The 57,671-nt window shown below is 67.0% G+C and carries 47 protein-coding genes and 4 pseudogenes (2 of these 51 running past the window's edge); 26 read left to right on the forward strand and 25 right to left on the reverse strand.

What is annotated here, in order from left to right:
- Positions 1–420 carry the 3' portion of a MarR family winged helix-turn-helix transcriptional regulator gene (locus tag H7K34_RS08180; RefSeq protein WP_264061368.1) on the forward strand. 60 nt of this gene lie to the left of the window's left edge, so 420 of the gene's 480 nt are visible here — the last part of the coding sequence; its start codon lies beyond the left edge, outside the window; the stop codon is at positions 418–420.
- A gap of 21 nt (positions 421–441) precedes the next feature.
- On the opposite strand, the gene H7K34_RS08185 is transcribed toward H7K34_RS08180, so the two are convergent.
- Positions 442–750 (reverse strand): WhiB family transcriptional regulator, encoded by a 309-nt coding sequence (locus tag H7K34_RS08185; RefSeq protein WP_108921044.1) that lies wholly within the window; start codon positions 748–750, stop codon positions 442–444.
- A gap of 356 nt (positions 751–1,106) precedes the next feature.
- Between H7K34_RS08185 and H7K34_RS08190 the strand changes: the two genes are divergently transcribed.
- From H7K34_RS08190 to H7K34_RS08200, 3 genes are all read left to right on the forward strand, one after another.
- Positions 1,107–1,925 carry a hypothetical protein gene (locus tag H7K34_RS08190; protein ID WP_264061370.1) on the forward strand — a complete coding sequence of 273 codons (819 nt, stop codon included), beginning with the start codon at positions 1,107–1,109 and terminating at the stop codon, positions 1,923–1,925.
- A gap of 80 nt (positions 1,926–2,005) precedes the next feature.
- Positions 2,006–2,581 carry a sigma-70 family RNA polymerase sigma factor gene (locus H7K34_RS08195; protein WP_201263433.1) on the forward strand — a complete coding sequence of 192 codons (576 nt, stop codon included), beginning with the start codon at positions 2,006–2,008 and terminating at the stop codon, positions 2,579–2,581.
- Positions 2,574–3,347 carry an anti-sigma-D factor RsdA gene (locus H7K34_RS08200; protein ID WP_264061371.1) on the forward strand — a complete coding sequence of 258 codons (774 nt, stop codon included), beginning with the start codon at positions 2,574–2,576 and terminating at the stop codon, positions 3,345–3,347. The genes H7K34_RS08195 and H7K34_RS08200 overlap by 8 nt, the downstream gene beginning before the upstream one ends.
- 20 nt (positions 3,348–3,367) lie before the next feature.
- On the opposite strand, the gene H7K34_RS08205 is transcribed toward H7K34_RS08200, so the two are convergent.
- Positions 3,368–3,781 carry a DUF5319 domain-containing protein gene (locus H7K34_RS08205; protein WP_108921040.1) on the reverse strand — a complete coding sequence of 138 codons (414 nt, stop codon included), beginning with the start codon at positions 3,779–3,781 and terminating at the stop codon, positions 3,368–3,370.
- 161 nt (positions 3,782–3,942) lie between these two features.
- Here H7K34_RS08205 and guaB point away from each other — a divergent pair, with 161 nt between their 5' ends.
- Complete coding sequence (gene guaB / locus H7K34_RS08210; RefSeq protein WP_264061372.1) at positions 3,943–5,532, forward strand: IMP dehydrogenase; 1,590 nt, start codon at positions 3,943–3,945, stop codon at positions 5,530–5,532.
- Between the two features lie 14 nt (positions 5,533–5,546).
- The gene (locus tag H7K34_RS08215) at positions 5,547–6,674 is read left to right on the forward strand and encodes a GuaB3 family IMP dehydrogenase-related protein (RefSeq protein ID WP_264061578.1); all 1,128 of its coding nucleotides are present in this window, start codon (positions 5,547–5,549) and stop codon (positions 6,672–6,674) included.
- Between the two features lie 33 nt (positions 6,675–6,707).
- On the opposite strand, the gene H7K34_RS08220 is transcribed toward H7K34_RS08215, so the two are convergent.
- Together H7K34_RS08220 and H7K34_RS26885 are read right to left on the reverse strand one after the other, a co-directional pair.
- Positions 6,708–9,281 carry an ATP-binding protein gene (locus H7K34_RS08220; RefSeq protein WP_372510720.1) on the reverse strand — a complete coding sequence of 858 codons (2,574 nt, stop codon included), beginning with the start codon at positions 9,279–9,281 and terminating at the stop codon, positions 6,708–6,710.
- Positions 9,276–9,770, reverse strand: a pseudogene (locus H7K34_RS26885) (adenylate/guanylate cyclase domain-containing protein); the annotation flags it as partial. The pseudogene H7K34_RS26885 and the gene H7K34_RS08220, both read right to left, overlap by 6 nt.
- A 285-nt stretch (positions 9,771–10,055) precedes the next feature.
- Here H7K34_RS26885 and H7K34_RS08225 point away from each other — a divergent pair.
- Positions 10,056–11,792, forward strand: coding sequence for a GMC oxidoreductase (locus tag H7K34_RS08225; protein WP_264061373.1), 1,737 nt, complete (start codon positions 10,056–10,058; stop codon positions 11,790–11,792).
- 7 nt (positions 11,793–11,799) lie between these two features.
- Here the strand turns inward: H7K34_RS08225 and H7K34_RS08230 are convergent, their stop codons facing one another.
- From H7K34_RS08230 to H7K34_RS08250, 5 genes and pseudogenes are all read right to left on the reverse strand, one after another.
- Positions 11,800–12,702 (reverse strand): TauD/TfdA dioxygenase family protein, encoded by a 903-nt coding sequence (locus H7K34_RS08230; protein WP_264061374.1) that lies wholly within the window; start codon positions 12,700–12,702, stop codon positions 11,800–11,802.
- Positions 12,703–12,800: 98 nt separating this feature from the next.
- Positions 12,801–15,176 (reverse strand): glycoside hydrolase family 65 protein, encoded by a 2,376-nt coding sequence (locus tag H7K34_RS08235; protein ID WP_264061375.1) that lies wholly within the window; start codon positions 15,174–15,176, stop codon positions 12,801–12,803.
- A pseudogene (locus tag H7K34_RS08240) lies at positions 15,173–15,944 on the reverse strand (beta-phosphoglucomutase family hydrolase). Before H7K34_RS08240 ends, H7K34_RS08235 begins: the two are co-directional and overlap by 4 nt.
- Positions 15,945–16,014: 70 nt before the next feature.
- Positions 16,015–16,818: a class I SAM-dependent methyltransferase gene (locus tag H7K34_RS08245; RefSeq protein ID WP_264061378.1), complete on the reverse strand. Its 804-nt coding sequence runs from the start codon at positions 16,816–16,818 to the stop codon at positions 16,015–16,017.
- Positions 16,815–18,338 carry a DHA2 family efflux MFS transporter permease subunit gene (locus H7K34_RS08250; RefSeq protein ID WP_264061379.1) on the reverse strand — a complete coding sequence of 508 codons (1,524 nt, stop codon included), beginning with the start codon at positions 18,336–18,338 and terminating at the stop codon, positions 16,815–16,817. Before H7K34_RS08250 ends, H7K34_RS08245 begins: the two co-directional genes overlap by 4 nt.
- 78 nt (positions 18,339–18,416) lie before the next feature.
- Between H7K34_RS08250 and H7K34_RS08255 the strand changes: the two genes are divergently transcribed.
- On the forward strand, positions 18,417–19,055 hold the full coding sequence (locus H7K34_RS08255) for a winged helix-turn-helix transcriptional regulator (protein ID WP_264061380.1): 639 nt from the start codon (positions 18,417–18,419) through the stop codon (positions 19,053–19,055).
- A gap of 11 nt (positions 19,056–19,066) precedes the next feature.
- On the opposite strand, the gene H7K34_RS08260 is transcribed toward H7K34_RS08255, so the two are convergent.
- The gene (locus H7K34_RS08260; protein WP_264061381.1) at positions 19,067–19,720 is read right to left on the reverse strand and encodes a TetR/AcrR family transcriptional regulator; all 654 of its coding nucleotides are present in this window, start codon (positions 19,718–19,720) and stop codon (positions 19,067–19,069) included.
- 59 nt (positions 19,721–19,779) lie between these two features.
- Between H7K34_RS08260 and H7K34_RS08265 the strand changes: the two genes are divergently transcribed.
- Both H7K34_RS08265 and guaA read left to right on the forward strand, forming a co-directional pair.
- Positions 19,780–20,973 carry an acyl-CoA dehydrogenase family protein gene (locus H7K34_RS08265; protein ID WP_264061382.1) on the forward strand — a complete coding sequence of 398 codons (1,194 nt, stop codon included), beginning with the start codon at positions 19,780–19,782 and terminating at the stop codon, positions 20,971–20,973.
- Between the two features lie 49 nt (positions 20,974–21,022).
- Entirely contained in the window at positions 21,023–22,591 is a 1,569-nt protein-coding gene (gene guaA, locus H7K34_RS08270) for a glutamine-hydrolyzing GMP synthase (protein WP_264061579.1), read from the forward strand.
- Between the two features lie 17 nt (positions 22,592–22,608).
- On the opposite strand, the gene H7K34_RS08275 is transcribed toward guaA, so the two are convergent.
- Positions 22,609–23,205 carry a hypothetical protein gene (locus H7K34_RS08275; RefSeq protein WP_264061383.1) on the reverse strand — a complete coding sequence of 199 codons (597 nt, stop codon included), beginning with the start codon at positions 23,203–23,205 and terminating at the stop codon, positions 22,609–22,611.
- A 99-nt stretch (positions 23,206–23,304) separates the two neighbouring features.
- Here H7K34_RS08275 and H7K34_RS08280 point away from each other — a divergent pair, with 99 nt between their 5' ends.
- Positions 23,305–23,991, forward strand: a complete 687-nt coding sequence (locus H7K34_RS08280; protein WP_264061384.1) for a hypothetical protein — start codon at positions 23,305–23,307, stop codon at positions 23,989–23,991.
- Positions 23,992–25,569, forward strand: coding sequence for a DNA polymerase Y family protein (locus H7K34_RS08285; protein ID WP_264061580.1), 1,578 nt, complete (start codon positions 23,992–23,994; stop codon positions 25,567–25,569). It abuts the gene before it with no gap.
- Between the two features lie 7 nt (positions 25,570–25,576).
- Here H7K34_RS08285 and kasB read toward each other — a convergent pair whose 3' ends face one another.
- The 4 genes from kasB to H7K34_RS08305 form a co-directional block, all read right to left on the reverse strand.
- On the reverse strand, positions 25,577–26,830 hold the full coding sequence (kasB, locus tag H7K34_RS08290) for a 3-oxoacyl-ACP synthase KasB (RefSeq protein ID WP_264061385.1): 1,254 nt from the start codon (positions 26,828–26,830) through the stop codon (positions 25,577–25,579).
- 106 nt (positions 26,831–26,936) lie between these two features.
- The gene (locus tag H7K34_RS08295; protein WP_264061386.1) at positions 26,937–27,968 is read right to left on the reverse strand and encodes a nucleoside hydrolase; all 1,032 of its coding nucleotides are present in this window, start codon (positions 27,966–27,968) and stop codon (positions 26,937–26,939) included.
- Positions 27,962–29,974, reverse strand: coding sequence for an SDR family oxidoreductase (locus H7K34_RS08300; protein WP_264061387.1), 2,013 nt, complete (start codon positions 29,972–29,974; stop codon positions 27,962–27,964). The genes H7K34_RS08295 and H7K34_RS08300 overlap by 7 nt, the downstream gene beginning before the upstream one ends.
- A gap of 19 nt (positions 29,975–29,993) precedes the next feature.
- Positions 29,994–30,704 (reverse strand): histidine phosphatase family protein, encoded by a 711-nt coding sequence (locus tag H7K34_RS08305; RefSeq protein ID WP_264061388.1) that lies wholly within the window; start codon positions 30,702–30,704, stop codon positions 29,994–29,996.
- A 95-nt stretch (positions 30,705–30,799) separates the two neighbouring features.
- On the opposite strand from H7K34_RS08305, the gene H7K34_RS08310 reads away from it, so the two are divergent.
- A complete protein-coding gene (locus H7K34_RS08310; RefSeq protein WP_108921024.1) occupies positions 30,800–31,675 on the forward strand; it encodes a MaoC family dehydratase in 876 nt (291 codons plus the stop codon).
- On the opposite strand, the gene otsB is transcribed toward H7K34_RS08310, so the two are convergent.
- A complete protein-coding gene (otsB, locus tag H7K34_RS08315) occupies positions 31,672–32,748 on the reverse strand; it encodes a trehalose-phosphatase (RefSeq protein WP_264061391.1) in 1,077 nt (358 codons plus the stop codon). The two genes, H7K34_RS08310 and otsB, sit on opposite strands and share 4 nt — an antisense overlap.
- A 41-nt stretch (positions 32,749–32,789) precedes the next feature.
- Positions 32,790–34,133, reverse strand: a complete 1,344-nt coding sequence (locus H7K34_RS08320; protein ID WP_264061394.1) for a wax ester/triacylglycerol synthase domain-containing protein — start codon at positions 34,131–34,133, stop codon at positions 32,790–32,792.
- A 161-nt stretch (positions 34,134–34,294) separates the two neighbouring features.
- Between H7K34_RS08320 and H7K34_RS08325 the strand changes: the two genes are divergently transcribed.
- The 3 genes from H7K34_RS08325 to H7K34_RS08335 all read left to right on the forward strand — a co-directional run bounded on the left by H7K34_RS08325 (position 34,295) and on the right by H7K34_RS08335 (position 38,713).
- Positions 34,295–37,591: an error-prone DNA polymerase gene (locus H7K34_RS08325; RefSeq protein WP_264061395.1), complete on the forward strand. Its 3,297-nt coding sequence runs from the start codon at positions 34,295–34,297 to the stop codon at positions 37,589–37,591.
- A gap of 39 nt (positions 37,592–37,630) precedes the next feature.
- Entirely contained in the window at positions 37,631–37,987 is a 357-nt protein-coding gene (locus H7K34_RS08330) for a hypothetical protein (RefSeq protein WP_264061396.1), read from the forward strand.
- Positions 37,988–38,068: 81 nt separating this feature from the next.
- Complete coding sequence (locus H7K34_RS08335) at positions 38,069–38,713, forward strand: nitroreductase family protein (RefSeq protein WP_264061397.1); 645 nt, start codon at positions 38,069–38,071, stop codon at positions 38,711–38,713.
- A gap of 1 nt (position 38,714) precedes the next feature.
- On the opposite strand, the gene H7K34_RS08340 is transcribed toward H7K34_RS08335, so the two are convergent.
- Complete coding sequence (locus tag H7K34_RS08340) at positions 38,715–39,041, reverse strand: YciI family protein (RefSeq protein ID WP_264061398.1); 327 nt, start codon at positions 39,039–39,041, stop codon at positions 38,715–38,717.
- 36 nt (positions 39,042–39,077) lie between these two features.
- The gene (locus H7K34_RS08345; RefSeq protein WP_108921150.1) at positions 39,078–39,542 is read right to left on the reverse strand and encodes a tRNA (cytidine(34)-2'-O)-methyltransferase; all 465 of its coding nucleotides are present in this window, start codon (positions 39,540–39,542) and stop codon (positions 39,078–39,080) included.
- 32 nt (positions 39,543–39,574) lie between these two features.
- Here H7K34_RS08345 and H7K34_RS08350 point away from each other — a divergent pair, with 32 nt between their 5' ends.
- From H7K34_RS08350 to H7K34_RS08375, 7 genes and pseudogenes are all read left to right on the forward strand, one after another.
- Positions 39,575–40,180: a class I SAM-dependent methyltransferase gene (locus tag H7K34_RS08350; protein ID WP_264061399.1), complete on the forward strand. Its 606-nt coding sequence runs from the start codon at positions 39,575–39,577 to the stop codon at positions 40,178–40,180.
- Between the two features lie 193 nt (positions 40,181–40,373).
- Positions 40,374–41,594 (forward strand): hypothetical protein, encoded by a 1,221-nt coding sequence (locus tag H7K34_RS26890; RefSeq protein ID WP_372510713.1) that lies wholly within the window; start codon positions 40,374–40,376, stop codon positions 41,592–41,594.
- Positions 41,595–41,913: 319 nt separating this feature from the next.
- Entirely contained in the window at positions 41,914–43,179 is a 1,266-nt protein-coding gene (locus tag H7K34_RS26895) for an ATP-binding protein (protein WP_372510721.1), read from the forward strand.
- Positions 43,176–43,579: pseudogene (locus tag H7K34_RS08360) on the forward strand (serine protease inhibitor). Before H7K34_RS26895 ends, H7K34_RS08360 begins: the two are co-directional and overlap by 4 nt.
- A gap of 6 nt (positions 43,580–43,585) precedes the next feature.
- Complete coding sequence (locus H7K34_RS08365) at positions 43,586–43,960, forward strand: DUF742 domain-containing protein (RefSeq protein ID WP_264061400.1); 375 nt, start codon at positions 43,586–43,588, stop codon at positions 43,958–43,960.
- Positions 43,941–44,513: a GTP-binding protein gene (locus tag H7K34_RS08370; RefSeq protein ID WP_264061401.1), complete on the forward strand. Its 573-nt coding sequence runs from the start codon at positions 43,941–43,943 to the stop codon at positions 44,511–44,513. The genes H7K34_RS08365 and H7K34_RS08370 overlap by 20 nt, the downstream gene beginning before the upstream one ends.
- A gap of 5 nt (positions 44,514–44,518) precedes the next feature.
- A complete protein-coding gene (locus tag H7K34_RS08375; protein ID WP_264061403.1) occupies positions 44,519–45,076 on the forward strand; it encodes a pentapeptide repeat-containing protein in 558 nt (185 codons plus the stop codon).
- On the opposite strand, the gene H7K34_RS08380 is transcribed toward H7K34_RS08375, so the two are convergent.
- The 3 genes and pseudogenes from H7K34_RS08380 to H7K34_RS08390 all read right to left on the reverse strand — a co-directional run bounded on the left by H7K34_RS08380 (position 45,073) and on the right by H7K34_RS08390 (position 51,498).
- On the reverse strand, positions 45,073–47,532 hold the full coding sequence (locus H7K34_RS08380) for an ATP-binding cassette domain-containing protein (RefSeq protein ID WP_264061404.1): 2,460 nt from the start codon (positions 47,530–47,532) through the stop codon (positions 45,073–45,075). The two genes, H7K34_RS08375 and H7K34_RS08380, sit on opposite strands and share 4 nt — an antisense overlap.
- Positions 47,533–47,536: 4 nt before the next feature.
- On the reverse strand, positions 47,537–50,197 hold the full coding sequence (locus H7K34_RS08385; protein ID WP_264061405.1) for an ATP-binding cassette domain-containing protein: 2,661 nt from the start codon (positions 50,195–50,197) through the stop codon (positions 47,537–47,539).
- A 76-nt stretch (positions 50,198–50,273) separates the two neighbouring features.
- Positions 50,274–51,498 (reverse strand): annotated as a pseudogene (locus H7K34_RS08390) (NADH:flavin oxidoreductase).
- 39 nt (positions 51,499–51,537) lie between these two features.
- Here H7K34_RS08390 and H7K34_RS08395 point away from each other — a divergent pair.
- Both H7K34_RS08395 and H7K34_RS08400 read left to right on the forward strand, forming a co-directional pair.
- Positions 51,538–52,383: a bifunctional methylenetetrahydrofolate dehydrogenase/methenyltetrahydrofolate cyclohydrolase gene (locus tag H7K34_RS08395; protein WP_264061406.1), complete on the forward strand. Its 846-nt coding sequence runs from the start codon at positions 51,538–51,540 to the stop codon at positions 52,381–52,383.
- Positions 52,380–52,664 (forward strand): DUF3017 domain-containing protein, encoded by a 285-nt coding sequence (locus H7K34_RS08400; protein WP_108921315.1) that lies wholly within the window; start codon positions 52,380–52,382, stop codon positions 52,662–52,664. The genes H7K34_RS08395 and H7K34_RS08400 overlap by 4 nt, the downstream gene beginning before the upstream one ends.
- On the opposite strand, the gene H7K34_RS08405 is transcribed toward H7K34_RS08400, so the two are convergent.
- Positions 52,661–53,185 carry a DUF732 domain-containing protein gene (locus H7K34_RS08405; protein ID WP_264061407.1) on the reverse strand — a complete coding sequence of 175 codons (525 nt, stop codon included), beginning with the start codon at positions 53,183–53,185 and terminating at the stop codon, positions 52,661–52,663. The two genes, H7K34_RS08400 and H7K34_RS08405, sit on opposite strands and share 4 nt — an antisense overlap.
- 269 nt (positions 53,186–53,454) lie before the next feature.
- Here H7K34_RS08405 and H7K34_RS08410 point away from each other — a divergent pair, with 269 nt between their 5' ends.
- Positions 53,455–54,915, forward strand: a complete 1,461-nt coding sequence (locus tag H7K34_RS08410; protein ID WP_264061408.1) for an FAD-dependent oxidoreductase — start codon at positions 53,455–53,457, stop codon at positions 54,913–54,915.
- Here H7K34_RS08410 and H7K34_RS08415 read toward each other — a convergent pair.
- Both H7K34_RS08415 and H7K34_RS08420 read right to left on the reverse strand, forming a co-directional pair.
- The gene (locus H7K34_RS08415; RefSeq protein WP_264061409.1) at positions 54,912–56,222 is read right to left on the reverse strand and encodes an MFS transporter; all 1,311 of its coding nucleotides are present in this window, start codon (positions 56,220–56,222) and stop codon (positions 54,912–54,914) included. The two genes, H7K34_RS08410 and H7K34_RS08415, sit on opposite strands and share 4 nt — an antisense overlap.
- Before the next feature lie 127 nt (positions 56,223–56,349).
- A protein-coding gene (locus H7K34_RS08420) for a PPE family protein, SVP subgroup (protein WP_264061410.1) crosses the window boundary here: on the reverse strand, positions 56,350–57,671 show its 3' portion. It continues 10 nt past the right edge of the window; only the last 1,322 of its 1,332 coding nucleotides appear in the window; its start codon lies off the right edge, out of view; its stop codon occupies positions 56,350–56,352.

Here is a 57,671-nt window from a genome sequence, read left to right on the forward strand (position 1 = left end):
CCGTCGCCGTTCGCGCTCGGTTTGTTGCTGCGCCGGGCGCACTGGCATGCGGCCGCGGTGATGTCAGAGGCGCTGCGGCCGCTGGGCATCGAGTTGCGACATTTCGCCGTGCTGCTCGTACTCGTTAACCGCGGGCCCACCGAGCAGCGGGATTTGGTCGATGCGACGGGCTCCGACAAGGCGGGAATCATGCGGGTCGTGGACGACCTGGAGCGCAAGAAGCTCGCGGTGCGCAAATCGGTGCCCGGGGATCGGCGGGTGCGTGCTGTGGAGATCACCGCCAAGGGAATTGAGCTTTTCGACGCCGCTCACCTCGCCGCGGAGCCACTGGCTGAGCGCCTAGTGTCGGCAATGCGGCCGGGCGAGGCGGCGCAATTGTCCGATCTGCTCACGCGATTCGCCGCTGCCGCCGAGCGGTAGGCGAGAATTCTTCGATGCTGACTAGGCCGAGCGGCGGATACCGCGGTTGCGGCCGATGTCGCCCTTCAGCAGCATGTCGCGCTCCGATTCGGACAGGCCGCCCCACACTCCGTAGGGCTCAGCGACATCCAGTGCGTGCGACCGGCACTGCTGGATCACCGGGCATTGCCGGCACATCTCCTTGGCGCGCTGCTCACGCTGCATGCGGGCACGGCCACGCTCGCCGTCGGGATGAAAGAACATCGACGAGTCAACACCGCGGCACAGTCCCTGCAGTTGCCAGTTCCAGATGTCCGCGTTGGGCCCGGGTAGCTGCTCCGGCTGTGGCATGGCTAGTTCCCTCTCTGCACGGCACGCCCAAGTGAGGTTAGGTTCGCAAAGTGAGTGTGCAACTGATTTAAGGGTGGTGTCACCGATGACTACCCGTCATTGCTAGAACTTAGGTGGGTTGATGAATTTCCGTCAATAGGCGTTTAGTGTGACAAAATATGTAGCGGTTTGAAGAGAATTAACTCCACGTTCATCTGCAACGCATTTCGGGTAGGAGAACGGTGCTACCAGGCACTTGACCGAAGTAAGATTTCCCAGCTCAGGGTACAAGGACCAGTAGAAGCCATTTATTACACAGATGATTGTGATTAACATTTCGGTAACACCATCACCATGAACTGTTTACTACTATCACCGTGATTGAAATTCCTCATACTTCGAAGATTGAGTCGGCCCTGGCTGCGGCCGCGTTCGGCGATCAGCCCGCACGCTGGCCTCTGCCGACGGCGACCACAGCAAACGAGTTGTGGCTGCGAGCCGTTGCGGCCGGCGGGCAGGGCCGTTACGGCAGCGCCTATCGAGACCTGGCGGCGCTGCGCCGCGGCAATGCCTCGGGTCGGCTCGTCTCGCTGGCCCACAGCACGCACGGATCGTTTCTGCGCCAACTCGGTTGGCACGCGCGCGCCCGCGGCTGGGACGGGCGTGCCCTCGCGCTCGCCGGCACCGACCCCGAAGCTCGCGCCGACGCCCTGATTGGATTGGCGGCCGACGCTTTGGGCATCGGCCGCTTCGCCGCTGCGGCGGCGTTGTTGGCGCGCGCGGACTCGGCGTTGGCGGCCGCCTGCGTGCCGGATCGGTTGCCGGTGCGCCGGCGATGGGTCGGTGCCGAGTTGGCGATGGCTCGCGGTGATGGCGCGGTCGCGGTCCGTGAAGCCGAGGAGGCCGTCGAGCTAGCGCAGGCCATCGGGCCAGCATCGGAGCGGCACCGGGTGAAGAGCGAAGTGGTGCTCGCCGCCGCGCTATGCAGCGCCGGCGACACCCAGCGGGCCCGCGCCGTGGCCGACGCCGCGCTGGACGGCACCGAACGATCGCGGCTGATACCCCTGCGCTGGGCGGTGGCTTGCTTGCTGATCGATATCCGAAGCGTCACATTTTCGGCACAAAAGCTGGCCGAAATTCGGGATGTCTGCGCAGGCCAGGTGCGGCGCGCCGGTGGAACCTGGCCTGCCGCCTGAAACGGCTTGCGGCCGTTATGGTCATTGCGAGAGTTAGCCCGCGATGTGTCCGGTTTGTAACGTTGGAGATACCGCCGTCGATGACAATTCAAGGTGAACGTCTCGACGCTGTGGTTGCAGAAGCCGTAGCGGGAGATGGGAACGCCCTACGGGAGGTGCTGGAGACCATCCGTCCGATTGTGGTGCGATATTGCCGGGCGCGAGTCGGCACAGTCGAGCGGGGGGGCCTGACAGCCGACGATGTGGCTCAGGAGGTGTGCTTGGCGACTTTGACGGCACTGCCGCGTTATCGGGATCGAGGACGCCCGTTTCTGGCCTTCCTGTACGGCATTGCGGCACACAAGGTGGCCGATGCCCATCGCGCCGCTGGCCGCGATCTCGCCTACCCCTCCGATTCCGTTCCCGAGCGCTGGTCGTCCGAGGCAGGCCCTGAACAGCGAGCCCTCGAAGCCGATTCGGTCAGTCGCATGAACGAATTACTCGACATCCTTCCCGCCAAGCAGCGCGAGATTCTGATCCTTCGCGTCGTCGTCGGCCTGTCTGCCGAAGAGACTGCCGCCGCCGTTGGCGCAACGCCAGGAGCCGTCCGGGTAGCTCAGCACCGAGCTTTGTCGCGGCTCAAATCCGAGATGGTTGCAGCAGGTGACTATGCCTGAATTTGGTTTCTCAGACCGACCAGGGCTCGACGAGTTGAGCCGGACCGATCTGCTCCTGGATGCGCTCGCCGAACGCCAACGGATCGACGTCGACGATCCCAACGACGATGCGTTGGCCGCCCTGCTGGGGGATTGGCGCGACGACTTGCGGTGGCCGCCGGCCAGCGCACTGGTTTCGCCGGAGGAGGCCGTGGGGGCGCTGCGCGCCGGGATGGCCGAGCAGCGGCGTGGTAGGCGCGGACTGGCGGCGATCGGCTCGGTGGCGGCGACATTGTTGGCCCTCAGCGGGTTCGGCGCCATGGTGGTCGAGGCCCGACCCGGGGGGACCTTGTACGGCCTGCACTCGATGTTCTTCGACGAGTCGCGGGTCAACCAGAACCAGACCATGTTGTCCGCCAAGGCCGACCTGGCGAAAGTCAAGCAACTGATCGACAAGGGGCAGTGGACCCAGGCCGAGAATCAGCTGGCGGAAGTCAGCAGCACCGTGCAGTCGTTGAACGACAGCGCCGGTCGAAAAGAATTGCTGGACGAGATCGATCTGCTGAACGCGAAAGTCGACTCACGCGACCCGAATGCGACGCTCCCGCCGGCCGCGCCGCCGCCAAGCTCGGTGGTGCTTCCGGCTCCGCAGTCGCAAATTTCCGCGACACCAAAGGCAATCAGCCCGAGCGCAACCCTATTAGTGCCCAGTCAAAACCCGAGTCCTGCTGCGAGCCACAGCCACCATCGACACCAGTCATCGGTCGCGCCAAGCAATACGCCCTAGAAAGCGGGCCGCTCAAACACTCAGTGTCGCCGGTGAAATCCGTCGGCGTCTGACGTCGCTTCGTTGAGCGAGGCGTCGGCGTATCCCCGGCAGTAATCCCACGTGACGTAGGCATCGGGCTCCGGGTCGTAAGCAGGCTCATGGGGGCGGACGGTGCCGTCGATCAGCAATTGCAGCAGGTTGGACCGCAGCATGTCCCAGTCGTGATAGTGGTCTTGCTGACACTCGTCGCAGCACACCACAAGTCCGCGAATTCCCTTGTGCGCCAACAGTGCTTCGTAAACGGCCAGATCGGCCAGGTCCGCTTCGACCGCCATCCGTTCTTGCTGATCCAGAGGCTGTCCAGGCTCGACGGCGTCTAGCGCCGCCGACGGGTCACACGGGTCGTCCGCGAACGGGTCGGGTGGCAAACCCGGGGGAAGGTGGTCACGCACGCCCCTAGCCTACGCAGGCGGGCCGTGCTAACGCCAGCAGGTGGACGCGCGTCGCCCGCGTTCCGATTGGGGCGAGCGGCACGCCTACGGGTGCAACTCCTCGACGGTCGGGACCGATAGAATGGGGTGGTCGCTCCGCGCGCGTATGGAGGGTTTCACCGATGTCCCGTGGCACGTCCCATCTCGAAGACAGCTCCGACCTGGTCGCAAGTCCCTACCTGCGCGTCGGCGGTTTGACCGACGAGGGGGTGCCGACCGGGGGCGACAACCCGAACAAGGTGGCGATGCTAGGCCTGACCTACGACGATGTGCTGCTGCTGCCGGCGGCGTCCGATGTGGTTCCCGCGACTGCCGATACCTCCAGTCAGCTAACCAAGAAGATCCGGCTGCGAGTGCCGCTGGTGAGCTCGGCGATGGACACCGTCACCGAGTCGCGGATGGCCATCGCGATGGCCCGCGCCGGCGGCATGGGTGTGCTGCACCGCAACCTGCCGGTCGCCGAACAGGCCGGCCAGGTCGAGATGGTCAAGCGCTCCGAAGCCGGCATGGTCACCGACCCGGTCACCTGCCGCCCGGACAACACGCTGGCCCAGGTCGACGCGCTGTGCGCCCGGTTCCGGATCTCGGGCCTGCCCGTCGTCGACGACTCCGGCGCGCTCGTCGGGATCATCACCAACCGCGACATGCGGTTTGAGGTCGACCAGACCAGGCCGGTCTCCGAGGTGATGACCAAGGCCCCGCTGATCACCGCCCGCGAGGGCGTCAGTGCCGACGCGGCGCTGGGCCTGTTGCGCCGCAACAAGATCGAGAAGCTGCCTATCGTCGACGGCCATGGCCGGCTGACCGGGCTGATCACCGTCAAAGACTTCGTCAAGACCGAACAACACCCGCTGGCCACCAAGGACAGCGATGGCCGGCTGCTGGTGGGCGCCGCCGTCGGTGTCGGCGGTGACGCCTGGGTGCGCGCGATGATGTTGGTCGACGCCGGGTCCGACGTGCTGATCGTGGATACCGCGCACGCGCACAACCGCACCGTGCTCGACATGGTCGGCAAGCTCAAGGCCGAAGTCGGCGAGAAGGTCGAGGTGATCGGCGGCAACGTCGCCACCCGCTCGGCCGCCTTGGCACTCGTCGAGGCCGGGGCCGACGCCGTGAAGGTCGGGGTGGGGCCGGGTTCGATCTGCACCACCCGCGTGGTGGCCGGGGTAGGTGCACCTCAAATCACCGCGTTCCTGGAAGCCGTCGCGGCCTGCGGACCGCGCGGTGTGCCGGTCATCGCAGACGGCGGACTGCAGTATTCCGGCGACATCGCCAAGGCGCTGGCGGCCGGCGCATCGACGGCCATGCTGGGCTCGCTGCTGGCCGGCACCGCCGAGGCGCCCGGCGAGCTGATCTTCGTCAACGGCAAGCAGTTCAAGAGCTACCGCGGCATGGGGTCGCTCGGCGCGATGGCGGGCCGCAGCGGCGGCAAGTCGTACTCCAAGGACCGCTACTTCGCCGACGATGCGCTCTCCGAGGACAAGCTGGTGCCCGAGGGCATCGAGGGCCGGGTGCCGTTCCGCGGCCCGCTCTCGTCGGTGATACATCAGCTGACCGGCGGTCTGCGCGCCGCAATGGGCTACACCGGCTCGCCGACCATCGAGGTGCTGCAGCAGGCGCAGTTCGTCCGGATCACCTCGGCCGGACTCAAAGAGAGCCACCCCCACGACGTCACCATGACCGTCGAAGCACCGAACTATTACGCGCGGTGAGCAGCGAACTGAACATGGTCGAGATCGGGATGGGCCGCGTCGCCCGTCGCACCTACGAACTCAGTGAAGTCAGCATCGTGCCGTCCCGGCGCACCCGCTCGTCGCAGGACGTCTCGACGACCTGGCAGTTGGACGCCTACCGGTTCGAGATCCCCGTGGTGGCGCACCCGACCGACGCGTTGGTGTCGCCGGAGTTCGCGATCGAGCTGGGCCGGCTCGGTGGACTGGGCGTGCTCAACGGTGAGGGGCTGATCGGCCGGCATGCGGACGTGGAGGCCAAGATCGCGCAGCTGGTCGAGGCCGCCTCCAAGGAGCCCGAACCCTCGGCGTCGATCCGGCTGCTGCAGGAGCTGCACGCCGCGCCGCTGAACCCGGACCTGCTCGCCGCCGCGGTGGCTCGCATCCGCGAGGCCGGTGTGACCACCGCGGTACGAATCAGCCCGCAGAACGCCCAGTCGTTGACGCCGGTATTGCTGCAGGCCGGCATCGACCTGCTGGTCATCGGGGGCACCATCGTCTCGGCCGAGCGGGTCGCCTCCAACGGCGAGCCGCTGAACCTGAAGAGTTTCATCTCCGAGCTCGACGTGCCGGTGGTGGTGGGCGGCGTGCTCGATCACCGCACCGCGCTGCACCTGATGCGTACCGGCGCCGCGGGTGTCATCGTCGGCTACGGCTCTACCCGGGGCGTGACCACCAGCGACGAGGTGCTGGGCATCAGCGTGCCGATGGCCACCGCGATCGCTGACGCCGCGGCGGCGCGCCGCGAATACCTCGACGAGACCGGCGGCCGCTACGTGCACGTGCTGGCCGACGGTGACATTCACACCTCCGGTGAGCTGGCCAAGGCCATCGCCTGCGGTGCCGACGCGGTGGTGCTGGGCACGCCGCTGGCCGAAAGCGACGAGGCGCTCGGCGGCGGGTGGTTCTGGCCGTCCGCGGCGGCACACCCGTCGCTGCCGCGCGGGGCGCTGCTGCAGATCGCCGTCGGTGAGCGACCGCCGCTCGAGCAGGTGCTCAACGGGCCGTCCGACGATCCGTTCGGCAGCCTCAACCTGGTCGGCGGTCTGCGCCGATCGATGGCCAAGGCCGGCTACTGCGATCTCAAGGAATTCCAGAAGGTCGGCTTGACCGTCGGCATCTAGGGTCTTTGCTTGGCCTCGGGAAAAGGTCCTGCGTCAGGGCATTTCTTCGGCCCACGCGACATGCCCGTCAAACTGCAGTTCTACCGCCATTGCCCGATAGCGATTCCGGAAGCGCGCGTACAGCCCGCTATCGCCCCGAGCACGGGCCGATAGGGTCCGCAGCCGCATCAGCATGATGTCGCGTACAACCACACCGTCGGCCGTGGGCATCGTCGCTAACCGATCGATTGCGAACTCGGCTTCGGCCACGTCAGCGGCCGCGGCCCGTTCGAGCAACGCCTCCACCAGCAGACCCGTGGCAGGGATGCCCCAGCCCAGCAACCGGTCCTCGCTGAACAGATGATCGACAGTGGTACGCATCAGCGATATTGCCTCATCGCGATCTCCGCGCCGTGTCTTCTCACGCGCCAGATACATGTTGACGAGCGGCAATCGCGACACATACCGGCCCTCGCGCAGGAACCCCTCGTGGATGTCGGCCAGCAGCCGGTGCCCGCGGTCGCGTTCGGCATCGGTGTTTCGGTGCAGCAGTGCGACACCTAGCGTCAGTCCGACGACGACCAATGCGAGATCTTCTCCGGACCGTTCGGCAATGCGCAACGCATCCTCGATTTCACCCAGCGCGTGATCGTCGGGCTTCAGCACGCCGTACGGTATCCCCGGGAAATAGACGTACGCGACAACCGTGGCGTAGGACATGGGGTCGGCGCTGCGCGCCATCGCAAGGCCGCGGGTCAGGTCGTCTCGCCACCCGCCGCAGTCTAGAAAATAACGGGCAATCGCCCGCGTCGTTAACGCGAGCGCCAACGGGGAACCCACGATGAAGTTGCCTTTCGCAGGGTCGCCGTCGGCTAGGTCAATGACCGTCTGCGACCACTGCATGACAGCGGGCCACTCACCCCGTTCGGCCTTAGCCAGGATCGGAGTGAGAGACAGTCCGACCGTCACGGTCGCACTGCTGACGGACTGAATCAGGTCCATGGCCTCGGAAGCCAGCTCAGCTCCCTTGCACACTCGGCCCTGATAGAGGTGATCCATTACCAGGCCCGCCATCGCGATGGCGAGCGAAGGCTTGTCCTCTGCGGCCGTGCACAATTCACGTAGTTCGTCGAATCCCGCTTCGGAAATGTCGGAATGAATTCGCCACGCGAACCCGTACAACTTGGTGCGCGGAGTAATGCGCATCGCGGCGCGGTCTGGGTCCTCGGCCGGTAAGGCGTCAGCGATCTTGCTGGCACGTTCCCAACTCAGTCGCGCGGCGGCGACGTCGCGGTTGAGTGCCCAGGTCCCAGCGCGCATATGCCAGGCGAATGCGGCGTGCAGATCGCCCGCGGACTCCAAATGCTCGGCGATCAGCGCCGAGTTTTCTTCCACCGATTTCGGGTCGCGGGCTTCGAGCACGGCGGCTAGTCTCCGGTGCATTTGGGTGCGGTCGGATTTCAGCAGCGACTCGTAGGCGACGGTGCGGATCAGCGGATGCCGAAACGCATACTCCGGGCACGCGGTGAAACGTACTTGATCGACGAGGTCCGCCTCGACCAGCTCATCGACGCGGATTTCGACCTCCAGGCTCGCCAGCAAGTCGGCGCCAAAGCGAAACCCGATGACTGCTGCAGCGCAGAGCATGTGTTTAGCCCCCGGGCTCAGCCGGTCGATGCGCGCGGCAATGGTCGCCTGCAGGGTCGCCGGCACACCGACCTCAGCTACATCCGAGTCGCAGACGTAGTAGCCGCGCTCGCCATCAAGCACGCCTCGTTCGACCAGCTCACGGGTGATTTCCTTGGCGAATAGCGGGTTACCTGCGGCGCGCTCGGCGATGATGTTGGCAATCTCATCGACGGAAGGATCCGGACCCAGCAGCCCGGTGACCAACTTTGACGCGTCCGAGCCACTCAATGGAGCCAGGGCGAAGGTCTGGGCGCCTGGCACAATCCGTAACGCGCCGCGGTATTCGGGCCGATAGGTGAGGAGCATCAACGCGGGCGTCTGCGGAATCACCGTCAGACAGTCGGCAAACATGGATTCGCTGGCTTTGTCGATCCAGTGCACGTCCTCTACGACAAAGACTGCCGGGCGGGTGAGGCCAAGCTGGGAACCATTGACCAGTGCTGTCAGCCGTCGCCGCCGCGCGTCCGGATCGATCTTGGGTAGCTTCGCAGCAGGATCGCCGATGCCCAGCAGATCATTGAGCAGCAACACATCCTGAGGATCGGCATCGGGGGGGACGCGGGCTCGGACGCGCGCCCGCGCCGCCTCGTCATCCAGACCCACTATCTGGGCCACGGCGCGTAAGAGACGCGTCATGGCCCGGAAGTGGACGTCGGTGGCGTGCGAATCGCAAAAAGTGCGAAACACACTGACACCACAGCCCTTTGCTATTTGCTCGACCTCGCGCACCAACCGTGTCTTACCTATCCCGGCCGGACCGGTTAGTGACACCACCGACCCGGTGCCGTTGATGGCCCGATCGAGGATCGCCGATAATGCGGTGAGTTCCCATCGGCGGCCGACCAACGTCGATTGCGGCCCATCAAGTCGTCGAGGTTGCCTTGCGACGCTGACTAGCTGACGTGCCTGCACCGCATCTCCGACGCCCTTCACGTGCACCAGTTGCGGCTTCTGCAGAATGACGGCACCCTCGACCAGTCGCGCGGTGGACTCGCTCAGCATCACAGTGCCTGGCGGCGCGATCGACTCCATTCGCTTCGCCATTCCCACCTGCTCACCAATTGCGGTGTAGCCCAACGTGCTTGGACCGATCTCGCCGGTAATGACTGTGCCGGAATTGAGGCCAACTCGTAGCCATAGATCGACTCCGTCGGAGCGTTCGAGTTCGCTTGCCAGTTGCCTGGCCGACGCCTGAATACTGAGCGCGGCCAGACAGGCCCGCAGCGCGTGGTTCTCCAAAGCGGCCGGCGCACCGAACAAAGCCATGATGCCGTCACCAGTGAACTTGTCCACCGTGCCGGCGTAGCGTCGGACGGCCGCCGATGCGCGAGTAACGAGCTCGGTCATTATCCCGCGTAATCGCTCAGCGCCCACGTCCGCCGCGATCCTCATCGAATCCACCACGTCGGCGAACAACACCGTCACTTGCTTGTACTCCGCGGGGACTTCAGGCGAAGCGACTAGCGCGCCGCATCCGTGGCAGAATCGTGCATCCTCGAGCGACTAAGCGCCGCACACTCCGCACGCTGTCGCCGTCGTCATTCAACCCCCGCCAGTCCTGGCTTTCGGTTCCCTGTGAAAAGACGCTCGCATGTCGAGTGTAGAGATCCGGGTCACTGCGAGTTCACCGGCACTACGGCAGGCCGGTGAACTCGCGTGATGTTTAGCGCGGCCGGTCGTGGAACAAAATGTGACAGCGATCATACTGGGGTAATGAAGCCAGATTTCGACGTCCTGATCATTGGTTCGGGTTTCGGCGGCAGTGTCAGCGCGCTGCGGTTGACCGAAAAGGGTTACCGTGTAGGCGTATTGGAGGCTGGTCGTCGCTACTCCGACGCGGAATTCGCCAAAACGTCGTGGGATCTGCGCAAGTTCCTCTGGGCTCCCAGGCTGGGCTGCTACGGCATCCAGCGGATTCACCCGCTGAAAAACGTGATGATCCTGGCCGGCGCCGGAGTGGGCGGCGGGTCGCTGAACTACGCCAACACGCTGTATGTGCCGCCGGACCCGTTCTTCAACGATCAGCAGTGGTCGCACATCACCGATTGGCGCGGCGAGCTGATGCCGCACTACCTGCAGGCGCAGCGGATGCTGGGTGTGGTCGAGAACCCGACGTTCACCGATGCCGACCGGATCGTCAAGGAAGTGGCCGACGACATGGGGTGCGGGGACACGTTTGTGCCGACCCCGGTCGGAGTGTTCTTCGGCCCCGACGGAACCAAGACGCCCGGAAAGACGGTGCCCGACCCGTTCTTCGGCGGCGCGGGCCCCGACCGCACCGGTTGCTTGGAATGCGGCTGCTGCATGACGGGCTGCCGCTACGGTGCCAAGAACACGCTGCTCAAGAACTACCTGGGGCTCGCGGAATCGGCTGGGGCGCAAGTCATTCCGATGACAACGGTGAAGAGCTTCGAGCAGGGGTCCGGCGGGTTGTGGAAGGTCCGCACCGTCCGCACCGGAAGCTGGCTGCGCCGGGATCGGCGCACCTACACCGCAAGCCATGTGATCCTGGCCGCGGGCACTTGGGGGACTCAGCATCTGCTGTTCAAGATGCGCGACAAGGGCCGGTTGCCCCGTCTTTCAATGCGTTTGGGTGTTTTAACCCGGACCAATTCGGAATCGATCGTCGGCGCCGGACGGTTGAAGGTCTCCCCGGATCTGGACTTGACGCATGGGGTGGCGATCACGTCGTCGATTCACCCGACGTCGGACACTCATGTCGAACCCGTCCGTTACGGCAAGGGCTCCAACGCGATGGGGCTGCTGCAGACCTTGATGACCGACGGCCCCGGCCCGCAAGGTACCGACGTGCCGCGCTGGAGGCAGTTGCTCGACACCGCGGGTGCGGACCCCCGCACGATGTTGCGGTTGCTCAATCCCCGTCAGTGGAGCGAACGCACGGTGATCGCACTGGTCATGCAGCACCTGGACAACTCGATCACCACGTTCACCAAGCGCGGAAAGCTGGGCATCCGCTGGTACTCCAGCAAGCAGGGGCACGGCGAGCCGAACCCGTCGTGGATCCCGGCCGGCAACGAGGTCACCCGCCGCATCGCCGCCAAGATCGACGGCGTTGCCGGCGGTACCTGGGGCGAGCTGTTCAACATTCCGCTGACGGCGCACTTCCTTGGCGGTGCGGTGATCGGCGACGGCCCCGAGCACGGCGTCATCGACCCGTATCACCGCGTCTACGGCTATCCGTCGCTGCTCGTGGTGGATGGCGCGGCGATTTCGGCGAATCTGGGCGTCAACCCGTCGCTGTCGATCACCGCGCAAGCCGAGCGGGCCGCCTCGCTGTGGCCGAATAAGGGCGAGATCGATCAGCGGCCGCTGCAGGGCGATGCCTATCGCCGGCTGGACCCGATTGCACCGCAGCACCCGGTGGTGCCGGCGGACGCGCCCGGCGCGCTGCGCTGGTTGCCGATCGACCCCGTCACCTCGGCGAGCTGACCCCTCGTTAGCTCGCGATCACTTCGAGCGGTGCGCCCTTGACCACCCGGCTGCGCTCGCCGTGCACGTTGACCGGCACGTCGCCCATCAGCGTGACTCGGTGCATCAGCCGCGGCTGGTCATCGTAGTCGTCGACCGCCCGGTGCTGGGTCGCCCGGTTATCCCAGATGGCCACATCGCCGGCTTCCCAGTTCCAGCGAATAGTGTTCTCGGGTTTAGTGATTGGCTGCTGTAGTAGTTCGAGCAGAACGCTCGACTCGTGGCTTTCCAGGCCGACGAAGTTGCGCACGAAATTGCCGGCGATCAGTGTGCGCTCACCGGTCTCGGGGTGCACGCGGATCACCGGGTGCTCGGTCTGGAAGTCCTGTCTCTCGAACGTCTGGCGGAACGCTTGCTGCGCGTCGCTCATCGCCAAGGTCGCCTCGGCGCTCACGTAGTCGTGACGGTTGGTGTGCAGCGCCCACAGGTTCTCGACGAGGCGTTGAAGTGGCGCGGGGAGGTCCAGGTAGGCCGCGGCCGTCGAAGCCCACAGCGTCGATCCGCCGTAGCTGGGCAGGGTGACGGCGCGCAGGATCGACGCCGCCGGGTAGTTCGCGGCGAAGGTGACGTCGGTGTGCCAGCGGTTGGCTTTGCCGTACTCGGAGTTGATCGGCGTGATGACCGGGGCGCCTTTAGCCGCGAGCGCACCTGCCGCCGGGTGCCCGACGGGCGTGCCCAGCAGTCCGCCGAATGCGAGCTGCTGTTGGTCATCGAGGTGGTGCTGGCCGCGGAAGAAGATGACCTTGTGGGTCAGCAGCGCCCCGCGGATCTCCTCGACGGCGGCGCGGTCGAGGTCGCCGCCGAGGTGCACCCCGTCGACCCGAGCGCCGATCCGGCTGCCCAACTTGGTGACGGTCATCTGGTCTGTCATGGCTGTAGTCCCCTTGCTTGAACATCGGGTGTAGTCAATTGACTAAGCCCGAGTGTAGTCGCTTGGCTACAGTTTCGGCAACCCCGTTTGACCTGGCCTTACTGGCCCCCGAGCTGGTGGGTCTGGGCGCGTCGGTGGGTGGGCTCGCATCCCGGCGGCTGCGGCGGCGGCGGCAACAGTGCCTTGCGCTGACGGACCGCGATGGTCGTCGGTGAATCCGTCTTGAGCAGGACTTCCTCGCCGGCGTGCCGGATGGCCAGTTCACCGGTGTCCCCGTCGCTGAGGGTGTAGGTGACGTCGGCGTGGTTGGCGTCGACCATCAGCCGGAAATTGCGCCACCGCACCCGGAACCGCAGCCGGGTGATGCCGTCGGGCAGCGCGGGATCGATTTCCAGGATGCCGTCGTCGTCGCGTAGGCCACCGAAGCCCGCGACGATCGCCATCCAGGCGCCGGCCAGCGACGCCATGTGCAACCCGTCGCGGGTGTTGGAATGCAGATCGCGCAGATCGATCAGCGCGGCCTCATACGCGTAGTCGTGCGCGAGCTCGAGATGTCCGACCTCCGCACACATCACGGCCTGACAGCAGGCCGACAGCGACGAGTCGCGCACCGTGCGCCGCTCGTAGTAGTCGACATTGCGGGCCTTCTGCTCAGGCGTGAACGCGTGGCTCTGCCACTGCATGGCCAGCACCAGGTCGGCCTGCTTGATCACCTGCGCCGGGTAGAGCCGCACATACGGCTCGTGCAGCAGCAGCGGGTATTTGTGCCGGTTGTCGAAATCCCACTCGGCGAACTTGGTGAAGCCTTCGCACTGCTGGTGGACACCCAGCTCCTCGTCATAAGGAATGTTGACGGAATCGGCCGCGTCGCGCCAGGAGGCCGTCTCCTCGTGGGTGACACCCATCGCCTCGGCCGCCTCGGGGTGGCGGTTGCAGGCGTCGGCGGCGACGACCAGGTTGTGCGCGGCCATCAGATTCGTGAAGACGTTGTCGCGCACGATCGCCGTGTACTCGTCGGGGCCCGTGACGCCCTCCAGGTGCCAGACGCCGTGGCGGTCATGGTGTCCGAGCGACATCCACAGCCGGGCCGTCTCGATCAGCACCGTCAGGCCGCAGTCGGCCTCCAGCGACTGGTCGCCGGTGACGACGCGATAGCGCTCGAAGGCCATCGCGATGTCGGCGTTGATGTGGAAGGCCGCGGTGCCGGCCGGCCAGTAGCCGGAACACTCTTGGCCACGGATGGTCCGCCACGGGAAGCTCACGCCCTCGAGGCCGAGTTCTTTCGCGCGGTCCCTGGCCATGTCCATCGTCGACGCCCGCCATCGCAGCGAATCGGCGACCGCGTGCGGCAGCGTGTAGGTGAGCACCGGAAGCACGAAACCCTCGGTGTCCCAGAAGGCGTGGCCGTCGTAGCCTGTTCCGGTCAGCCCCTTGCTGGGGATGGCGCGGCGCTCGGCGCGGGCGCTGGCCTGCACCAGGTGAAACAGCCCGAATCGCACCGCTTGCTGGGATTCCGAGTCGCCTTCGACCTCCACGTCCGCGTTGTCCCAGAAGTCGTCGAGGAACTCCCGCTGGGCTTTCACCAGCCCGTCCCACCCGCTGTACCGGGCGCCGTGCAGCGCGGCGGCGACCTGGTCGCGCAGCGCGGGCCGGGAGCGCTGGCTGGACCAGCCGTACGCCAGATATTTGACGATGCGCAGCTTCTGCCCGGGGCGCAGCCCGCAGATCACGGTGGTTCGCGCCAGGTCGGGCCCTGCGTCGTTGGTGACCTCGACCCGCCCGGGAACTTCGACGATGTGATCCATCCCCGCGGCCATCATCAGCTGGCTGGCCCGGGTCCGGTGCATCAGCAGCGCCCCGCAGTCGGTCTCGTCGTGTTCGACGGCCTCCAGCGGGTTTTCCAGAATGGCCGCCACCCGGGGATCCGCCGACGTCGTCGGCTGGTCCTCGTTGGTGACGAGTTCGGATTGCACGGTGACGCGGACGAACTCGTTGACCGCCTCAACGCAGTACTCGATGGCGGCCACACTGCGGTGGGCCAGCGACACCAGCCGGGTGGAGGTGACCTTGATTTCCTTGCCCACCGGCGAACGCCAGTGCGCGTTGCGGGTCAGCGTCCCGGCCTTCAGGTCGAGGACACGTTCGTGCGAGATGAGCTCGCCGTACCGGACGTCGAAGGGCTCGTCCTCGACGAACAGGCGAATGATCTTGCCGTTGGTCACGTCGACGACGGTCTGGCCGGCCTCCGGGTAGCCGTAGCCGGCCTCGGCGTAGGGCAGCGGCCGGATCTCGTAGAAGGAGTTCAGGTAGGTGCCCGGCAGGCCGTACGGTTCGCCCTCATCGAGGTTGCCGCGCAGCCCAATGTGCCCATTAGACAAGGCGAATAGCGATTCGGACTGGGCGATCAGGTTCAGGTCGAGCCGCGTCTCGCGGATCACCCACGGTTCGACGGGGAAGGCCTCCTGGGTGATCATGCCTGGACCCCGGTTGAATTCCCTAGCAACTCGGCGAGGTCGGTCACCACGACGTCGGCGCCGTTTTTGCGAAGATCTTCGGCCTGGCCCACTCTGTCGACACCCACCACGTAGCCGAAATTACCGGCACGGCCGGCCGCCACTCCCGACAGCGCGTCCTCGAACACCGCGGCCGCGTCGGGGGCGACGTCGAGCAGTTGCGCCCCCCGCAGATAGGAGTCGGGCGCCGGTTTGCCTTTGATGTGTTCCTCGCGCAGCGTCACCCCGTCCACCCGCTTCTGGACGAACCGGTCCAGCCCGGTGATCTCGAGCACCTCCCGGGTGTTCGCGCTCGACGACACGACGGCGATGCCCAGCCCCGCGTCCGTGGCGGCCTCCAGGTACCGGCGCGACCCGTCGAACACCTCGACGCCGTCGCGGTCGAGGACCTTTTGGAACATGTCGTTCTTGCGGTTGCCCAGGCCGTAAACGGTTTCGGCGTCGCCGGAGTCGTCGGGACTGCCGTCGGGCAGCTCGATTCCCCGGCTCTGCAGAAACGACCGGACCCCGTCTTCCCGCTTCTTGCCGTCGACGTATTTGCGATAGTCCGCGGCGGCGTCGAAGGGGACGAACTTCTCCCCGGTGCGCTCGGCTCGCTGGGACAGATAAGCGTCGAACATGGCCTTCCAGGCCTTGGTATGCACGCTCGCGGTATCGGTGAGGACACCGTCGAGGTCGAACAAGCAGGCGCGCACCTTCTCTGGCAGACCCAGCACAGAGCATCCTCACTGTTGGAGTGGTCGGGCGATAACCACTTCATCATGCTTGCCTGTATGCCGCCAGCGAACGCCCATGTTGTTCAACTCGCCCGCGCGACTCCTTGGATGACCCGCAGCCGTCCGTCCGACAACGCGGCGGTCAGGTTTTCGGCCTTGCGAGCGAAATCGGCCACGAATGTCTGCAGACCCAGCGGGTTGGCCGGCTGTGCCAGGAGTGTTTGCATCAGCGCGCTCGCCGGTTCGGTGAGGTCGTTCCAGTGTTCGACGGTGAAGCCGGCGGACTCGAGGACGGCGCGCAAGTCGTCGGGGCTGACCAGATGGCTGTGTGCCGACCGATCGGCCCACGGCAGGGGATAGGAGAGTTCGCGATTGTCGCCAATGGTGATGTCCCACAACGCAAGGCGGCCCTCGTTTACCAGCACCCGGCGAGCCTCGGAGTACAGGCGGACCTTGTCGGCCACGTTCATCTGAACATGCTGGCTGATGGCGATGTCGAAGCCGGCATCGGCGAAGGGGAGTGCGGTGACGTCGCCCTGATGGACCGATATCCGGTGGTTTAGGCCGACGAGTCGATTGAGCCAACGGTGTGTTTCGCAGTATTCGTCGGTGAGGTCGACGGCGGTGACGGTGCAGCCGAAGCGGTCGGCGATGTAGCGCGCGGTGCCGCCGACTCCGCTGCCCGCGTCCAGCACCGAACTGTCGCTGGTGATTCCGGCCAGGTCGACCAGTTGAGCGGTCGCCATGCGGCCCATGGTGTGGAAGTCCTCCACCAGGTCCAGGTCGGCGGGTACCAGGTGCTCGAGTTCCTTTCCGGCGGTGAGCAACGCCTGCTCGATGTTGTGCCGCGAGAGGCCGGTCGAATACTGGGTTCCGATCGCAGTCATGCCCTTTCCCTTTCTAAGTGACGTGCTTTTTCCAATTCACGAGCCGGCAACAGCCCCGCGACGACGATCGCGGCAGTCAGTGCGATGCCCGCGCACACCAGTGAGCCCACTTGCAGGCCGTCCAGGAACGCGTGGTTGACGGCGTCGCGCACCGGACCGGCGTGCTGCGCGGGTAGCTGTTCGATCACCCTGTACGCCACTGCCATTGAGTTGCGCATCGCTGAGCGCACCTCGGCCGGCAATGCGGCCAGCGACGGTGCCGAGCCGATCTGAGCGGAGTAGACCGAGGCGAAGACGCTGCCCACGATCGCCACGCCCAGGGTGCCGCCGAGCTCGCGCGTGGTGTCGTTGACGGCGGAGCCGATGCCGGCCTTGTCGGCCGGCAGCGACCCCATGATCGCCTCGGTGGCCGGCGCGAACGTCAGGCCCAGGCCGCCGCCGAGAAACAGCATCTGCGTGGCGATTTCGACGTAGCTCGTCGCGGCATCGGCGGTGGACGCCCAGGCCAGGCCGGCCGCGAACACGGTCAGGCCCCCGGCCACGACGGCGGTGGTGCCTATTCGCTCCACCAACCGCGGCCCCAGGATGCTGGCCAGCGCGATCGATATGGCGACCGGCAGCAATCGCACACCACTCTGAAATGCGCTGTATTCCTTGATGAATTGGAAGTACTGGGTGATCACGAAGATGAAGCCGAACAGCGTCAGGAAGCCGGCGGTCACCGCCAGGCTGCCCCCGGAGAACCGGCGGTTGGAGAACACCGTGATGTCCAGCATGGGATGCGTGCTGCGCTGCTCGGCCAACGCGAACCCGATCAGCAGGGCGGTGGCCACAGCGAAGCCGATCGCGGCCCGGGTGCTGGTCCAACCCCACGACGGCGCCTCGATGACGGTATAGACCAGCGCGGTGACGCCGGCGGCCGACAGCAGCAGCCCGGGGACGTCGACGCGTAGTGCGGCGGGATCGCGGGAGGTCGGGACGAACAACACACCGCCGATGATGGCGACTGCCGCGATCGGGATGTTGACCATGAAGATGGCGCCCCACCAGAAGTGTTCGAGCAACCAGCCGCCGCTGATCGGGCCCACCGCCACCCCGACACCGACCATGGCCGCCCATAGTCCGATCGCCTTGGCGCGGGGGACCGGGTCGGTGAAGATGTTGGTGATCAGGCCCAGCGTGGTCGGGAAGATCACCGCCGCGCCGACACCCATCGCGGCACGTGCCGCGATCAGCTGATCCGCGGAATTCGCCTGTGCCGCAAGCCCTGACGTGATCCCAAACAGCGCGAGCCCGGCATTGAGCCAGCCGCGTCTGCCGAATCGGTCGCTGAAGCTGCCGGCCGACAACAGCAGTCCGGACATGACCAGTGTGTACGCGTCGACGATCCATTGCAGCTGGGCGGTATCGGCATTGAGTTCGCGCGACAGCGTAGGCAGAGCGACGTTGACGATGGTGGCGTCGACGCTGATGACGAAGACGCCCAGGCAGATGACGGCGAGCGCCAGAATCCTTCGCATGGACAAGACGGTAAATCTGATAGACAAAGAAATCAAGTAATAGATGGAAAAACATGTCTTCCGCGGTAAGGTGGGGTGGTGCGGACTCGCAACTACAACCAGAACTGCCCGATCGCGCGTGGACTTGACGTCCTCGGTGAGCGGTGGACGCTGCTGATCCTGCGCGAGTTGGTCGGTGGAGCCCGCCGCTATTCGGACCTGCGCGCGCAACTACCCGGCATTGCAACCAATTTGCTCGCCGAGCGACTCACCGAGCTGCAAGACGCCGGGCTGGTTGACCGGGCGGACTTGCCGGCGCCGATCGGGCGCACCGTCTACACCCTCAGCGACCTGGGCTGGCAGCGGGTGCTGCCCATCCTGCAGACCCTCGCATGGTTCGGCCTGGACCGGCTGGATCCGATCGACGACGGGTCGGCATCGCCGCTGAACGGGTTTCTTGCCGGCGTCCTGCTCGGCTTCGACTCGGGTAGGGCGGCGGGGTTAGAGGCCACCTGCCGGGCCGAGATCGACGGCCGGCGTTTCGACTTCGCGGTCACTCAGGGGCGCCTGGCCGGCGCTCAGGGCGAACCATTGGTGACGATCACCGCCGCCGCGGCGGATCTGGTGACCGCCCGTCTGGGCCGAAGCGATGCCAAACGGAAGGCGGCGCTGCGGCGCATCACCGTGACGGGCGACCCGGCCGCCGTCGACGCGGTGCGCGCGAGCTTTTCGCTATAGCGGGTCCCCGGTCAGCCCCGGGATTCGACCAGGGCATCGATGAGGGCCTGGGCGATGAACTTGCCGTAGCGGCTGGCCGACCAACCGCGTTCGAGGACGAGAAGCTCGTAGAGCTCGGGTGCGTGATAGGTCCACAGGACATCGCGGGCTTCGTTGGCGCTGACTCGTAGCTGTCCCGTCCCGGCAAGACCGGATGCGAACATCGTCATGCCAGCCAGCGTTTCCTGCCGGATCTGCTTCCAGACCTCACCGGCGTCTGGCGACGACGCGGCACCATCGCGCGCGAGTAGCTGGACCGGCGCGCTGCGCGGCATGGTGGCGGCCAGGTGCTCGGCATACATCTCCAGCTTGCGAGTCGCCTCGGCCTCATCGGCTACGTTTTTTATCACGTCTCTTTGGACCATTGGAATCGGCTCGTCGTCGCCGGCGACCGCCACATCGAAGACTGCTTTCAGCACGCCCGCCTTCGTCGCGAATGCCTTGTACACCGTTTCGACCGACACGGTGGCGTCCCGCGCGATTTCGGCGATCGTCGTCGCCGCATAGCCCTGGGCCAGGAATCGTTGCCGGGCCGCCGCGAGCACCGCGTGCCGGTTCTGCTGGGCCTGTTGGCGTCGACGGGTCGAGTCGTATCGGCGCGGAGTCGGGCTATTGACAGATCCCATAATTAAGTACAATCTCCTGTATTGAATATAAGCTACTGTATTAGAGTAGGAAACGTGACATGACAAGTGCAACATGCTCCGCCGCCAGCCTGTCGGACGGCGACCCCATCGCGGTAGCGCGTGCCCTGGTGCCCGAGATCGCGCGGCGCGCCGACGAGGCCGAGGCGCTCGGAACATTGCCGCTGGATCTGGTCGAGCGCCTGCGCGCGGCCGGCATCTTCCGCGCGGTACAACCGCGCTCGCTGGGCGGATTTGAAGTGCCCCCGGTCGAGTACATCCAGATGATCGAGGTATTGGCGCGTGCCGACGGTTCGACGGGCTGGATCGCCGCCATCGGCGGCGGTGCGCCGACGTTCAGCGCCTGGCTCGAACCGACTGTCGCCACGGAACTGTTTGGTTGCGACGCCGACTTTTTGTCGGCCACGGTGTTCTCGCCCACCGGGCGTGCCGTCCCGGACGGTGGCGGCCGGTTCGACATCGACGGACGGTGGCCGTTTGCCAGCGGTTCCCGGCACGCCGAGTGGATGCTGGGCGGGATGTTCGTCTTCGACGATGGCACGCCGCGAATGCTCCCCGAGCAGGGCCCCGACTGGCGCCTTGCGTTCTTCCCGCGCGCTGACGCCGAGATCGACGACAACTGGGATGTCCTGGGGCTGCGCGCCACTGGCAGCAACGACGTGGTCGCCCGAGGCCTCAAAGTCCCCGAAGAACACACCATCAGCCCGTTCTTCCAGCCGGCCCGCCAGGACGGCCCGTTGTGGAGGATTCCGTTCTTCACGCTCGTCGGGATCGGCATGGTCGGTGCCCCGCTCGGGATCGCGCGACGCGCACTCGACGAATTCGCCGGTCTCGCGCCGACGAAGACACGTGCCGGCACGGTCCAGCTGCTGGCCGAGGACTCCGCCGTCCAGGTCGAGTTCGCCAGGGCTGAAGCCGGTTTGGCCTCGGCGCGAGCCTTCGTTCTCGATGAGGCCAATGCACTGACCGAAACCGCCTGCGCCGGCGATCCACCATCGCTGCAGCAGCGCGCCCGCTTCCAGCTTGCCGCCCAACAGGCGATGCGTGCGGCACGTCAAGCGGTCGATACGACGTTCGACTTGACCGGTGGGAGTGCGGTGCGCGCGGGTCACCCGCTGCAACGCTGCTTTAGGGATCTGCACACCGCCAGCCAGCACGTGTACTTCAGCCCGTCGGCCCTGAAGCGCTACGCCAACACCCGATTCGGCATTGCGCAACCGACCCACCTGATGTGACACCGGCGAAGGCACGGCCCCACCCGGGCAGTCGTGCCAGCCCACTAAGCTGGCTGCCGTGCAAGCACCCTCGCCGCGGCCCGTATTGGTGGTCGACTTCGGCGCGCAGTATGCGCAGCTGATCGCCCGTCGTGTTCGCGAAGCGCGAGTCTTTTCCGAGGTCATCCCGCACACCGCCTCGATCGACGAGATCAAAGCCAAGGACCCGGTGGCGCTGGTGCTGTCCGGCGGGCCGGCCAGTGTGTACGCCGAAGGCGCCCCGCAACTGGATCCCGCGGTGTTCGACCTTGGCGTGCCGGTGTTCGGCATCTGCTACGGGTTCCAGGCGATGGCGCAGGCGCTGGGCGGGACCGTCGCGCACACCGGCACTAGCGAATACGGTCGCACCGAACTGAAAGTGATTGGTGGCGAACTACATTCGGGACTGCCCGCGGTGCAGCCGGTCTGGATGAGTCACGGTGACGCGGTCACGGCGGCGCCCGCGGGTTTCGACGTGGTGGCCAGCAGCTCCGGCGCGGCGGTCGCCGGCTTCGAGAACCGGGCCCGGCGGTTGGCCGGCGTGCAGTACCACCCGGAGGTGATGCACAGCCCGCACGGACAGCAGGTGCTCAGCCGGTTTCTGCACGACTTCGCCGGTCTCGGAGCCCAGTGGACTGCCGCCAACATCGCCGAGGCGCTGACCGAACAGGTGCGCGCCCAGATCGGCGAAGGCCATGCGATCTGCGGGCTGTCCGGCGGGGTGGACTCCGCGGTGGCCGCGGCGCTGGTGCAGCGCGCCATCGGAGACCGGCTGACGTGTGTCTTCGTCGACCACGGGCTGTTGCGCGCCGGTGAGCGCGCCCAGGTGCAGCGCGACTTCGTCGCCGCCACCGGCGCCAACCTGGTCACCGTCGACGCCGCCGATACCTTCCTCGAGGCACTGGCGGGTGTGACCAACCCCGAGGGCAAGCGCAAGATCATCGGCCGCCAGTTCATCCGGGCGTTCGAGGGTGCGGTTCGAGACATCGTGGCCGCCGACGGCTCGGGTGTCGACTTCCTGGTACAGGGCACGCTGTATCCGGACGTGGTGGAGTCCGGCGGGGGCAGCGGGACCGCGAACATCAAGAGCCACCACAACGTCGGTGGTCTGCCCGACGACCTGAAGTTCAAGCTCGTCGAGCCGTTGCGGCTGCTGTTCAAAGACGAGGTGCGCGCCGTTGGACGGGAGCTGGGGCTGCCCGAGGAAATCGTTGGACGCCAGCCCTTTCCGGGCCCGGGACTGGGTATCCGGATCGTCGGCGAGGTCACCGCTAAGCGGCTGGACACGCTGCGGCGCGCCGACTCGATCGCCCGCGAGGAGCTGACCGCCGCCGGCTTGGACAACCTGATCTGGCAGTGCCCGGTGGTGCTGCTGGGCGAGGTGCGCTCGGTCGGCGTGCAGGGCGACGGCCGCACCTACGGGCACCCGATCGTGCTGCGGCCGGTGTCCAGCGAGGACGCCATGACGGCCGACTGGACCCGGGTGCCCTATGAGGTGCTCGAACGCATCTCGACCCGGATCACCAACGAGGTGGCCGAGGTCAACCGAGTGGTGCTGGACATCACCAGCAAGCCGCCCGGCACCATCGAATGGGAATAGCGGCGGCGTTCGGATAGCTACTCCACGAATTCGCTTCTGCCATAAGCAATGCCGGCCTCGCTCCAGTCGCCGCCGGCTTCGACGACCAGTCGTCGGGCCACATCGCGATCGCCGTTTACAGCGACCAGGATCAGGGTGTGGTCGGTCGCGGTGACGGATGCGCCCCGCAGCCAATTGCGGTCCGCCGGGTCGGCCGCCAGCGCGGTGCCAATGCGCTCGATGTCGACGTCCGGCACGGTGATGAGGATCGCGTTCAGCTCCGCCGCATGCTGCGGCAGGTAGTCGAAGGACAGCACCGATTCCTGGTCGAACTGACGGCGCACGGCCTCGGCGGCGGTGTGCAGGGCGGGCTCGTCGGCGCCGCACAGATGAAATTCGCGGGACCGTTCAAAGGTGACCCGCTGCTGCGCGTCCGACCAGTACACCCCGTCGAGCGGGGTCGACCCCGTTACCGCGACGCCGCCCTGGGTGATCGTCATGTCGGCCTGCGGCTCGAACAGCGGATCGGCGTTGTCGGTGACGAAGAACTCTGCCGGTTGGCAGGGCGCGGCCTGGCTCGGCGCCGGAAAAGCGACACCAATAAGCACCAGGAGCCACAGCAGCACCGAGCGCATAAAGCAGCCTCTCACGTTTCTTGACGCTGTCGGAGGGTGGGTGTTTACTCTCGAACATAAATTCGAAAAAGATGGAAGAGATGCTGGTAGGAGGCTTGTATGACGGCGGCTGTCGCCTCCAACCAGGATCGCATCGAACAGCTCGAATCGCTACGCCGGCAGATCGCGGTGTTGTCCGGAAAGTCGCCCGAGAAGGCGCCTGTTGCCCGCCTCGACGACCTGCTGCCGGAATCGGAATCCCAACTGCCGGTCCCGCAGTGGCTGGCCGACGCGCTGCCCACGCAGTTGCCCCGGGGGACGGTGGCGGTGCTATCGGGGGCGCGGTCACTGCTACTGGGCATGGTCGCCGCGGTGACGGCGGCCGGAGGAAACGCGGCCATCGTCGGCCAGCCGGATATCGGACTGCTGGCCGCGGTGGAGATGGGGGCGGACCTGAGCCGGCTCGCGGTGATACCGGATCCCGGAACCGATCCGGTGGAGGTGGCCGCGGTGCTCGTCGACGGCATGGATTTGGTGGTGCTCGGTCTGGGCGGGCGCCGGGTGCCACTGACCCGGGCGCGGGCAGTGGTGGCTCGCGCCCGGGTCAAGGGCTGCACCCTGCTGGTCACCGACGGCGACTGGCAAGGAGCGCCGACGCGGCTTGTCGCCCGGGTCTGCGGCTATGAGATCACTGCGGGTGACCGGGGTACCCCCGTCTGCGGATTCGGACGAATCAGCGGAGTGCGGCTGCAGGTCAGTGGGGTGTGCGCGGGCAGACGGGTGATCGGCCGAACGCGGACCGGGTGAATTCGGATGTCTTCCCGAGTGTTGGCCATCTGGTGCATGGATTGGCCTGCCGTCGCGGCGGCGGCAGCGGCGGGCCAATCCGTGACGACCCCGATCGCGGTCACTTTGGCCAACCGGGTGATCGCCTGCTCGTCGGCCGCGCGTGCAGCCGGTGTGCGGCGGGGGTTGCGACGCCGGGAGGCGGCGGCCCGCTGTCCCCACCTGCACGTCGCCACCGCCGACGCGGACCGCGACGCCCGCTTTTTCGAAGGGGTGGTTGCGGCGGTCGACGATTTGGTGCCCCGGGCCGAGGTGCTGCGGCCCGGGCTCCTGGTGTTGCCGGTGCGCGGAGCGGCCCGTTATTTCGGGTCCGAGGCCACCGCCGCCGAGCGGCTGATCGACGCGGTGGCCGCGGCCGGCGCCGAGTGCCAGGTCGGGGTCGCCGACCAGTTGTCCACCGCGGTCTTCGCCGCAAGGGCCGGTCGCATCGTCGCGGTGGGCGGCGATGCGAAATTTCTGTCGGTGCTGTCGATCCGGCAGCTGGCCACCGAGCCGAGTTTGTCCGGTCCGGGGCGAGAAGAGCTCACGGATCTGTTGTGGCGGTTGGGGATTCGAACCATCGGGCAGTTCGCTGCGTTGTCGGCTACCGACGTGACTTCCAGGTTCGGCACCGACGGGCGCAGCGCACACCGGTTCGCCCGCGGCGAGCCAGAGCGGGGACCGTCCGGGCGGGAGCCACCGGCCGAGCTCGAGGCCGTGCTGGACTGCGATCCGCCGATCGACCGGGTCGACGCCGCGGCATTCGCCGGGCGTTCGCTGGCCGGCGCGCTGCACCAGATGCTGATGTCCGCCGGAGTGGGCTGTACCCGGTTGTCCATTCATGCCGTCACCGCCAACGGCGAGGAATTGACCCGGGTGTGGCGGTGCGCCGAGCCGTTGACCGAGGACGCCACCGCCGATCGGGTGCGCTGGCAACTGGACGGGTGGTTGAGCAGCCGGGCCGCCCGCAACCCCCGCCCGACGGCGCCGGTGACATTGCTGCGGCTGCAGGCGGTGGAGGTGGTGTCGGCCGGGGCGCTGCAGCTGCCGTTATGGGGCGGCCTCGGCGACGAGGACAGGCTGCGGGCGCGCCGGGCGCTGGTACGAGTGCAGGGCCTGCTCGGCCCGGAGGCGGTACGGGTGCCGGTGCTGTCCGGAGGCCGCGGGCCGGCCGAACGCATCACCTTGACCCCGCTGGGCCTAATAGATCCTGAGCCGGTGCCGCACGCCGACCCGGGACTGCCGTGGCCCGGCCAGCTGCCGGATCCGTCGCCGGCGGTACTGCTCGATGACCCGGTGGAATTACTTGACGCCCAAGGTAACTCGATACGGGTAACCGGTCGGGGGATGTTCTCCGCCGCCCCTGCGCGCCTGGTCGCCCGCGGCCAGGACGACCCACTGCGCTGGTGGGCCGGGCCTTGGCCGGTCGACGAGCGGTGGTGGGATACCGACCGATCGGCAGGCCGCACCGCCCGCGCCCAGGTATTGCTGGAAAGCGAACGCGCGTTGCTGCTGTGCTATCGCCAGCGGCGGTGGTACCTCGAAGGGATCTACGAGTAAGGCGGTGTCAGTACCGGCCGAAAGCCACGGCCACGTTGTGGCCGCCGAATCCGAACGAGTTGTTGATCGCATACCGGTAGTTGCCCGGCCGCGGCTTGCCCGACACCACGTCCAAGTCGATCTCAGGATCGAGATTCTCCAGGTTCAGTGTCGGCGGAACCACCTGATCCCGCAGCGCAAGCACGGTCAGGATCGACTCCACCGCGCCAACCGCGCCCACCGAGTGACCCAGCGCGGCCTTGGGTGCATACACCGCCGGCCTGTTGGCGCCCAGCGCGTTGTTGATCGCCTTGCCCTCGGCCAGGTCGCCCACCGAGGTGCCGGTGGCGTGCGCGTTGACGTGGTCGATATCGCTGGGTGTCAGCCCCGCCAGCTGAATCGCCCGGGTCATCGCGTGTCCGGCGCGTGCGCCGTTGGGGTCCGGCGCCACCATGTGGAAGCCGTCCGAGGTGACGCTGGCGCCCATGATGCGGGCCAGGATGTTGGCGCCCCGGGCCTTCGCGTGCTCTTCGGTTTCGATGACCATCAGCGCGCCGGCCTCGCCGAACACGAAACCGGTCCGATCCCGGTCGAACGGGCGGCATGCTCCGGCCGGGTCATCGTTGCGGGTGGACATCACGATGCGCATCTGGGCAAACGCCGCGATCGCCACCGCTTCGATCTTGACCTCGACGCCGCCGCAAATCGCGATGTCGGCCTCGCCCAGGACGATGCTGCGCCAGGCCTGGGCGATGCCTTCCGAGCCGGACGCGCATGCCGAAATCGGGCTGATCACCCCGGCCCTGGCGTGGCGTTCCAGCCCTATTGCCGCGGCGGGGCCATTGGGCATGTACTTCTGCACCGCCAGCGGTGAGACAGCCTTGCGGCCCCGCGCGCGCATATCGTCGTAGCTGAACACGATTTGCTCGGCCGAGCCCAGGCCAGTGCCGACGGACACCAGCAACCGGTTGGGGTCGACCTCGGGCGAACCGGCGTTCTCCCACACCCGGCGGCTCACGATGGCGGCCATCTTCTGCAGCCAACCCATCCGGTGTCGCTCGGCGCGCGTCAACCCCTGATCGAAATCCTCCAGCAGGTGCCCGCCGATGCGTACTGGCAAGTCGTAGTGTTCGATAAACGAGTCTTCGAGAGTACGGATTCCGCTTTGGCTGTCCAGCAACAGCTTCCAAGTGCTCTCGGCATCGGTGGCAAGCGCGGTTGTCATGGCAATGCCAGTGACCACGACATTCGGAAGCGCTTTTCCGGTAACCAGCTCTGTCATTGCGAAGGTCCTCCCATGCTGACTAACGCAACCCCACGCAGATACGCAACTATTCCATCGTTGCTGGCCGGGTTCTGTCAACGGAAGGTGACCGGCAAAGCCCCCTTTAGCGGGCGAGCCGACGCGCGAATGGCGCCACGCGTTGGATGAACCGGTCGAAGAAAAATGCCGGATCGACGCCAACACCGATGTGCGCGTTGGGTTCCCGGCGCCAGTCGGTCACCGTCATGCCGCGGGTCAGGGTCCCGGCGAGCTCGACATCCACTCGGCCCGAACGGGTCGTGATGAGTTCGGGATCCAGCGCGACCGCGGCGGCCAACGGGTCGTGCAGATGCGCCAGATATCCGTGCCCGTTGTCGAAGTAGCCCTCGAGGTAGAACCGCAGCGCGTCCTCGATCACCCGGATCACCGGGTTGGACGCCGTCGACCGGGTGCCCCGTTCGTCCTCCACGCTCATCGGCGTCGAGGTCGAATCCGCGGCAGCCGCCAACTTCGCCAGGGTTTGCGGAGTGATCGTGACGTTGCGGGTCAAATCCAAGCCGCACAAAATCGGAAGCCGCTGCGGGCCAAGGCCTTCGGCGGACCACGCCACGAACACCTCGTGCGCTGCTTCGGGGTCCACGCTGATGTTCCATTCCGCGACGGCGGTGGTATTGCCGATGTGGTCATAGGAGCCGCCCATGATGACCAGCCGGCGCAACAGGTTTGGCAGTGCGGGCTCGGCGCGCAGCGCCAGCGCCAGATTGGTCAACGGCCCGGTCGCCACGCCGATCAGCTCGCCGGGAAAGGCCTGCGCTGCGCGCACCCAGGCCGTCGCGGAGTCGTACTCGGTCAGCGCGGCGCCGCCGGGGGGCAGGTCGGCATAGCCCAGGCCCCGTGGGCCATGGACCTTCGAGGGGGTCCGCAGCGGGCCGGTCAGCGTTTCGTCGGCGCCCTTCGACACCGGAATGCCGGTGACACCGCACAGCTCGAGCAGGCCCAGATTGTTGGCACAAACCTGTTGTACGCCAACATTTCCACCGGTCGAGGCGATGCCGACCAGGTCGGCGTCCGGACTGGCCAGCAGGTAGATCAGGGCCAGCGCGTCATCGACGCCGGTGTCGACATCGATGAAGACCGGCGATGGGTCAGTTACCAATGAACTCCGGGTACCAGCCGGATCGCCTTGCGGACCGGCCTGGGGACCCCGATGCGGCCGACGGCACGAACCGGGCGTTTAGGCCGCCTTCTTACCGGGGCGCGGTCGCGGTTGGTTTCACCGCTGGGCGGCGGAACTCCCAGCGCGGCAGCAGAATCGGGATACCCCAGGTAGACCTGGTGCAGGATTCGACGCGAGGTTTTGGGCAGCAGGTAGTTGCCGGCCTCGGCGAGCGTGCCCAGCGGGGTGTCGATGCGGGCCGGCTTGTCGACCAGGCCGCGCACCACCATCGCCGCCGCCCGTTCGGGACTGATCGGCGCCACCGGGTTGAGCCGCTGCGACGGCGCGATCATCGGCGTCTTGACCAGCGGCATATGGATGTTGGTGAACGTGATGTGGTCGGACAGTGTTTCCGAGGCGACCACGTCGGAAAACGCGTCCAGCGCCGCCTTGGTCGGCAGATACGAGCTGTACTTGGGGTTGCGGGCCAGCACGCCGGCGCTGGAGACATTGACGACGTGACCGAATCGGCGCTCGCGCCAGTGCGGCAGCAGCGCCAGCACCATTCGCACCGCGCCGAAGTAGTTGACCGCCATAACCCGCTCGTAGTCGTGCAGCCGGTCGGTGGAGTTGACCACCGAACGGCGAATCGAACGCCCGGCGTTGTTCACCAGATAGTCGACATGGCCGAAGCGGCCCAGGATGTCTTTGATGGTGTGCTCCACCGACACAGAATCGGTGACATCACAGGTAAAGGCGTGTGCCTGGCCGCCGTTCGCGCGGATCTCGGCCACCAGCTCGTCGAGCGCGGAGCCGTTGCGGGCCAGCGCGAACACGCATCCGCCCCGTTCGGCGACCGCGATCGCCGACGCCCGTCCGATACCGCTGGATGCGCCGGTGATGATCACGTGCCGGCCCTGCAGCGCGCCATCCGGCGCGTCGCGGCGGGCGCGATCGGGATCGAGATGCTCGGCCCAGTACCGCCACAGCTTGGGTGCATAGCTGGCGAACTCGGGGACTTCAATACCGCTGCCGTGCAACGCGTTTTGGGTCGTGTCGCTGACGAAGGTGGGGGCCAGGTCGACAAGGTCCAACACCTCGGCGGGAATTCCCAGCTGGGTGGCCGCCATATTCCGCAGCAGCCTGGCGCGCCCGCTGACTTTCAGCACCGGTGCGGCCACCGCGCGAGGCAGCGGCCCGCGCAGTGGGGGCAATCCGGCGGCCCTGGCGACTCCACGGTAAATGCCGCGCAGCCCAATGGTTTTCGGTGAGGTCAGGTGGAAGGTCCGTCCGTCGGTGCCGTCGCTGTGCATCAGCGCGACCAGCGCGTCGACGACATAGTCGACCGGGACGATGTTGGTGCGCCCGGTGTCGGGCAGCAGGATCGGCGTCAGCGACGGCAAAATGGCCAGCTTGGCCAGCACGCCGAAGAAGTAGTACGGGCCGTCGATCTTGTCCATCTCGCCGGTGCGTGAGTCGCCGACCACCACGGCCGGGCGGTAGATGCGGTAGCGCAACCCGGGTTGCGACCGCACCAACAGTTCGGCTTCGAACTTCGTCTGGTGGTAGGCAGTGGGCAGCTGCTGGCCCACGTCGAAGTCGTCCTCGGTGTACTCGCCGGCGAAGTCTCCCGCGACCGCGATCGACGACACGTGATGCAACGTGGCGTTCAGCCGCTGCGCCAGCCCGATGACGGCGCGGGTGCCTTCGACGTTGGCGGCGCGCTGTTCGGCCTCGCCGGCGGTGACGTCGTAGATGGCCGCGCAGTGCACCAGATGGTCGACCCGGCCCAGCTCGGCCAACCGCTCGTCGGTCAGCCCCAGCTCCGTCAGGTCGCCGACCAGCGGTTTGGCGCGTTCACCCCACTCGATGGCGAGATGTTCGAACCGTCCCAGCGACTCACGCCGGACCAGAATCCCCACTTCGGCGTCGGGTCGAGTGTCCAACAATCGAGCTACGACGCGGCGGCCAATAAACCCGGTACCGCCGGTAACGACATACCGCATCCAGCCATGGTAGCGGGGATCAGCTGAAGTTGCGGATGCCGTCCCACTCGACCAGCGTCCACCCGTCCGACGGGTTGCCGGTGATCACCACGCGGCCGATGTTCGGCAGGGGGTGGCTGGTCAGCAGGCTGCTCTTGCCGTTGCGGGCATTCATCAGCGTCCAGGCCATGATCGCCGCGCCCTGGGAGAACACCACCGGCTTGTTGTGGCCGCTGTTGTAGACCTTGTTGACCGCGGCGGTGAACTGCTCGTTGAACTGCTTGCCGCTCAGCCCTCCCGGGATGCTGTTCTGGACGTCCCCGTTGATCCAGTCCGTCGGGGCCAGCAGGTACGTCGCACCCGCGATCGATTCGGGTTTGCCGTTGTACCAGCCGGCGCCCAGTGACTGCACGCCACTGAGGATCTCGACCTGCTTGCCGAGTTCGCCCGCCAGCGGGCTCGCGGTCTGCTGCGCTTCGGCCATGGCCGAGGCGTAGACGGCGTCGAAGTCGTTGCGACCGCTCTGGTGCGCTACCTGCTGCGCCTGTCCCTTGCCCTCGGCGGTGAGGCCGGGGCCCGGCGGATCGGTGTTGATGATTCCGTCGGCGTCGGCTTGGGTCTGCGCGTTTCGGACGAACGTCAGCGTGATGCCGCGGGCCTGCGCCGATCCGCCGCAAGCACCGACGAGGAGCGTTGCGGTGAGTACGGCCATTAACTTGGCGGTCTTTCCGATCATGCTGCGCGTGGCCATGTCGAATAGCCTGCCCTGCCGACAGCCCCAGGGGGAAGGGTTTGCAATGGTTGGGTGCAGAAAAGCTTGAATTTGCAGATCCGGAGGAGACGCGCATGGCGATTGACCCGAGTGCTATCGGTGCAGTGACCGAGCCGATGTTGTTCGAATGGACCGACCGGGACACGCTGCTGTACGCCCTTGGCGTCGGCGCGGGGCTCGACGACCTGTCGTTCACCACCGAGAACAGCCACGAGATCACCCAGCAGGTGCTGCCCACCTACGCGGTGATCTGCTGTCCCGCGTTCGGTGCGGCGGGCAAGATCGGAAAGTTCAACTGGGCCATGCTGCTACACGGCTCGCAAGGCATCCGGCTGCACGCGCCGCTGCCGGCGGCGGGCAAGCTGTCGGTCGTCACCGAGGTCACAGACATTCAGGACAAGGGCGAGGGCAAGAACGCGGTCGTGATGCTGCGCGGCCGCGGCACCGACCCGGATTCGCAAGCGCTGATCGCCGAGACATCGACCACCTTTGTCGTCCGGGGCGCCGGCGGTTTCGGCGGGCAGCCGGGTCAACGCCCGATTGCCCCGGAATTTCCGGACCGTGAGCCCGACATCAAGGTTGCCTTGTCCACTCGCGAGGATCAGGCGCTGATCTACCGGCTGTCCGGTGACCGCAACCCGCTGCACAGCGACCCGTGGTTCGCCCGGGAGCTGGCCGGGTTCCCCAAGCCGATCCTGCACGGGCTGTGCAGCTATGGGGTGGCGGGCCGCGCGCTGGTCACGGAGCTCGGCAAGGGCCTCGCGGCCAACATCACTTCGATCGATTCGCGCTTCAGCTCGCCGGTGTTCCCGGGCGAGACGTTGACGACGCTGATCTGGCGCACCGATCCGGGCAAGGCGGTCTTCCGTACCGAGGCTTCTGGCGCCGAAGGCGCCGAGGCCGGGCGGATCGTGCTCGACGACGGCGCGGTCGAATACGCGGCGGACTAGTTCCCGGCGTCAGCTAGCCGGCGGGCCAGACGCCCGACGAACTCGGCCGTGCTGGCCGGACTATCCAGCGCGAATAGCGCGGCGGTGGCCCGGTCGCCATCGTCGTTGTGCCGCACAATGATTGGTATCCCGTCATCGTGCACCGCGTCGAACGCATCCTCGTCGGTGATGTCGTCGCCGAGATAGACCGGTGTCAAAGGTGTCGACCCGGGCAAGTGATTGAGCACCCAGCGCAGGGTTGCGCCCTTGTCCCAATCGACATCCGGACGCAGCTCGATGACTTCGCGGCCGGTGGTCACCCGCAGTGCGTCGCGCTGACCCGCCGCGCGCACCGCTGCCGTCACCTCACCGATGCGGTCTCGTGCGGCGTTGCGATAGTGCACCGACACGCCAAACCGTTTGTGCTCCACCCTGACACCGGGAATCGACCCGAGTCGCTCGCCTAGCTGGGCGGCCGCGGATTCCAGCATCGGAATGGCCGCGGCCGCGGCGTCGTTTTGATGGTGGGTGCCATCGGGTGCGGTCAACTCGAATCCGTGGCTGCCGGCATACCAGATGCCCGGCAGGCCGACGCGTGCCGTGACGTCGGCAAGGTCGCGGCCGGACAGTACCGCGACCGGGCAGCGCGCGGCCAACTGCTGCAGCGCCGTGGCGGCACCGGCGACAAGGCACGCCGAGTCCGGATCGTTGACGATGTCGGATAGCGTGCCGTCGAAGTCGAAGAACACCGCCGGCTGCCGCGCATCCAGGCCCTCGTCGAGCAGCTGCGACGCGTCGGGCAGCTGCGACATTCGCCGGTCCCCGGTGCGCACGGCGATGTCACTGCCGTCCTTGGCGTCGATCACCAACGCGAACCCGGCCTCGCGCGCGGCCTTGGCCACCGCCGCGCTCGCCGCGACGACGACGCAGCGTCCCGCCAGTACGCCCAGCCGCTCGGCGGCCGCGGCCGGGTCCTCGGCATGCACGGTGACGTCGACACCGGCCTCACGCAGCTGCTTCACCAGCGCCGAGTCGGCGTCTTGGTCAAACAGCACCGCGTCATGGCGGCGCGGGTCGATGGTGACCGATGGCATTGATCAACCCTCTCACGGTCATCAACGCCGCCCGGCTTGGGTCAGTGGCGTGCTCGCGCCCACGGGCGGCTGGGCGGTACCCGTGGGGCAGCGCCGGGGGCCCGGCGTTTGCGGCGATCCTTGGTGAACAGCAGGACGGAGTCTTGGCTGAGCGCCGTCAGGTGCGCCATCTCCCGTTCGATCCCGGCGGCGAGCTGCCCGAGCTCGGGGGCGGCGTCGTAGCCGGCGGTGATACCGAAGATCAGCTCATCGCCGTAGCTCAACACCGCGACCCCGCTGGACAGCTGCGAAGCCGTCGGGGGGATGGGTAGCAGGCGTTCGACGGTGGCGTCCATCAGCCTCAACCGATGACGTGGCCCGGCTGCGTTGGTGGCCAGCGTGACGATGCCCGGTTGCGGAAGCCGGCTCAGTGTCAGTTGAAGCGCCTTGGCGCACAATGTAAATGGCATGAAGCTGGTTGCCAGGTCTGCAATGTTGACGCTCTGCTTTATCGGCCTGGGTTTGTTCAAGCTGTTGTGCACGATCCGCAGCCGCCGCACCGGATCGTCGTGCTCGACGGGCAGGTATCTGTTCTCCAGGGTGCGCAGCGAGCCCGCGCGCGGTTGTTCGCGACGGTGCAGCAGTACGGCCCGGAAGCCCTCGGTGATGGCGGCGAGCGCGACGTCGTTGGTGGTCACCCGGAACTTGGCGCACACCGCGTCGACGGCGGCGAGGGGAACGCGCACCGTGCCGTAGCGACGCATGGTGACTGCCGGTTCGTTCGACGACATCCGTGCCACCGACCAGACCGTACCGGCCAGGGTGTTCGTGACGGTGCCGGCGACGGCCGAAGCATGCCAGAGCGCATCGGCCCAGCCCCGCTTCCGGGCTTGTATCGAATCCTGTTTAGGCTCAGCATGATTGGCAAATATCTCGCTGTCGGCGCCGTCGCAGAGTCTGGTGAGAAGGTGGGCGGCAGGGACGGCGTCGGCGAGGTAGTGATGGACCTTCATCAAGATTGCCCACTTGCCCTTGAGGCCTTCGATAACCCAGCACTCCCACAGCGGGCGGTCCAATTCGAGGGGACGCTCGCATGCGTGAGCGATCGCCCCTGACAGGTCTGCTTCATCGCCCGGGCGCCCAACCGCGACGCGGCGCAGGTGATGGGTGAGGTCGAATCCCGGATCGTCGATCCATTGCCGGGCACCGCGCAGCGAGTGGGTCCGCAACACCTGGCGGCACTGCGGGATGGACTGAATACGTTCTGCAAGAAGGGATTTCAGCTGCCCAAGATCGGGGACGGCGCCTTCGATGATGGCGACCGCGCCGGTCGCCAGGCTCGCTTGCCGGCCGGAGTCCGCCGCGGTGCGTAAACCCGCGTCCAATGCCGTTATCAGCTGTCCCATTTTGATTCCCGCCCGTGGTTGCCCCGTACCAGTATCTGTCGCCACGCCCCATCGCGATAGATCTCTGTCCGTTAACTCTCTGTTTAGAAGTTGAAGACCTGTTTAACAACCGCTTTAACAACCGAGCGTGAAATCGAACATACATTCGATAGACTGTTCGGGTGGGTTTCAGCAATGAGCCGCGAAGCTGGGCGGAAATGGAGCGGCTGCTCGACAGCAAGCCGCGGCACGCCGGCACGCCGATTGCGCAGGAACCTCCGACAGAGGCGCCCTGGTCGCGCAAGCGCGGGATGTACGAGCCGCCGAACCAGCGGCGGGGTCGCTCGTCCGTCGCCTATGCCGAGCTGCACGCGCATTCGGCGTACAGCTTCCTGGACGGGGCCAGCACGCCCGAGGAGATGGTCGAGGAGGCCGCCCGGTTGGGCTTGCGTGCGCTGGCGCTGACCGACCACAACGGTCTGTACGGGGCGGTGCGGTTCGCCGAGGCGGCCGTTGAACTCGACATGCGTACCGTGTTCGGCGCCGAGCTGTCGCTGGGCGCCGCGTCGGTTTCGCAGGCTCGTACCGAGAACCCGGACCCGCCCGGACCGCATTTGCTGGTGCTGGCCCGCGGTCCGGAGGGCTACCGGCGGCTGTCGCGGCAGCTGGCCGCCGCGCATCTGGCCGGCGGTGAGAAGGGCAAGCCGCGCTTCGACATCGACACGCTGACCGAGGCCGCCGATGGGCACTGGCACATCCTGACGGGATGCCGTAAAGGCCATGTACGCCAAGCGCTTTCCGATGGCGGGCCACAAGCCGCAGAGCGGGCGCTGGCCGATCTGGTGGACCGCTTCGGGGCGCGGCGGGTCAGTGTCGAGCTGACCCACCATGGCCAGCCGCTCGACGACGAACGCAATGGGGCACTGGCCGGGATCGCGCCGCGGTTCGGGGTCGGCACCGTCGCTACCACCGGAGCGCATTTCGCGGGCCCGTCGCGACGCCGGCTGGCCATGGCGATGGGTGCCATCCGGGCCCGGCAGTCGTTGGACTCAGCTGCGGGATGGCTGGCCCCGCTGGCGGGTTCGCATCTGCGATCCGGTGAGGAGATGGCCCGGCTGTTCGCGCAGCACCCCGAGGCGGTGACTGCCGCTGCCGAACTCGGCGAGCAGTGCGCGTTCGGGCTGGCGCTCATCGCGCCGCAGCTGCCGCCGTTCGACGTGCCCGAACCGCACACCGAGGACAGCTGGTTGCGGCAGTTGACGATGGCGGGGGCGCGGGATCGCTACGGGCTCCCCGAGGGCGCGCCGCGAGCGTACGCCCAGATCGAGTATGAGCTGAAAGTTATTGCCCAACTGACATTTCCGGGCTACTTCCTGGTGGTGCACGATATCGTCCAGTTCTGCCGGCGCAACAACATCCTGTGCCAGGGCAGGGGATCGGCGGCCAACTCCGCGGTCTGTTACGCCCTTGGGGTCACCGCGGTTGATCCGGTGGTCAACGAGCTGTTGTTCGAGCGCTTCCTGTCTCCCGCCCGCGACGGGCCGCCCGATATCGACATGGACATCGAGTCGAATCAGCGCGAGAAGGTCATCCAGTACGTCTACGACAAATACGGCCGGGATTACGCTGCTCAGGTTGCCAACGTCATCACCTACCGCGGGCGAATCGCGGTGCGCGACATGGCCCGTGCCTTGGGATTCTCGCAGGGTCAGCAGGACGCTTGGAGTAAGCAGATCAGCCACTGGAACGGGTTGGCGGACTCGCCGGATATCGAGGACATCCCGCCACAGGTGATCGAGCTTGCCAACCAGATCCGGAACCTGCCGCGGCATATGGGCATTCATTCCGGCGGCATGGTGATCTGTGATCGCCCGATCGCCGACGTCTGCCCGGTGGAGTGGGCGCGGATGGAGAACCGCAGTGTCCTGCAATGGGACAAAGACGACTGTGCGGCCATCGGGTTGGTGAAGTTCGACCTACTCGGGCTGGGCATGCTCTCGGCGCTGCACTACGCGAAAGACCTGGTGGCCGAGCACAAAGACATCGAGGTCGACCTGGCCCGCCTCGACCTCTCCGAACCCGCGGTATACGAGATGCTGCAGCGCGCCGATTCCGTCGGCGTGTTCCAGGTGGAGTCGCGCGCACAGATGGCCACCCTGCCCAGGCTGAAGCCGCGGGTGTTCTACGACCTGGTGGTCGAGGTCGCGCTGATCCGCCCCGGACCCATCCAGGGCGGTTCGGTGCATCCCTACATCCGGCGGCGCAACGGCATCGACCCGGTCGTCTACGACCATCCGTCCATGGAATCGGCGCTGCGAAAGACACTGGGAGTGCCGCTCTTTCAGGAGCAGCTGATGCAGCTCGCGGTCGACTGCGCCGGGTTCTCCGCCGCCGAGGCCGACCAGCTGCGGCGCGCCATGGGATCCAAGCGCTCCACCGAACGCATGCAACGGCTGCGCGGCCGGTTCTACGACGGCATGCGCAGATTGCACGGCGCCACCGACCAGGTGATCGACCGGACTTACGAAAAGCTGGAGGCGTTCGCCAATTTCGGCTTCCCGGAAAGCCATGCGCTGTCCTTTGCGTCGCTGGTGTTTTACTCGTCATGGTTCAAGCTGCACCACCCGGCCGCGTTCTGCGCCGCGCTGCTGCGTGCGCAGCCGATGGGTTTCTATTCACCGCAGTCACTGGTGGCCGACGCGCGCCGGCACGGCGTGCTGGTGCACGGCCCGGACGTCAACGCCAGCCTGGCGCATGCCACCCTCGAGAACGCGGGGACGGAGGTTCGCCTCGGGCTGGGCGCCGTCCGTCATATCGGTGACGACCTTGCCGAGCAGCTGGTCGATGAGCGAAAGGCCAACGGCGCGTTTGCTTCTCTGCTTGATCTGACCACCCGACTGCAGCTTTCCGTGCCGCAGACCGAGGCGTTGGCGACGGCCGGGGCGCTGGGCTGCTTCGGGACGTCGCGGCGCGAGGCGCTGTGGGCGGCCGGGGCCGCGGCAGCGGGGCGGCCGGATCGGCTGCCCGGGGTGGGCTCGTCGTCGCACATCCCGGCGCTGCCCGGGATGACTGCGCTGGAACTGGCCGCCGCCGACGTGTGGGCCACCGGCATCTCCCCGGACAGCTACCCGACCCAGTTCCTGCGGGCCGACCTGGACGCGATGGGGGTGGTGCCCGCCGACGCGCTGGGGTCGGTGCCCGACGGCGATCGGGTGCTGATCGCCGGTGCGGTGACCCATCGGCAGCGACCCGCCACGGCGCAGGGCGTCACATTCGTCAACCTCGAAGACGAGACCGGGATGGTCAACGTGCTCTGCACGCCGGGGGTGTGGGCGCGACACCGCAAGCTGGCGAACACCGCACCGGCGCTGCTGATCCGCGGTCAGGTCCAAAACGCCAGCGGCGCAATCACCGTGGTGGCCGAGCGGCTGGGCCGCATCACCTTGGCGGTCGGCTCCAAGTCCCGCGATTTCCGCTAAACACGCAATATGTCCTGGTGTGTACTGATTCAATGTTTTATGAGCGTCGAAACTAAATGCAAGTTTGCTCGCCATGGCGCTGCAATATTGGGTTGCGCTGCGGCGTTATTACTTCCTAACGCGGTCGCCAGCGCTGATCCGCCCGACCCGCACCAGCCGGACATGACCAAAGGTTTCTGCCCGGGCGGTCGCTGGGGCTGGGGCAATTTGGCCGTCTGTGATGGCGAAAAGTACCCCGACGGGTCGTATTGGCACCAGTGGATGAAAACCTGGGCGGTCGGTCCTCAGTTCTACTACGACTGCGTCAGCGGCGACGAGCCTCTCCCGGGGCCGCCACCGCCTGGCGGCTGTGGCGGAGCGATTGCGCCCGATGCGCCGCCCCCACCCCCGAGCTGATGCCTTCGCGCGCGAACGAACGGCGAAAATCTCGCCCTGAGTGCACGTTCGGCGCGCAGAGCCCACGTATAACCTCCACACATGACCCTCAACTTGTCCGTCGACGAACTGCTTTCCACCACCCGCTCGGTGCGCAAACGCCTCGACTTCGACAAGCCGCTGCCTCGCGAAGTCCTGATGGACTGCCTCGAGCTGGCGCTGCAGGCGCCCACCGGCTCCAACGCGCAGGGCTGGCAGTGGGTGTTCGTCGAAGACGCTGACAAGAAGAAGGCGATCGCCGACATCTACCTGGGCCATGCCCGCGACTACCTCACCTCGCCGATGCGCGAATACGCCGAGGGTGACACCCGTGGTGAGCGGATGCCGAAGGTCAAGGATTCCGCGATGTACCTCGCCGAGCACATGCATGAGGCGCCGGTGCTGATGATCCCGTGCCTGGAAGGCCGCGAAGACAAGTCGGCGTTGGGTGGGGTCTCGTTCTGGGCGTCGCTGTTCCCGGCGGTCTGGAGCTTCTGCCTGGCGCTGCGCTCCCGCGGTCTGGGTTCCTGCTGGACGACGCTGCACCTGCTTGGTGACGGCGAACGCAAGGCCGCCGAGGTGCTCGGCATTCCCCACGAGCGGTTCAGCCAGGGTGGGCTGTTCCCGATCGCCTACACCAAGGGCACCGACTTCCGGCCGGCCAGGCGGCTACCGGCCGAGACTCTGACGCACTGGAACACCTGGTAACTCAGGGCCGCAGCGGCCATACCTCGACGACCCCCTGCGCGACCGCACACGGGGTCTGGCTCACCCGCTCGATCGCCGCGTCGATGTTCTCGGCCTCGATCACTGCGAACCCCGCGATCGGCAACGGCGATCGAAGGAACGCGCCCGGCTCGATCGATACCCCCGCGCCGTCCGGATTGCGCACCTGGACGGGGTTGCCGGCGCGGCCGACGAGCGCGCCGGACGAGCTGAGTTCGTCGTCGCGGGCGTGCGCGGCCCGTCGCCGGTCGTCGCTCAATTGGCGGTATCCGGCCTCGTCGCCGTAGCCGATCGTGATGAAGGTGGGCATATCAATGCTGACTCGCGGCGGGACCAGGATTCATCGCTACGTCGCCCCGGAGTAGCCGTGCTGGCGCCAGGCCTCGTAGATCGCGATCGCCGCGGCGTTGGACAGGTTCAGTGAACGCCGGCCTGACAGCATCGGGATGCGCACCCGCGCGGTGATGTGACTGTCGGCCAGGGTTTGCGCGTCCAGCCCATCGGGTTCGGGACCGAACATCAACACGTCGCCGGGCCGGTAGGCGATGTCGGCGTACGACGTCGACGCATGCGCGGTGAACGCGATCACCCGCGCCGGCATCAGCACGTCCCACGCGGCGGCCAGCGTCGGGTGCACCGTCACCGACGCCAGGTCGTGATAGTCCAATCCGGCGCGGCGCACCTTGGGTTCGGACAGGTCGAAGCCCATCGGCTCAATCAGATGCAATTCGGCGCCGGTGGCGGCGGCCGTCCGGATGGCGTTACCCGTATTAGGCGCGATGCGTGGCGAGTAGAACATCAGCCGGAACACCACGCCATCCTCACACGGGCGATAATGCAGGCATGGTCGAGCAGAGCATCTGGATGCAGAAGGTCGCTGCCGATCCGGGGCATTCGGACTGGTACATCGAGCGCTTCCGTGCCATGTCCCGCGCCGGTGACGATCTGGCCGGCGAGGCTCGCTTCGTGGACGCGATGGTGCCGCGCGGCGCCCGCATCCTCGATGCCGGCTGCGGCCCCGGCCGGTTGGGCGGCCACCTGGCCACGGCCGGTCATCATGTGGTCGGAGTCGACGTCGATCCGGCGCTCATCGCAGCGGCCGAGCAGGATTATCCGGGTCCGCAGTGGCTCGTCGGCGACCTGGCCGAGCTGGATTTGCCCGCGCGCGGCATCGCCGACCCGTTCGACGTCATCGTGTCCGCCGGCAATGTCATGGCGTTCCTGGCCCCGAATACCCGGGGTCAGGTGCTGCGCCGGCTGCGTGCCCACGTCGCCGACGACGGTCGAGCCGCAATCGGCTTCGGTGCCGGCCGCGACTATGAGTTCGCCGACTTTCTCGGCGACGCCGCCGCCGCGGGATTCGCGCCCGATCTGTTGCTATCCACTTGGGATCTGCGGCCGTTCGCCGACGATTCCGACTTCCTGGTCGCAATTCTTCGGCCCGCGTAGGCCCCTAGCTCTCTGCTCAGTAACGATTCTGGTGACCCAGGCCGCGGGCTGTCATACTCGTCGAATTGCCACGCGTTTACCGCTCGCGCGTCTCGGCGCGGGGGGAGCGGAATAAAAGCAGGAAGTTCATGAGCCTCTCGTTTCATTCGACGCGCAGTGTGAGCGCAGCGGTCAATCGCGCCGTTGTGACCACATGACCATGTTCAACCGTCCGGCCACCCCGGCCGAGGCGGCGCCCACCGAGTTCGCCGAGGTATCCGCCGCTGGGGGGGCTCCGGCCAAACGCCCGCCTGCCTGGTCGCTGAGCAACTGGCCGGTCCGGTGGAAGGTGCTGGCGATCGTGCTGGTTCCGCTGATCCTGGCGGCGGTTTTCGGCGGGCTGCGGGTGAACACCGCGATGTCGAGCTCCAGCGGTCTACGGTTGGCCGCCGCCCGCGCCGACTTGCTGCCGGCGCTCACCAAATACATGTCGGCCTTGGATGTCGCCTTGTTGGCGAACTCCACCGGTCGCGATGTCGACGGCGCGAAGAAGAACTACGACGCCCGCAAAGGCGAACTGCTACAGCGGCTGTCCGACACTGACGTGACCCAAGACGTTCGGTCCGGAGTGAGCACCCTGCTGAGCGGCGTCCAATCGTTACTCGACAAGGCGGCCGACAACAGCCTTGGTTTGCGGGACCGGGTGACCACCTATGCGCCGCTGCTGTTGACGGCGGAGGACGTCATCAACGCGTCGGTACGCGTGGACGATCAGCAGATCCGCGCGCAGGCACAGGGTTTGAGCCGCGCGGTCGGGGCCCGCGGCCAGATGACGATGCAGGAGATCCTGGTGACGCGCGGCGCCGACCTGCCCGAGCCGCAGTTGCGCACCTCGATGATCACCCTGGCCGGCACCGAACCGTCGACGCTGTTCGGGATCAGCCAGGTGCTCGGCGTGGGTTCGCCCGACGCCAAGACGTTGCAGCAGCAGATGGTGACCCGGATGGCGATCATGTCCGATCCGGCCAGCCTGCTCGTCGACAATTCGGACCTGCTGCGCTCGATCCAGACCACCGACACGATCGCCGAGCAGGTCATCACGGACGCGACCGCGTCGGTGACGAAGTCGGTGCAGGCCCAGGCCACTGATCGGCGCAACGCCGCGATCAGCGACGGCGTCCTGGTGCTGGCCGCCATCGTGATCGCGCTGATCGTCGTCTTGCTGATGGCGCGCGTTGGTTGTGCCGCTGCGGGTGCTGCGCGACGGCGCGCTCAAGGTCGCCCACACCGACCTCGAGGACGAGATCGCTCACGTCAAAGCCGGTGGGGCCGAACCGATTCCGGTGCCGCTGCCGGTGTACACCACCGAGGAGATCGGTCAGGTCGCCCATGCGGTGGACGAACTGCACACCCAGGCCCTGCTGCTGGCCGGTGACGAAGCGCGGTTGCGATTGCTGGTCAACGACATGTTCGAGACCATGTCGCGGCGCAGCCGGTCACTGGTCGATCAGCAGTTGTCGCTGATCGACCGGCTGGAGCGCAACGAAGAGGACCCCGAACGCCTCGACAGCCTGTTCCGGCTGGATCACCTGGCGGCGCGGCTGCGCCGCAACAGTGCCAACCTGCTGGTGCTCGCCGGCGCCCAGCTCGCCCGCGACCAGCGTGAGCCGGTCGGACTGTCGACGGTGATCAGCGCGGCCGTTTCCGAGGTCGAGGATTACCGCCGGGTCGAAATGGCCGAGCTGCCCGACTGCATGTTGGTCGGTGCAGCCGCCGGTGGGGCCATCCATCTGTTCGCCGAGCTGATCGACAACGCCCTGCGTTACTCGCCGCCATCGACCTACGCCCGGGTTTGGGCGGCGCGTGGCGGCGACGGAGGCGTGGTGCTGCGGATCGCCGATTCCGGCTTGGGCATGAACGACGCCGACCGGCGGATGGCCAACATGCGGCTCCAGGACGGCGGCGAGGTCACCCCCGACAATGCCCGCCACATGGGGCTTTTCGTGGTGGGCCGGATCGCCGCCCGGCACGGCATCCGGGTTGGGCTGCGTGGTCCGGCGCCGGACGAGGCGGGCACCGGCATGACCGCTGAGGTCTACCTGCCACCGGCGGTGCTGGAGGGCTTCAACGGCGGCCCGGCCGAAATCTCGGAGGCCCCGCGAGAGCGGATCCGGGCGGTCTCGTCGCCGAGCGCCAAGCTGGCCAGCGCGATGCCCGCACCCGAGGGTGTCAACGGCGCGGCGCGGCAGCGTCCCGTCGCGACCAACAACGGCTCCGATCAGCCGCCACCGATCTCGTTGCTGCCCCGGCGCAGCCCCGGCTCCAGCGGCATCACCGACGTTCCCGCTGCGCCCGCCGCGCCGCGGCCACCCCAGCGCCGGCGGGAGCTGATCACGCCCCGGTGGGAGAACGAGAACCGGCAACCGCCAGAGCCGGTGCGCCCACTTCCCCCGAAACCAACACCGGCGGTCTCGGACACATCGGCATTCTTCGCCGCGCGCTCGCGGGGGACCGGCCCGGCGCCAACTGCGCCAGCCACCCCGGCGACCCCGCCCACCCCGGCGAGCCGGCCCACCCCGGCCGAGCGCCCCGCCAACGCTGCTGCCCCCGGCGCATCGAAGGACGACCTGATCTACCGGCGGATGCTCTCCGAGATGCTGGGCGACCCGCACGACCTGGTCAACAGCCCGGACTTGGATTGGCAATCGGTGTGGGACCGCGGCTGGTCGATCGCCGCGGAGGCCGAGGACAAGCCCGTCGAGGAACACACTGCCGATCACGGCCTGCCGGTGCGTACGCCGGGGGCCCGGCTGGTGCCGGGAGCGGCCAACGGTGTCAGTGCCCGCGACCAGCAGCACCGAAGCCAGGATGACGAAGAATTTCTCGTAGGATCGAACGGCGGACTCCATGCGGCCCGCGATCCCGAGGCGGTTCGCGCCTCGTTCAGCAGCCATTTCGGCGGTGTGCGCAGCGGACGGTCGCACGCCCGCCACTCGAGCCAAGGACCCGATGAGCAATGACGTCTCCTGGCAGCCCACTGGACTGGCTGGTGACGAAGTTCGCCCGCGAAGTCCCCGGGGTGGCGCGCACGCGCTGCTGGTGTCCGTCGACGGTCTGCCGATCGCCGCCAGCGAGCGGCTGCCCCGCGAACGAGCCGATCAACTGGCCGCGGTGGCGTCCGGGCTGGCCAGCCTCGCGACGGGTGCCGCGCAGCTGTTCGAGGGTGGGCAGGTGCTGCAGTCGGTGGTCGAGATGCAGAACGGGTATCTGTTGTTGATGCGCGTCGGCGACGGGTCGCACCTGGCGACGCTTGCCGAGACGTCGTGCGATATTGGCCAGATCGGATACGAGATGGCCATCCTCGTCGAACGCGTGGGCGGCGTCGTGCAGTCCACCCGCCGTTCTGCTCGGCACTCGTGAGCCGCGATGGACAAACGCGATTCCGGGCCGTCGCCTGGTGAGGCGAGCCTGGTCCGCCCGTACACCCTGACGGCCGGGCGGACCGACACAGGCGTCGACCTTCCGCTGGAAGCGCCGATTCAGACTTTGCCGGCCGCCCGCGCCCCGAGATGGCCGGCCGACGATCCGAGAGGAAAGATCATCGCGCTGTGCGTCAGAAGCCCGTCCGTCGCCGAGATCTCGGCCCGGCTGAACCTGCCGGTCGGCGTCACGCGCGTGCTGGTCGGTGATCTGGTCCTGTCCGGTCACCTCAGGGTGCATCGGACGTTGACCGAGCAGTCGACCCGTGACGAGCGCCATGACCTCATAGGAAGGACGCTGCGTGGCCTTAAAGCACTCTGACTCCGGCGCTACCGCCTCGACGAAGATCGTCGTCGCGGGCGGGTTCGGCGCCGGCAAGACCACATTCGTCGGGGCGGTCTCGGAGATCATGCCGCTGCGCACCGAGGAGATCGTTACCGACGCATCGGCCGGCGTCGACATGCTCGAGGCCACGCCGCATAAGCGGACGACCACCGTGGCGATGGACTTCGGCCGGCTCACGCTGGACCGGGACCTGGTGCTCTACCTGTTCGGCACTCCGGGCCAGCGGCGGTTCTGGTTCATGTGGGACGACTTGGTACGGGGCGCGATCGGCGCGATCGTGCTGGTCGACTGCCGTCGATTGCAGGACAGCTTTGCCGCGGTCGACTTCTTCGAGCACCGCAACCTGCCGTTTCTGGTCGCTGTCAACCAATTCGAGGGTGCGCCAAGCTATCCCGCCAGTGCGGTACGCGAAGCGCTGGCGCTGCCCCCGCACATTCCGGTGATCAACGTCGATGCCCGGGATCGCAGGTCGGCGACCGATGCGCTGATCGCGGTGAGCGAATACGCGCTGCAGAGACTGACGGCCTGACCGCGTTGCAGCATTGGACCGATAGCGAGTTCACGGGCCGCGATTTCACCGACGATGACCTCGGCGCTTTGCGCACCGAACGGGTTGTGTTCGACGATTGCAATTTCAGCGGCGCCAATCTGGCCGAGTCGGGACACCGCGGATCGGCTTTCCGTAACTGCAAATTTGAACGAACAACACTGTGGCACAGTACATTTGCGCAGTGCAGCATGCTGGGGTCGGTGTTCGTGCAATGCCGGCTGCGGCCGATTACGTTCGACGAGGTCGACTTCACGCTCGCGGTGCTCGGCGGCAACGACCTGCGGGGTGTCGACCTGAGCGGCTGCCGGCTGCGGGAAGCCAGCCTGGTGGAGACCGACCTGCGCAAGGCCGTGCTGCGCGGCGCCGACCTCACCGGTGCGCGGACCACCGGCACCCGGCTAGACGACGCCGACTTACGCGGCGCGACAACCGATCCGGCGCTGTGGCGCACCGCGACGCTGGCGGGCGCGCGGGTGGACATCGGCCAGGCCATGGCCTTCACACTGGCGCACGGGCTGCGCCTGGACGCGAAATCCGATTAGCGCCGCAGCCTGATGCGCCACCACACGATGGCGGAGTAGATCACCGACAGCGCGCCGAGCATGCCCATGTCGAGCAGCCACGCGCTGTCCTTGTGCACCCAATGGCTGTCTTTCGGGCCGATCGGTACCAGTACCCGCAGATTGACCGTGGACGCCGACGCCGCATAGCCCCACCGCGAGGGCATCAGCCAGGAAATCTGGTCGAGGAAGAGCCGTCCGGTCACCGGGACCATGCCACCGGCGAGCACCAGCTGCAGCATCAGCGACACCACCAGCAACGGCATGATCTGTTCGTTGGAGCGTGCGATCGACGACAACACCAAGCCCAGAATCGCCGAGGCCACGCATGTTGCGGCGACGGTGACGAACAGCTCCAGGCTGGCATTACCGAGCAGCAGCGCCGGCTGCTTGGGAGCGCCCTTGCCCAGCAGCACGATGCCCGTGGCAATCGCCGCCTGGATGATGGCGAACGCGCAGAAGACGGTGACCTTGGCGCTCAGGTAGGCCCCGGTGGACAAGCCGACCGCCTGCTCGCGCTGGAAGATGGCGCGCTCGCCGATCAGATCTCGGATCGTCAGCGCGGTACCCATGAAGACGGCAGCGATCGACAGCAGCGTCAGGATCTGGGCGGCTTCGTCGGGCGTCTCACTGGCCGGGTCGGCGACCCCGAACCCGGTGTTACCGGGAACGGTCAGCGACAGCGCACCCAGGATGAACGGCAACAACGCCAGGAACGCGAAGTAGGCGCGGTCGGAGACGATCAACCGGATCTGGCGCCGCGCGATCGTGGAGAACTGATGCAGCATGCTCGAGCGCGACGGGGCGCCCAGATCGGCCGGCGTCTCCGCCCGGGTGGGTAGCGCGTGTTCCTGCCGTTCCAGGAAACGGCGATTGGCCTCGTCGGGGTCGGCGCCGACCTTCGCGAAGATCTCGGCCCAGTTCGAGGTGCCCATCGCATCCCCGATCTGGCCGGGTGCGCCCAGGAACGCGATTTTGCCGCCCGGCGCCATCAGCAGCACCTGATCGCAGACATCGAGATAGGTCAGCGAGTGCGTGACGACCAGTACGACCCGGCCGGCGTCGGCGAGCTGGCGCAGCATCGTCATGACCTGCAGGTCCAGCGCCGGGTCCAGCCCGGAGGTCGGCTCGTCGAGGATCAGCAGTGACGGCCCGGTCAGCAACTCGAGGGCCACCGAGGCGCGCTTGCGCTGACCGCCGGACAGCTTGTCGACCCGGGTCTGCGCATGCGCGGTCAGTCCCAGCTCGTCGAGGACCTGAGCCACCACCTGGTCGCGGTCGGGCTTGCTGGTGTCGGGTGGCAGTCGCAGTTCTGCCGCATAGCCCAGCGCCTGGTTGACGGTCAGCTGCCGGTGTACGACGTCATCCTGCGGGACCATCCCGATCCTGCTGCGCAGCGACGCGTAGGCGGTGTGGATGTTGTGGCCCTCGAAGGTGACCGCGCCGGCGGTGGGGGTGGTGTACCCGGCGACCAACCGCGACAGCGTCGACTTCCCGGCGCCGGACCCGCCGATGATAGCGGTCAGCGTGCCGGGCCTGGCCGTCATCGAGATCTGCTGCAGCAGATCCTTGCCGTTGATCGCGAAGCCGACCTCGCGTACCTCCAGGCCGCCGGTGCTCGTCGCCGCGTCCTGTCGGCGGGCCAGCATGCCGGCGGTGAACACCAGGTCGACGTTGCCGATCGTGACCACGTCGCCCTCGGCGAGCAGCGCTGAGCCGACCAGCAGCCCGTTGACGAACGTTCCGTTGATGCTGCTGGCGTCGCGGATCTCGATGCCGGCTGGTGTCGGCTCCAAGAACGCATGATGGCGCGACGCCAACACATCGTGGATGACGATGTCGTTGTCGAGCGCGCGACCGATCGAGGTGGTGCCCCCGGCCGCTGCCTTCTGGGCGGATTCGGGCCCGACGACCTTGCGGACCCTGGTCGGCGACTTCGATACGTCGCCGCCCCCGGGTCGCGCTACCTGGGTCGCATCCATCGGAACGGCCCGGGTTGTGGCAGTCGGCTGCACGATCGGCACGGCGGTGGCGTGCAGCGCGTCGGTGGGCCGATCCTGGTATCCGTGGGGCGGCCGAACGGTCGGGACCGTAAGCGACGTGGGTGGCAGCACACCGACCGCTCCCCGGTGACGTCCGACTGAGAAGACGATCCGCGGGCCATCGGGGGCGCCGAGGTTGACGGCTTGCCCGTCACGGATGTCGAGCATCGGCACCCGCCGGCCGCCGACGAAGATGCCGTTGCGCGAATTGTTGTCGACCCCAACCCATTTGCCTTGATCGAAGCGCAGCAACAGGTGCGCGCGGGTGACCAAAGGATGTGCCACGCGTAGGTCGGCGCGAACGTCGCTGCCGACGATGACGTCGCCGCCGGGGGCGAAACTGAGCTCCGATCGGTTGGACCGAACGGTCAGTACCGATTGCGCAGGGCTGTTCATCAGTTCAGCGTCGTTTCAGCCGGATCTTCCACCACACGATCGCGCTATAGCTTATGCACAGCAGGCCGAGCATGGCCATGTCGAAAAGCATGATGTGCTTCGAGTGCTGCCATACCGGGTCGTTCGTCGGGATCTGTTTGACCTTCACCAGCGCCGGAAAGTCGATCGACGACGCGGCCGCCGCATAACCCCAGCGTGCCGGCGTTAGCCACGCCAGTTGCTCGAGGCCCGGGCGCTGGTAGACCGGGATCATGCCGCCGGCCAGCACCAGTTGGCTCATGATCGAGACCACCAACAGCGGCATGATCTGTTCGTTCGACTGCGCAAGGGCGGACAGCATCAGCCCGAAAATGGCCGACGCGACGCACGCGGCCGCCACGGTGACGAACAACGACACGGTCGGATCACCGAAGAACAGCGCCGGCTGGGTGGGCGCGCCTTTGCCGAGCCGCACGATGAAAACCGCGATCGCGGCCTGCAAGGTCGCGAAGATGCAGAACACCATGACCTTGGCCAACAGGTAAGCCCCGGTGGACAGGCCCACGGCCTGTTCGCGGCGGAAGATCGCGCGCTCCCCGATCAGGTCGCGGATGGTCAGCGCCGTGCCCATGAAGATGGCGCCGATATTCAGGAGCACCATGATGTACTGCGGTTGGGTTGGCGCTAGGCCGAGCGGATCGGCGGGGCCGAGACCGGGTTTGGGGCCCTTGACGGTCAGGGACAGCGCGCCGATGAGGAACGGCAACACCGCCAGGAAGATGGTGTAGCCGCGGTCCGAGATGACTAGCCGCACCTGACGCCGGGCGATCGTCGATATCTGCCGCAGTAGGTTGGTCGGCGGCGGCTCGCCCAGGTCTGCCGGGCTTTCGGGAGCCGGCGGTTCCAACGACTGCTGGTTGCGCTCCTTGAAGCGGCGGTTTGCCTCGTCGGGATCGGCGCCGACGCTGGCGAAGATGTCGGCCCAGTTGCGGGTGCCCATGGCAGCCTCGACCTGGTCGGGCGAGCCCTGGAACGCGGTCTTGCCGCCCGGCGCCATCAGCAGGATTTGGTCGCAGACATCCAGATAGGACACCGAGTGCGTGACGACCAGCACCACGCGGCCGGCGTCGGCGAGTAGGCGCAGCATCAGCATCACCTGACGGTCCAGCGCCGGGTCCAGACCCGAGGTCGGCTCGTCGAGCAGCAGCAGCGAAGGTTGGGTCAGCAGTTCCAGCGCGACCGAGGCGCGTTTGCGCTGCCCGCCCGACAACTTGTCGACCCGGGTGTCGGCGTGCTTGGTCATCTCCAGCTCTTCGAGCACTTGAGCGACCACCTGGGCGCGCTCGGCCTCGCTGGTGTCGGGTGGCAGCCGCAGCTCGGCCGCGTAACCCAGCGCCTGGTTGACCGTCAGCTGCCGGTGCACCACGTCGTCCTGCGGGACCATCCCGATCCGGCTGCGCAGCGAGGCGTACTCGGTGTGGATGTTGTGGCCTTCGAAAGTCACCGTGCCGGAGCTGGGGCTGGTGTATCCGGCGATCAACCGTGACAGCGTGGTCTTGCCGGCGCCGGACCCGCCGATGATGGCGGTCAGCGTGCCGGGCCGGGCGGTCAGCGAGATGTGGTCGAGCAGTTGCTTTCCGTGCTCGACGGTGTAGCAGACCGAGTTCACCTCGAGGCCGCCGGTGCGGGTGGCCGCTTCGGTGCGCCGCACCAGGGTGTCGCGGCTGAAGACGAGGTCGACGTTTCCGATCGTGACGACGTCGCCCTCGGTCAGCACCGCGGAGCCGACGCGGACGCCGTTGACGAAGGTTCCGTTGACGCTGTGCGCGTCGCGGATCTCGGTGCCGAGCGGCGTCTGGATCAAGAACGCGTGATGGCGCGATGCCAGGACGTCCTGGATGACGATGTCGTTGTCGGTGGCCCGGCCGATCGTTTGCGCGCCGGCCGGCTTTTGGATCGCGCCCGACCGGGACGGCAGCAACGCCTGAAACATCTTGGTCGCCAGATTCCCCACCTCCGGCGATTTGGCTTCGGCCACGGGCGCCATCTGGGTCTTCGGTGCGGCGGGCATCGGCGCCACACCGGATATCTGCGGCGGGGGATAGTGCGGCGGAGCGCTCGGGGGATAGGCGGGCGGTCGTGCCACCGAGGTCGGATACACGGGCTGTCCCGGCGGTGCCGGCCGCTGGATCGGCGCGCCGGGATGCGGTCGCGGCGGGGGTGGCGCGCCCCAGTTCGTTTGCCGGCCGGGTGGCGCGGCAAGCGGAGGACCCGGCTGCCCCGAAGCCTGTGACGACGGCCACGCCGTTCCGGCAGCCTGAGCCGCGACCGGGATTCCCATCGACTCGGTCCGCGGCGGGCGCCCGGCCATGCCTTGGTGGCGCCCGACCTCGAACGTCAGCAATGGTCCGTCCGGGTTTCCGATGTTGACGCTCTGTCCGTCATGGATATCGACGACCGGGACTTTTCTACCGTTGGCGAAAGTGCCGTTGAGTGAACCGTTGTCAATCGCCAGCCACCGGCCCTGGTCGAAGCGCAGCAACAGGTGGGCGCGCGAAATCAGGGGGTGCGTGATGCGCATGTCGGCCCGGAGATCGCGCCCGACCACCACGTCATGACCTGCTGCGAAGGTGCGTTCAGACCCGTCATACCGGACGGTCAACACCGGCGGGGCTGGGGCATTCATCGCCACAACTGTAGCTGGTGGGGCTGTTTCGCCATTTGTACGATCGCGGCACGTCGGGCCCGTTATGCCCGCGTGTTCACACTCTGTCGGGTGCTCCGGTGACCACGCAGTGAGTGCGGGTGTAGATCGTCGGCATGCAGCGATTGCAGTGCGTGCACGCCGAATGAACGCTGTGTCGGGCGCCGTCGGCCGCGAGCCGGTTGATCAGATCCGGCTCGGCCAGCAGCGCCCGGGCCATCGCGACGAACTCGAATCCCTCGGCCATCGCAAGGTCCATCGTCTCCCGGTTGGAAATGCCGCCGAGCAGGATCAGTGGCATCGACAGCTCGGCGCGGAACAGCTTGGCATCACGCAGCAGATAGGCCTCGCGGTACGGGTATTCGCGCAGGAACTTGGTGCCCGTCATGCGCATGCCCCAGCGCAGCGGCGGCTTGAACGCACCGGCGAACTCCTTGAGCGGTGCGTCGCCGCGGAACAGGTACATCGGGTTGACCAGCGAGCTGCCGGCGGTGAGTTCGATCGCATCCAGCCCGCCGTCGTCTTGCAGCCACTTCGCGGTCCGCAGCGACTCCTCGGTGCTGATGCCGCCGCGCACGCCGTCGGCCATGTTGAGCTTGGCGGTGACCGCGATCGGCGTTCCTTCTTTGTCCACCTTTGTCCACCGCGCGCCGAACGGCCATCACCATCCCGCGGGCCACTTTGGCCCGGTTCTCCAGTGATCCGCCGAACTCGTCGTCGCGCCGGTTGATCAACGGGGACAGGAACGAACTCGCCAAATAGTTGTGGCCCAAATGAATTTCGACGGCGTCGAAGCCGGCTTCCATGGCGAACCGGGCCGCGTTGGCGTGCCCGGCGATCACGTCTTCGATATCGTCGCGGGTCGCCTTGCGGGCGAAGCGCATTCCGATCGGGTTGAAGAACCGCACCGGCGCCAGGGCCTTGGCCTTGTTGGATTTGGCATTGGCGACCGGACCCGCGTGGCCGATCTGGGCGCTCACCGCCGCGCCTTCGGCGTGAATCGCGTCGGTGAGCCGGCGCAGCCCGGGCACCGCCTCGGGGCGCATCCAGAGTCCGTTGCCCTCGGTGCGTCCGCCGGGGGAGACGGCGCAATAGGCAACGGTCGTCATGCCGACGCCGCCGGCAGCCGGCGCCCGGTGGTATTCGATCAAGTCGTCGCTCACCAGCGCGCCGGGCGTGCGGGCTTCGAATGTCGCGGACTTGATGGTCCGGTTGCGCAGCGTTATCGGTCCGAGCTTGGCCGGACTGAACACATCGGGAACAGTGGGCTGGTCAGAGGGCATGTCAGGAGACTAGACCTCCGGCATGGAACACTGGGCGCCGTGGGCGCAATCACACTGGACGGCAAGGCCACCCGCGACGAGCTCTTCGTCGACCTCTCCGAACGAGTTGCGGCACTGACCGCGGCGGGCCGTACGCCCGGCCTGGCCACCATCCTGGTCGGCGACGATCCGGGATCACAGGCCTACGTGCGCGGTAAGCATTCCGACTGCGCCAAGGTGGGCATCACCTCGATACGCCGCGATCTGCCTGCCGACATCTCGACGGCCAAGCTGAACGAGACAATCGACGAGCTGAACGCCAACCCCGAGTGCACCGGCTACATCGTGCAGTTGCCGCTGCCCGAGCATCTCGACGAGAACGCGGCGCTGGAGCGCATCGACCCGGCCAAGGACGCCGACGGGCTGCACCCGACGAACCTGGGCCGGCTGGTGCTCAACAACCCGGCCCCGCTGCCGTGCACGCCGCGTGGCATCGTGCACCTGCTGCGCCGCTATGACGTCGAGATCGCCGGCGCGCACGTGGTCGTCATCGGCCGCGGCGTCACGGTCGGTCGGCCGTTGGGTCTGCTGCTGACGCGTCGTTCCGAGAACGCGACGGTGACGTTGTGCCATACCGGAACTCGTGATCTGCCGGCGCTGACCAAGCAGGCCGACATCATCGTCGCGGCCGTCGGTGTGCCGCACCTATTGACCGCCGACATGGTGCGCCCGGGCGCCGCGGTGCTCGACGTCGGTGTCAGCCGGGTGGACGACAAGCTCACCGGCGACGTGCATCCCGACGTGTGGGAGGTCGCCGGGCACGTGTCGCCGAACCCCGGCGGCATCGGCCCGCTGACCCGGGCGTTCCTGCTGACGAACGTGGTCGAGCTGGCCGAGCGGCAATGAGTTCGGCGAAGACCGCAGCGAAAGCTCAGTGGCCGATCCTGCTGGTCGGGCTGATTTTCGTGACGGCCTTCGCGTTGGTGGGCGCCAACTTCTGGCGTCGCGGCTCTCTGCTGATCGGGATCGCCGTCGGCGTCGGTGCGGCGTTGCGGTTGGTGCTGTCCGATGACCGCGCCGGCCTTTTGGTGGTGCGCAGCAAGGGCATTGACTTTATGACGACCGCGACGGTCGGGGCGACGATGGTCTATATCGCCTGGACGATCGATCCGCTTGGTACGGGCTAAATCCCCGGGCCGGTAATTTGGGGCAGGTTCGCCACGGCGCCACCGTTCGGCATACCGCCGGCCATGTTGGGCATCACGCCCGGCAGGTTCTGGATGGCGCCGCCGGGCATGTTCGGCATACCGCCGGGCATGTTGGGCATATTGCCGCTGGCCAAGTTGGCCATCGCTTGCGGGCAGTACGACTGAATTGCGATCGTGGTGAACATCTGAGCCATCGCCGGCGACATGCCCTGGCGTCTGACGCTCGACACGGCCCCGGCGAAGCTCCCGCCGGGCGCGGCGAGCATCGGACAGATGGATTCGCCCACCGCCATCGCGTTTCCGGGTTGGCCGAAGTCGATGCCGGCGTGGTTCAACGCGTCGATAAAGCCATCGTCGGCGTTCGCGTCTGCCTCGGCCGGCGGTGAGCCGAAGGCGGCGGCGACGGTGAGCAGCCCGGCCACCGCGGTCAGCACGCGAATGGTCAGGGGTTGCTGGCGAAACGGCCAGACCCAACCCTGCACAGCAGCAACTGCTTTCATGACAGCTTCCCCATCTGTCGCGGAGTGCTCTGAAGGCACTCAAATCACACTACGAAGACTGATCCATGGCAGTCACGTTTGCGACACGGGGAGATCAAGGTTTGCACACTATGCGTTTCATCAGCGGGACGCACCTGAGACATCGGTTATTGCTCGGAAATCGTTACAGGCCAGCAAAGCTCGCGAACTGGACAATCGACGCCACACTGTGATCCGACACGGGTGGTATGGCCGGATTTTGAGTGAGAAATGGATAAGAATCTGCGCGCATGACGACTAATTGCGGCCGTCCGACCGAGCATGGCATCTCGCGCCAGACGTTTCTCCGCGGCGCCGCTTCAATGTTGGCGACGGGCGCGATGTTCGGGACCACTCGTGCTGCCGCGGACCCCGGTGCTGCTAGTTGGAATGGCTTGGCTTCCACCATCGGTGGCAGTGTCGTGCTGCCGGCCAACGGTGCCCAATTCACTTCCAGCAAGCAGATATTCAACTCATTCTACAACAACTCCAACCCGGTGGCGGTCGTCACGGTTTCCTCGCAGGCCGACGTACAGAAGGCGGTCGCATTCGCGACGGCGAACAAACTCAAAATCGCGCCGCGTGGCGGTGGGCATTCCTACATCGGCGCGTCGAGCGCCAACGGCACGATGGTGCTCGACCTGCGCGGACTTCCGGGTGGGGCGAACCTTGACGGCGGCAACGTCACGGTCACACCGGCGGCGAACCTATGGGCGGTGCACCAGGCATCCGCCAGCGCCGGTCGCGGTGTCCCGACGGGCAGTTGCCCAACGGTCGGTATCGCGGGACTGACGCTAGGCGGCGGGATAGGAGCCGATTCCCGGCACGCCGGCCTGACCTGTGACGTGCTCCAGTCGGCCACGGTGGTGCTCCCCAGCGGTGATGTGGTCACCGCATCCCCCAACGATCATCCGGATCTGTTCTGGGCCTTGCGGGGTGGTGGTGGTGGCAATTTCGGGGTGACGACGTCGATGACATTCGGGACGTTCGCGGCCGGCGACACCGACGTCGTGCGGCTCGAGTTCGCCCCGTCGGCGGCTGTGCAGGCGCTGGCGGGCTGGCAGACCTGGCTAGATGGGGCCGATCGAAATGCTTGGGCCATGGTCGATCTCGCAGTCGGGGGCAGCGAGCCCAACTGCCATATCCTGGCGACCTGCCCTGCCGGCGGTGCCGCGGGAATGGCTGACGCGATCAAGTCCGCGGTCGGCTTGCAGCCCAGCGCGGTGACCAACAAGACGATGAACCGAATGGACTTGGTGACTTATCTGGCCGGGGGCAGCTCGACGTCATCGCCCCGCGGCTTCGTGGCCGGGTCCGATATGATTACGACGATCAATTCGGCAGCGGCCCATGCCATTGCTACCGCGATCGGCCAATGGCCGGCGTCGGCCGGGCGGGCTTGGCTGCTGGTCGATCCGCTCGGCGGAGCCATCGCCGATGTGGCGCCCGGGGATTCGGCCTTCCCGTGGCGCAAGCAGTCCGCGTTGTTGCAGTGGTATGTCGAGCCCGCCGCCAACCAGGTGTCGGCGGCCACGCAGTGGCTGAGCTCTGCTCACCAGGCGGTACAACAGTTTTCGGTCGGCGGCTACGTCAACTATCTGGAGCCCAACAGCGCGGCGTCGCGTTACTTTGGGTCGAATCTGTCGCAACTGAACAGTGTGCGGCAGAAGTACGACCCCAACCAGACCATGTTCTCCGGCCTGAAATTCTAGAGGCTGACTGCTTTGCGACTTGGACGCGTAGTCGTCAGTACCTCAGAAGCCATGGCGGTCGCGACATCTCGTGGGTAGGTGCGGCGAGCCACGCATAACAGCAGCCGGGCCGCGACGACCAGCGTGGCCAGCATGATCAGGAAGGTGTCGCTCAACGCGCTTGCCGTGCTCCCCAGTGCGGTGGACACGGCGCCGAACACCATCGGCGCCATACCCGTGGAAATCGACACCAGCGTGCTGCGCACTGCTTCGGCGGTGCCCCATAGCCGGGAATGCACGATGTCCAGCCTCGCCGCATTGAGCGGCGGGTTGACGCCGCCCACGGCGATCCCGGCGAGAAACGCGAATGTCAGCGCCAGTAGCAGGTTATCGGCGAGCAGCGTCGGCAGGATGAACACCGCCGCCGCCAGAAAAGCCGTCCCGCCCACCACAATCCGTGCGCTGAGGTAACCCCGGTCGGTGAGCCAGTCGGCGATGCGTCCGGTACTGAGCACCCCGATCAGCGCGCCGACGCCGAGGACGGCGATCAGCATGGTCGCCACCGCCTGGTCGACCTGAAACCGGCAACACAACAGCGCTACCCCGAACGTGCTCAGCCCGGTGGAGAAGAAGTAGCCAAACGACGAAGCGGCAATCAGAACGACATTGGTACGGATCGAGAGCACCCAGCGCAGCTCCCGCCAGATCGAGCAACGCCGCAGCTGCTGGCTGTGGCGTTTACGCAGCGGCTCGCGCAGCATCGTCGCCACGGCGAGAGCAAGGCCGAACCCCACCATGGCCAGCCAGCCGAAGCCCAACCGCCAGCTGACCGCGCCGAGTTCGCCTGCTACCAGCAGCCCGACCGCCGTGCAGCTGCCCTCGCCGGCGAGCACCAGGCCGTACACGCGACCGCGCTCGCCTGGCCTGAAGTAGTCGCCGACCAGCGAGGCGACCACCGGCCCGGAGACCGCGATGCCCGCGCCAAGGCTTACCCGGCAAGCCAGCAACCAGCCGTAGTTCGGGCTGGCCGCGCTCAACGCCATTGCCACCGAACACACCAGCAGCGCTATCCACAGCAGCCGAACCCGCACGGTGCGATCGGCGAGCGGCCCGGCCAGCAGGGTGGCCAGCGCACCGACGCCCGTCGACACGGTGACCAGCAGTCCAACCTGAATGTTGTTGATGTGAAACGACTGCGTCAGCGGGACAACCAGCGCTCCCACGGTGCCGGCATCCGCGCTTTGCAGCCCGACCACCAAAGCGAGCAGCAGGATTGGCTTCAGCCGCTGCGGAGTTACCGCGGAGGCGCCCTGCGCACCAGTCGGCACGAGCCTAAGATACCCTGCGGGACAGCATGTTTAGCTCTGACGTCGGCGTGATTCGCAGTGCCAGTACAACGTTAAGAATCAGTTCTACTGTTGGATGGCGGCGGTCGGTGATGAATTAACAATGGCATCAACGGCCGAGCAGGTGATTGCGCTGCTCGATGAATTCCTGGTCGCTTATCAGACCCTCGTCGCGCAGCCGGGCGAAGTCACGAATCTCCGCCGCGACCCCGGTCACCACGACACGCGGCTCGGCCTGGGTGGTCGCATCTTCATCGATCGCGGTGGTGGCGACGCTCGTTGCCCGCAGTCGAGCCGGCGCCGGCTTGCGCGCATCCGAGCCCCGACCGGCGACGCCATCGCCCACGACGCGACCGATGGTATTGGCCAGGGCCATCTCGCCGAACCCGCTCCCGAGGCTGGCTGCCATCGCTTGTCCGCCGGTGCCGACGCCGGCTGCCGGCAATGCCAGCGCCACCGGTTCCACCGCCGGGGTCGCCGCGATCCAGGTCGGCGGTACCGACACCCCGCCGACGACATCGGCCTCGCGCAGTGCTGCCGCCACGGGCGTTGAAACGACGTTCGGGGTTGCCGCGACCTGTGCCGGGGTCGCCACGATCTGCGGCGCCGACCCCGCCTCTTGCCAGCCACTGACGATGTCATCGGTGTGTAAACCGGTCTGGGCACCGATGAGGTCGATCGGCAGAGATATTGCTCCCAGTGGTGCCATCGGGGCGTCCAAACCGAAAGCAATGACGTCGGCGCCCAGGTCGAGGATGTCCAGGGGCGACAACGATTCGGCCGTACCGCCGGTGAGAAAGCTGCTCAACTGTTGCGGCACCGTCGAAACAGCTCGCGAGACTCTCGAGAGCTTGCCGTGCCTGCCTGCGCCCGACGTCTCGCCGGCCGCGCTTGCGTGGCTGGCCGGTGCCGCCGGATTGGTGTTGTGCTGCGGGGCGGTGAACGGCGTTAGCTGGGTGGCCGACGCCGCCGAACCCTCGTAGTCATACATTGCGCCGGCATCCTGGGCCCACATCTCGCTGTATTCGGCCTCGGTTGCCGCGATCGCGGCGGTGTTCTGCCCCAACACATTGGTGGCGACCAGCGACATCAGCAGACTACGGTTGGCCGCGACCACCGGCACGGGCACCGTCGCCGCGAATGCCGCTTCGTAGGCGGCTACTGCCACTCGGGCTTGGCTGGCCGTCTCCTCGGCTTGCGCGGCGGTGCGGCTCAACCACGCCACGTAGGAGGTGGCGGCAGCCGCCATCATCACCGACGAAGGGCCGAGCCACGGTCCGGCGGTGAGTCCCGAGACTACAGATTGGTAGGAGTGGGATGCCGAATGTAGTTCTGCGGCAATCGTTTCCCATGCCTGTGCGGCAACAAGCAGCGGCCCCGAGCCGGGGCCGGCATACATACGACCGGAGTTGACTTCCGGCGGTAGCATCG

Origin of the sequence: Mycobacterium montefiorense (assembly GCF_025823255.1) — a bacterium.
In the GTDB taxonomy this organism is placed as follows: Bacteria; Actinomycetota; Actinomycetes; order Mycobacteriales; family Mycobacteriaceae; genus Mycobacterium; species Mycobacterium montefiorense.

Excerpts from the sequence above, each read along its gene's own strand:
- H7K34_RS08185 (WP_108921044.1), bottom strand. The coding sequence starts at position 750 with ATGCCACAGCCGGAGCAGCTACCCGGGCCCAACGCGGACATCTGGAAC.
- H7K34_RS08195 (WP_201263433.1), top strand. The coding sequence starts at position 2,006 with ATGACAATTCAAGGTGAACGTCTCGACGCTGTGGTTGCAGAAGCCGTA.
- H7K34_RS08200 (WP_264061371.1), top strand. The coding sequence starts at position 2,574 with ATGCCTGAATTTGGTTTCTCAGACCGACCAGGGCTCGACGAGTTGAGC.
- guaB (WP_264061372.1), top strand. The coding sequence starts at position 3,943 with ATGTCCCGTGGCACGTCCCATCTCGAAGACAGCTCCGACCTGGTCGCA.
- H7K34_RS08215 (WP_264061578.1), top strand. The coding sequence starts at position 5,547 with ATGGTCGAGATCGGGATGGGCCGCGTCGCCCGTCGCACCTACGAACTC.
- H7K34_RS08225 (WP_264061373.1), top strand. The coding sequence starts at position 10,056 with ATGAAGCCAGATTTCGACGTCCTGATCATTGGTTCGGGTTTCGGCGGC.
- H7K34_RS08230 (WP_264061374.1), bottom strand. The coding sequence starts at position 12,702 with ATGACAGACCAGATGACCGTCACCAAGTTGGGCAGCCGGATCGGCGCT.
- H7K34_RS08235 (WP_264061375.1), bottom strand. The coding sequence starts at position 15,176 with ATGATCACCCAGGAGGCCTTCCCCGTCGAACCGTGGGTGATCCGCGAG.
- H7K34_RS08245 (WP_264061378.1), bottom strand. The coding sequence starts at position 16,818 with ATGACTGCGATCGGAACCCAGTATTCGACCGGCCTCTCGCGGCACAAC.
- H7K34_RS08250 (WP_264061379.1), bottom strand. The coding sequence starts at position 18,338 with ATGCGAAGGATTCTGGCGCTCGCCGTCATCTGCCTGGGCGTCTTCGTC.
- H7K34_RS08260 (WP_264061381.1), bottom strand. The coding sequence starts at position 19,720 with ATGGGATCTGTCAATAGCCCGACTCCGCGCCGATACGACTCGACCCGT.
- H7K34_RS08265 (WP_264061382.1), top strand. The coding sequence starts at position 19,780 with ATGACAAGTGCAACATGCTCCGCCGCCAGCCTGTCGGACGGCGACCCC.
- H7K34_RS08275 (WP_264061383.1), bottom strand. The coding sequence starts at position 23,205 with ATGCGCTCGGTGCTGCTGTGGCTCCTGGTGCTTATTGGTGTCGCTTTT.
- H7K34_RS08280 (WP_264061384.1), top strand. The coding sequence starts at position 23,305 with ATGACGGCGGCTGTCGCCTCCAACCAGGATCGCATCGAACAGCTCGAA.
- kasB (WP_264061385.1), bottom strand. The coding sequence starts at position 26,830 with ATGACAGAGCTGGTTACCGGAAAAGCGCTTCCGAATGTCGTGGTCACT.
- H7K34_RS08300 (WP_264061387.1), bottom strand. The coding sequence starts at position 29,974 with ATGCGGTATGTCGTTACCGGCGGTACCGGGTTTATTGGCCGCCGCGTC.
- H7K34_RS08305 (WP_264061388.1), bottom strand. The coding sequence starts at position 30,704 with ATGGCCACGCGCAGCATGATCGGAAAGACCGCCAAGTTAATGGCCGTA.
- H7K34_RS08310 (WP_108921024.1), top strand. The coding sequence starts at position 30,800 with ATGGCGATTGACCCGAGTGCTATCGGTGCAGTGACCGAGCCGATGTTG.
- otsB (WP_264061391.1), bottom strand. The coding sequence starts at position 32,748 with ATGCCATCGGTCACCATCGACCCGCGCCGCCATGACGCGGTGCTGTTT.
- H7K34_RS08320 (WP_264061394.1), bottom strand. The coding sequence starts at position 34,133 with ATGGGACAGCTGATAACGGCATTGGACGCGGGTTTACGCACCGCGGCG.
- H7K34_RS08330 (WP_264061396.1), top strand. The coding sequence starts at position 37,631 with ATGAGCGTCGAAACTAAATGCAAGTTTGCTCGCCATGGCGCTGCAATA.
- H7K34_RS08335 (WP_264061397.1), top strand. The coding sequence starts at position 38,069 with ATGACCCTCAACTTGTCCGTCGACGAACTGCTTTCCACCACCCGCTCG.
- H7K34_RS08340 (WP_264061398.1), bottom strand. The coding sequence starts at position 39,041 with ATGCCCACCTTCATCACGATCGGCTACGGCGACGAGGCCGGATACCGC.
- H7K34_RS08350 (WP_264061399.1), top strand. The coding sequence starts at position 39,575 with ATGGTCGAGCAGAGCATCTGGATGCAGAAGGTCGCTGCCGATCCGGGG.
- H7K34_RS26890 (WP_372510713.1), top strand. The coding sequence starts at position 40,374 with ATGACCATGTTCAACCGTCCGGCCACCCCGGCCGAGGCGGCGCCCACC.
- H7K34_RS26895 (WP_372510721.1), top strand. The coding sequence starts at position 41,914 with ATGTTGGTCGGTGCAGCCGCCGGTGGGGCCATCCATCTGTTCGCCGAG.
- H7K34_RS08365 (WP_264061400.1), top strand. The coding sequence starts at position 43,586 with ATGGACAAACGCGATTCCGGGCCGTCGCCTGGTGAGGCGAGCCTGGTC.
- H7K34_RS08380 (WP_264061404.1), bottom strand. The coding sequence starts at position 47,532 with ATGAACAGCCCTGCGCAATCGGTACTGACCGTTCGGTCCAACCGATCG.
- H7K34_RS08385 (WP_264061405.1), bottom strand. The coding sequence starts at position 50,197 with ATGAATGCCCCAGCCCCGCCGGTGTTGACCGTCCGGTATGACGGGTCT.
- H7K34_RS08400 (WP_108921315.1), top strand. The coding sequence starts at position 52,380 with ATGAGTTCGGCGAAGACCGCAGCGAAAGCTCAGTGGCCGATCCTGCTG.
- H7K34_RS08405 (WP_264061407.1), bottom strand. The coding sequence starts at position 53,185 with ATGAAAGCAGTTGCTGCTGTGCAGGGTTGGGTCTGGCCGTTTCGCCAG.
- H7K34_RS08410 (WP_264061408.1), top strand. The coding sequence starts at position 53,455 with ATGACGACTAATTGCGGCCGTCCGACCGAGCATGGCATCTCGCGCCAG.